The organism is Chimaeribacter arupi (assembly GCF_002858805.1).
Classification (GTDB): Bacteria; Pseudomonadota; Gammaproteobacteria; order Enterobacterales; family Enterobacteriaceae; genus Chimaeribacter; species Chimaeribacter arupi.
In genome coordinates this window covers 1-55,552 of the sequence record NZ_PJZI01000023.1, presented here as the reverse complement: position 1 = coordinate 55,552, position 55,552 = coordinate 1, and the positions used below count along the sequence as shown (strand labels likewise).

The window sequence follows — 55,552 nt, the reverse complement described above, 5'->3', positions numbered from 1 at the left end:
GCCGTCTCTTTTGACAGCAACGTGCCGGTGATGCCGAACGGGCGGCGCAGCTCGAGGTGCGTCCAGTGGTAGAGCGGGTTGCCGAGGGTATGCGGCACGGTATCGGCCCAGGCGAGGAATTTTTCCCAGTCGGAGGCATCACCGGTACAGAAGCGTTCTGCCACGCCGTTGGTGCGCATCGCCCGCCATTTGTAGTGATCGCCTTTCAGCCAGATGTCATACAAATTGGCGAACTGATAGTCCTGGGCGATCTGCTCCGGCGGCAGGTGACAGTGGTAGTCAAAAATCGGCTGGTCTTTGGCATAGTCATGGTAAAGCCGTTTGGCAAACTCACTGTCGAGCAGAAAATCTTCGGTCATAAATGACGACATAGTAGGTTCCTCACCTTGCATTCGAAACAGGGTCCGTGTTGCGGATAAAGTTATCACACCAATTCCGGGGGGCGTCCAGCACTTTCTTATGGCACCCAGTCTCCTGATTGTACCGTGCCGGGCCGGGCCGTTCCGGCTTAAAAGGTAAAAATGCGTGCGCTGTCGCACCCTTCCCGCATGGTTAGCAGTATTCCCTAATTGAAAAATGGGTTTTGTGATGTCACTCAACTTTTAAATCTGTATGACAAGTTAAGGTGCTTGCGTTTTGTGCTGCACCGGTTCCGCTTACCTGCCACGGCGGGGCCGGATGCAGCCCCTTTCCGGCGTGCTTAAGCGGTGCGTGCCGGCAGAAGCCCCGGCTTCCGGGCTTCTCCCATAAAAACTATACGAAGCGCCAACGGCCATTCCCTGGGAAGGCCGTTGTGTTCTGGGGCCGCATCCCGCGGCACCCATCGCCTATCAAATGACTGGGAGTGAGTTATATGCGTAAGATCAAAGGGCTGCGCTGGTACATGATTGCGCTGGTGACCGTCGGCACCGTGCTCGGTTACCTGACGCGCAATGCCATTGCGGTTGCGGCACCCACCCTCGAAAGCTCGCTGCACATCACCACGCAGCAGTACTCTTATATCGTCGCCGCCTACTCGGCCTGCTACACGGTGATGCAGCCGGTCGCCGGTTATATTCTGGACGTGCTCGGTACCAAAATCGGCTATGCGATGTTCGCCGTGATGTGGGCCATCTTCTGTATGTGTACGGCGCTGGCCAATAGCTGGGGCGGCCTGGCGCTGGCGCGCGGGGCGGTCGGCATGGCCGAGGCGGCGATGATCCCGGCCGGGCTGAAAGCCAGCAGTGAGTGGTTCCCGGCGAAGGAGCGTTCAATCGCCGTGGGCTATTTCAACGTCGGCTCCTCAATCGGCGCGATGATCGCCCCGCCGCTGGTGGTCTGGGCGATTGTGGCGCACAGCTGGGAAATGGCCTTCATTATTACCGGTGTGCTGAGCCTCGCCTGGGCGATCTGCTGGCTGATCTTCTACAAACACCCGAAAGATCAAAAGAAACTCAGCAACGAAGAACGCAGCTACATCCTGGACGGCCAGGAAGCGCAGCACCAGACCAATAACGCCAAAAAGATGAGCGCCTGGCAGATCCTGCAAAACCGCCAGTTCTGGGGCATCGCCCTGCCGCGCTTCCTGGCGGAACCGGCCTGGGGCACCTTTAACGCCTGGATCCCGTTGTTTATGTTCAAGGCTTACGGCTTCAACCTGAAAGAGATCGCCATGTTCGCCTGGCTGCCGATGCTGTTTGCTGACCTCGGCTGCATCGTCGGCGGGTATCTGCCGCCGCTGTTCCAGCGGGTATTTGGCGTGAACCTGATTGTGTCGCGCAAACTGGTGGTCACCATGGGCGCGGTGCTGATGATCGGCCCCGGCACCATCGGCCTGTTCACCAGCCCGTATGCGGCGATTGCGCTGCTGTGCATCGGCGGCTTCGCCCATCAGGCGCTCTCCGGTTCGCTGATTACCCTCTCCTCAGACGTCTTCGGCCGCAATGAAGTCGCGACCGCCAACGGCCTGACCGGCATGGCGGCCTGGACGGCCAGCACCATGTTTGCCCTGGTGGTCGGTGCGCTGGCGGATACGCTGGGCTTCAGCCCGCTGTTTGCTGCGCTGGCGGTGTTTGACCTGCTGGGGGCGGTGGTTATCTGGACGGTGCTGCAAAACCGCCCGGCCGCGGAACTGCAACCGGCGGCCGAGCTGCCGGCCACGGCAAAAGCCTGACGCCCCGGCGACTGCCCTTCCCTGACCCGGCCGGTGTGCCGGGTTTTTTCATTTTTGCGCCCTGAGACATAGGCCCCGCCCCGCCGCTGCGCTATAGTAAAGTGGTATAACAGGTTATGGCGCAGGGAAGACTTCGGGTAAACATGCCCGCCATAACTTGCTATCATCACCGCCGGCTTTTTCCACTCACCTTTACCCAAGAGCACTGTCATGGAATTCACCGAATCGCGACGGCTTTATCAGCAACTGGCCGCAGAATTTAAACAGCGTATCGAGTCCGGGGTTTATCCGGTGGGCGAAAAGCTGCCCGCAGAGCGCTATATCTCTGAAGAGATGAACGTCAGCCGTACCGTGGTGCGGGAAGCGATCATCATGCTGGAGGTGGAAGGGTATGTGGAGGTGCGCAAAGGGTCGGGCATCCATGTCATTTCCAGCAAACAGAAGCACCTGGTGATGCCGAGCGCCGAGATGGAGTTTGCCAGCGTCGGCCCGTTCGAGCTGTTGCAGGCACGCCAGCTGATTGAGAGCAACATCGCGGAGTTTGCCGCCACGCAGGTCACCAAGCAGGATATTGTGCAGCTGATGGAGATTCAGGAGCACGCCCGGCAGGAGGATCGCTTCCGCGATTCGCAGTGGGATCTGAAATTCCATGTGCAGGTGGCGCTGGCAACCCAAAACAGCGCCCTGGCCGCCATTGTCGAGAAGATGTGGAGCCAGCGGGTGCACAACCCTTACTGGCTGAAGCTGCATGAACACATTGATGACAAGTCAATTGAGAGCTGGTGCGAGGATCATGACCAGATCCTGAAAGCGCTGATGCGCAAAGACCCGCACGCCGCCAAGCTGGCGATGTGGCAGCACCTGGAGAACACCAAACAGATGCTGTTCCATGCCACCACCGACGATTTCGAGTTTAACGTTGACCGTTACCTGTTCGCCGAAAACCCGGTGGTACATCTGGAAAGCCACCTGAGCCTGCCCAAATAGGCCCCAGCTCCCTGAAACCGGCGTCAGCCGGTTTTTTTCTGCCCGCCGTTTATGTCAATTTATGTAAAACCTGTCCGGCTTTTTTCCGCCTTAATACAATGCAGTGTAAACATGATTGAAGCCGTGTGATTACCGCTGTTTCGTTCTGACGGTTTTTGTTACAGTTAGACCACTTTTTTTACCCGTTTTTAAGATAAATGCCGCCAAAACAGGTAACCCGCGGATAATACGCGGGAAAGTTACGTCACGGCCCTCCCGTGATACCTCCGCCCTCCGCCCGTTAATCGGCCGGTAAGAAACACAGCACAGGATGTCACTGTGGAAACCGGGCTTAAAAAGTTATGGAGTTTCCGGACGCGCTACATGGATATCATCAAAGAGCTGCTGCACGCATTGTGGCACCAAAATTTTGACTTGCTGGCCGACCCCACGCTGGTCTGGGCCATTTATATCTTACTGTTTATTATCCTGTTCCTGGAAAACGGCCTGCTGCCGGCGGCCTTTTTGCCGGGTGACAGCCTGCTGATTCTGGTAGGTGTGCTGATCGCCAAAGGCACTATGAATTTCCCGCTGACGCTGGTGATCCTGACCACTGCCGCCAGCCTCGGCTGCTGGCTCAGTTACATCCAGGGGCGCTGGCTCGGCAATACGCGCCTGGTGCAGAGCTGGCTGTCGCACCTGCCTGCCCAGTACCACCAGCGGGCGCATAACCTGTTTCACCGGCATGGCTTGTCTGCCCTGCTGATTGGCCGTTTCCTGGCTTTCGTGCGCACATTGCTGCCCACCATTGCCGGGCTTTCCGGCCTCAGCAACGGCCGCTTCCAGTTCTTTAACTGGATGAGCGGCTTCCTGTGGGTCGTGATTTTGACCACGATGGGCTTTTTCCTCGGCAAGACGCCGCTGTTTTTAAAATATGAAGATCAACTGATGTTCTGCCTGATGATGCTGCCGCTGGTGCTGCTGGTGCTGGGCCTGATTGGCTCGCTGGTGGTGCTGTGGCGTAAGCGGCAAGGCAGTTCAGACAAAGGAAATAATGTATGAAGCTCCCGTACCTGAGCTCCCCGTTGCGCTGGCAGTGGCTGGTTTGCCTGATGGTGGCCTTCGCCGTGCTGGGCCTGCTGGCCCTGCCGCGCGGCAACAGCCAGGAGAACGCGCTCTCTATCCGCCCTGAGCGGCACGGGCTGACCCTGCCGGACGGCTTTTTCGTTTACCAGAACCTGGACCAGCGCGGCATCCGCATCAAAAGCATTACGCCGGAAAATGACACCCTGATAATCCGGCTGGCCTCGCCCCAGCAGCAGCAGGCCGCACGTGAGGCGCTCTCGGTGATCCTTCCCCAGGGTTATATCGTGGAGCAGCGCGCCGTCAGTGCCGAGCAAACCTGGGTAAAGAAGCTGACCCATGATCAGCTGCGTACCGGCTAGCCGGTACTGCCCCTCTGCCTGCAGACGCGCCGCCACGGCGCGTTTTTTTTGGCCTGTGACACAAAACTTTTCCGAAAAAGCCTGTTTTTTTGGGGGGATGCGTAATTCCCGTCTATGCTTAACGCTGTGGCGGGTGGAAGTTGTTGCCCCGCCCGGACATAAATAAGGAACCGGATGATGACGTTTCACGCCCCCCTGACACTCTTCCTTTCGCTGTCGCTGTTTTCAGCGGCGTGTGTCGCGGCACCGGTCGAAACCTGCGAGAGCAAGGCGCAGGCGATCGAACAGCAGATGGCCCACGCCCGTGAACAGGGCCAGGCTGACCGGCTGAATGGCCTGCAAAAGGCGCTGACGGCGGTCAAAGCCAACTGCACTGCCCAGAGCCTGTCGGCGGAAAAAGCCGATAAGGTAAAGGAAAAGCAGCAGGAGGTCGCAGAACGGCAGCAAGATCTGAAGGAAGCACAGGCGAGCGGCGATAAGGAAAAAATTGCCGTACGCCAGCAAAAACTGGAAGAGGCGATAGCGGAGCTGCGCGAAGCCGGGCAATAACCCGGCCGGGTGGGCCTGAGCCCCCTTCCGGCTGCGTGACGGCGCGGTGAAAAGCGTGAAGAATCAACCAGATTAATCGCATTTGCGCACCGCCGGAAATCCTCTATGTTAAAAAGACCGTCCTGTAAATGAAGGAGTCACCTGATGGCAAAAGATTACACCTCGGATAGTTTACGTGCAGAACTCAAGTCACTGGCCGATACGCTGGAAGATGTGCTTCGCTCCTCTTCGGAGAAGCCGCTGGCCGAATGGGACAGACTTCGCAGCCGTGCTGAAAGCACGCTGAAAGATACCCGCGTGCGCCTGAGCGACACCAGTGACAAAGTTGTCCACCAGACCAAGGAGATCGCCAGCCAGGCGGATTCTTATGTCCATGATAACCCGTGGAAAGGGGTCGGCATCGGGGCTGCTGTCGGCGTCATCATCGGCGTTCTGATTGCACGACGCTGATATGACGGATTATCGCAAACCCACTGATTCCCAGGGCCCGGCGAAAGGGGCCCTGGATGTTGCGCACCGTGTTGTCACCACCGTGGTTGGCATTGTTGAAACCCGCGTGAAGCTGGCGGTACTGGAACTGGAGGAGGAGAAATCCCACCTGGTGCAGTTGCTGCTGATGACCGGTATCTCATTAATCCTGCTGGCCTTTGGCCTGGTCAGTTTACTGGTACTGATCTTCTGGGCGATCGACCCGGCTTACCGCCAGCCGGCGTTGTGGATAACCACCGGCATTCTGCTGGCACTGGCGCTGGGGGTCGGCATCTGGACACTGGTGAAAGCCAAACGCTCCACGCTGCTCGGGGCCACACGCCGTCAGTTGCAGATTGACCGCGCCCTGCTGGAGAAGAAAATTCCATGAGACCCCGTGAACGCCATGCCGAAAAACTGCGCCTGCTCTACCTGATTCAGCAGCAGCGCGCGGATCTGACGGATGAGTGTGATCAGTGGCTGGTGGCAACCGCCCCCTATGACCGGGGCTGGATCAAGCTGATGGGTATGAAAAAGTACCTGGCGATTGGTTCCAGCCTGATGGCGGTGTATACCGCCCGTCACCCGAATAAGGTGATGCAGTGGGGCCGCCGTGCCATCGGCATCTGGGGCACCGTTAAACTGATCCGCAATACCCTCTCCCCACGGTAGCCGGTGCGCTACCGTGTTCTTTTCCCTCCGTTTTCCTGCTTTAACCTTTAGTCAGTTTTTTTGATGTTATCCAGCAGTTTTCCTTGCTTACATCTTTTTCACGCCTCCCCTACACTTCTCTCCATCGAATAGCGAAACAGCCTGATGCCGCGTCATTGCTGGCCTGAGGCGCACAATACCCCACACGGGTGCAGATTGCCCCGGCAAAATAATGGTGAAGAAGATGATGAAGAAATTAGAAGATACCGGTCTGCTGGCGGCACGCATCCTGATGCCAATCCTGTTTATCACGGCGGGTTACGGCAAAATCGGCGGCTACAGCGCCACCCAGCAGTATATGGAAAGCATGGGCGTGCCCGGCTTTATGTTGCCCCTGACCATTTTGCTGGAGTTCGGCGGCGGCCTGGCCATCCTGTTCGGCTTCCTGACCCGTACAACGGCGTTTATCACTGCCATCTTCACGGTGCTGACGGCGCTTATCTTCCACAGTAACTTTGCTGATGGCATGAACCAGATGATGTTTATGAAGAACCTGTCGATTGCAGGGGGCTTCCTGGCGCTGAGCGTGGCCGGTGCCGGTGGTTTCAGCCTGGACGCGCTGCTGAAAAAGCGCCTGCTGGCCGCCAAAACCTTAAGCCGGGCGTGATCCGCTACACTTAACGCAGCACATGATAAGGGTAAGTGCCGGGCCGTTCCCGCCTTGCCCTTTTGCCCCCCGCGAATACTGAAGGAAGGAGAGAATCATGGGACAATTAGTTGACGGTGTCTGGCAGGATACCTGGTATGACACCAAATCAACCGGCGGCCATTTCAAGCGCTCCACCTCACAGTTCCGTAACTGGGTCACCGCGGACGGTGAAGCGGGTGAGCATGGGCGCGGCGGCTTCCGCGCCGAGCCGGATCGCTACCACCTGTATGTCTCCCTCGCCTGCCCGTGGGCGCACCGCACTCTGCTGATGCGCAAACTGAAAGGGCTGGAGACGCTGATCCCGGTGTCGGTGGTACATCCGCTGATGCTGGAAAACGGCTGGACGTTCGGCAGTGATTTCCCGGCCGCCACCGGCGACTCCCTCTACCAGCTTGACTATCTTTATCAGCTCTACCTGAAAGCCCAGCCGGATTACACCGGCCGCGTGACGGTGCCGGTATTGTGGGACAAACAGCAGCAGACCATCGTCAGCAACGAGTCCGCTGACATTATCCGCATGTTCAACAGCGCGTTTGATGCCGTGGGCGCCCGCGCCGGGGATTACTACCCGGAAGCGCTGCGCGGTGAGATCGACGATCTCAACAGCTGGATCTATGACAAGGTGAACAACGGCGTCTACAAAGCCGGGTTTGCCACCAGCCAGGCGGCCTATGACACGGCGGTGGAAGGGGTATTTGAGGCGCTGGATCGGCTGGAACAGATCCTGAGTTTCAAACGTTACCTGACCGGTAACCAGCTCACTGAGGCTGACCTGCGGCTGTGGACCACGCTGGTGCGGTTTGACCCGGTGTATGTCACCCATTTCAAGTGCGATCGCCACCGGATCAGCGATTATCCTAACCTTTACGGCTTCCTGCGTGACATCTACCAGATGCCGGGCATTGAGGAGACGGTGGATCTGGCGCACATCCGCAACCACTACTACCGCAGCCATAAAACCATCAACCCGGCGGGGGTGATCTCCATCGGGCCGGAACAGGATCTGCTGGCAGAACATGGGCGCGATACGCGCTTTGGTACGCCGGAGCGTGACGGGGAAACCGACGGGCTGTAAGGGAAAACGCGCGGGGCCGGGCAGTGATGCCCGGCCCCGCCGCCATTATTGCTGAAGGTGCTGGAACAGTTTCGGGATTTCGCGCAGCATCCAGGCTTTCGCCTCGCCCATGCTGTCACGCCGCCACGCCATGATGATGTCCGTTTCACGGTTGTACTCCGCGCTCACCACCCGCAGCCGCCCCTCGGCGATGTCCTGCTCGACCATCGGGTAAGGCATGGTGGCCACCCCCAGCCCCGCCAGCAACGCCTGCCGCTTCTCCGCAATGGTACTTACCGTCAGCCGCTGCTGTTTGTCGAGCAACTGCACCGTCAGCACCGGGCGCTCGCGGGCGGTGTCTGCTACCGCGATGCCGCGGTATTTCACGCGGGTAATCTCTGACAAAGGCTCCGGCTCCTGGTGGATCGGGTGGTCCGGCGCGGCCACGTAGACGCTCATCAGCTTATACAGCTTGCGGCTGTTGATCTCGGACGAGGAGCGGAAATGCATGTCCGGCGCGATAACGATGTCCGCCCGCCCCTGCTCCAGCCGCTCCCACGCCCCGGCCAGCACTTCGGTCAGCAACGACACCTGGGTGTTGGCTTTTTGCGCCAGCCGCTCAATCAGCGGGAACAGCTGCACGGCAGGCGACAGCGCCTCGCAGACGATGGTGATGTGCGTCTCCCAGCCGCGCGCCAGCGCTTCGGCATCGGTGGTCAGCTTGTCGGCCGCCTCCAGCAGCACCCGGCCGCGCTCCAGCAGCATCCGCCCGACATTGGTGAATTTTGTCCGGTGGCCTGAGCGGTCAAACAGCACCACGTCCAGCTCCTCTTCCAGCTTCTGCATGGTGTAGCTCAGGGCACTCGGCACACGGCCCAGTTCATCCGCGGCGGCGGCAAAACTGCCGCGGCGATCTATTGCATCCATTACGCGTAACGCTTCCAGCGTCAATGCCCGATCTTTGGCCATGATTCTTCTCTGTCAGGATTTTTGAATATGCCAACCAGATTAACTGGCTAACAATCCGGCGTCCAGACGCTTACCATTTCCCTATTGAATAATGAGAGCCTCAGTCATGATTACTTGCAGAGCAGCCACACAGTGCGGGAAAGCGGACTTTGGCTGGCTTAAAGCCCGCTACACCTTCTCGTTCGGCCACTATTTTGACCCCAAACTCATGGGCTATGCCGCGCTGCGCGTCCTGAACCAGGAAGTGCTGGCCCCCGGTGCCGCCCTGCAACCGCGCAGCTACCCCAGGGTGGATGTGCTGAACCTGATATTGCAGGGCGAAGCGGAATACCGCGACAGCCTCGGCAACCATCTGCGTGCGCAGGCCGGTGAGGCACTGCTGCTGGCCACCCGGCAGGATGTGACCTACACCGAACAGAACGTCAGTTCTGACCAGCCGCTGACGCGGATGCAGCTCTGGCTCGACGCCTGCCCGGAGCGGGTGAGCGATGCCCTGCAACACCTGGCGTTGCGCAGCGCCCCTTGCCAGCTGATCGCCTCGCCGGACGGCGCGGACGGCAGCCTGCAACTGCGCCAGCAGGCCTGGGTGCACCAGCTTGACCTGCACGCGGGTGAGCGCCACACCCTGAGTATCCACGGGCCGCGCGCCTACCTGCAATCGATTCATGGCCGGGTGCAGGCGCATAACGCCGCCGGGGATGAACAGCAATTGCTGGCCTGCGGCGACGGGGCATTTATCTATAAAGAGCAGAGCCTGACTATCGTGGCCGAGAGTGCGATGCGCGCCCTGCTGATTGATTTGCCGACCTGATTACCCAATTTCCCGCCGCCCTTGCGGCAGGTTAAGACAGGCATTGCCTGCACACAGCACCTGTACGTTGATAAACCAGAACGTGAATAAACCAGAAAAACAGCGTGATGCACGATGCCCGGCAACCTGAGCTGTGCCGGGGAGCAGGCTTACGCAAACAGCAAAAAGCCCGGATCAGTTGCCTGATCCGGGCTTTTCTATATGGAGTGGAGTTGACCGGTAAGCCGGGTTCTGTCGTGGACAGTCATTCGTCTAGGCCAGCAATCGCTTGCTGGCTCAAGCAGCCTACCCGGGTTCAGTACGGGCCGTACCATGTGAACCCCTATTTGGCCTTGCTCCGGGTGGAGTTTACCGTGCCATGAACTGTTGCCAGCCATGCGGTGCGCTCTTACCGCACCCTTTCACCCTTACCTGATCCCACTTGCGCGGGCCATCGGCGGTTTGCTCTCTGTTGCACTTGTCGTAGGCTTGCGCCTCCCAGGCGTTACCTGGCACCCTGCCCTATGGAGCCCGGACTTTCCTCCCCTCCACCTGTCTCCCCCGAAAGGGACGGCAGTGAAGCGGCGACTGTCTGGTCAACTCCGGCGCGCATATTAGGCGGTTTCGTCCTGAATGTCACCCTCTTGTTGCGCCAGGGCATAACGATAGAGCGAATTCTTCTTCACACCGTGGATCTCCGCCGCCAGCGCTGCCGCCTTTTTCAGCGGCAATTCCGCCTGCAACAACGCCAGCGTACGCAGTGCCTCGGCAGGCAGCGCCTCTTCGGTGGCCTTATGGCCTTCCACAATCAGCACCATCTCGCCTTTGCGGCGGTTCTCATCTTCCAATACCCAGGCCAGCAGCTCGCCCACCGGCGCGCCGTGGATAGACTCCCAGGTTTTGGTCAGCTCACGCGCCAGCACCACGTACCGATCGGCCCCCAGCACCGTCACCATATCGCTCAGGCTGTCGATCAACCGGTGGGTGGACTCGTAAAAGATCAGGGTGCGCGGTTCCTCAATCAACGCCTGTAGCGTATCCTTGCGCGCCTTGGTTTTGGCAGGCAGGAACCCTTCATAGCAGAAGCGGTCTGAGGCCAGGCCGGCGGCAGAGAGCGCCGCGATGGCGGCGCAGGCCCCCGGCAACGGCACCACACGGATACCGGCCTCACGGCAGCGGCGCACCAGGTGGTAGCCCGGATCGTTAATCAGCGGTGTGCCTGCATCAGACACCAGCGCAATGCTCTGCCCTTCCTGCAATTTCGCCAGCAGCAGTTCCGCTTTCTGCTGTTCATTGTGGTCGTGAAGTGCGAAGAGTCGCGCATTTATTGCAAAATGTTGTAACAGCAGGCCGGTATGGCGCGTATCTTCAGCAGCAACCAGATCCACGCCCTGAAGAACCGCCAGCGCCCGCTGGGTGATGTCACCCAGATTGCCGATAGGGGTCGGCACTACATAAAGCGTTGATGCAGAAATCACTGCCTGATCGTGTTGATTCATTGTTTCGTCCGGAATGCCGATTTAATATTGAGCATCTTGAAAAAAACATCACTGGATACAGTATGCTTTCCTCACATGTCGTTCGACGCCGTAAAGGGCGCTTTGTGCCTGTTCTGCTGGCCGCCCTGATTGCTGCCGGCTGTCAAGGCCCGTCAACCCAGGCCCCGGCCGTCAACATCCAGGACGCGGCAACCGCCGGTTCTGATTACTATCTGCAACAGATGCAGCAAAGCGGCGATGATAACAAGGCTGACTGGCAATTACTCGCCATTCGCGCCCTGCTGAATGAGAAGAAGCTGCCGCAGGCAGCCGAACAGCTCGGCAAACTACCGCAGACGCTCAGTGATGTCCAACGGCAGGAACAGCAACTGCTGACCGCCGAACTGCAACTGGCCCAGGGCAACGCCCCGGCCGCCGCCGGCACGCTGGACGCCCTCCACCCGGATCTGCTCTCTGCCAGCCAGCGCGCCCGTTACTATCAGGCGCTGATTGCTGCCAGCCAGGCGCGCCCCGGTTTGCCGTTGATCCGCGCGTACATTGCGCAGGAACCAACGCTGAGCGGCCAGCCGCATCAGGACAACCTCGACCGTACCTGGATGGCGCTGACCCAGCTGACCCCGCAGGATCTCAGCACGCTGGCGATCAATGCGGATGAGAATGTGTTGCAGGGCTGGCTCGACCTGTTGCGGGTTTATCAGGACAATATGCAAAACCCGGACGCCCTGAAATCCGGCATCCGGGAGTGGCAGACCCGCTACCCGCAAAACCCGGCCGCCAAAACCTTGCCGACCCAGCTGAATAATGTGCTCAACTTCCAGCAGGCCTCCACCGCGAAAGTTGCCCTGTTCCTGCCGCTGAGCGGCCAGGCGCAGGTGTTCGGCAACGCCATCCAGCAGGGCTTTATGGCGGCGCAGAATGGTGTACAGGCCACCCCACCGGCCGCTGCACCTGCCCCGGCTGACCCGGCCGCCGCACCTGCTGACCCGAACGCGGCCCCGGCTGACCCGGATGCGGCCGTCAGCCCGTCGGCACCACCCGCTGATACCGCAGCCGCCCCGGCTGAACCGGCCCCTGCTCCGGTCGCCCCGGCCCCGGCCGTCAGTAATACACAGGTCAAAGTGTATGACACCGACAGCCAGCCGCTGCCCGCGTTGCTGGCGCAGGCGCAACAGGATGGCGCCACGCTGGTGGTTGGCCCGCTGCTGAAAAGCCACGTTGAGCAGCTCGCCACCACCCAGACGCCGTTGAATATCCTGGCGCTGAACCAGCCGGAGAAGGTCACTAACCTGCCGAACCTCTGCTATTTCGCGCTGTCGCCGGAAGATGAGGCGCGCGACGCAGCCCGCCATATCTGGGCGCAACACAAACAGATGCCGCTGGTGCTGGCCCCGCGCGGCAGCCTGGGCGACCGGATTGCCACCGCCTTTGCCGATGAGTGGCAAAAACAGGGCGGCCAGACAGTGCTGAAACAGGGCTTTGGCTCCACCGGCGAACTCAAGCAGGCAATCAACAGCGGCGCAGGCATCCGCCTGACCGGCACGCCGGTTAACCCGGCCCCGGTCGCCGCGCCTGCGGAGCCGCAGGGCGTGACCATCGGCGGCATTACCATTCCGGCACCGCCGACCGATGCGCAGATCAGCGCCTCTGCTGCGCCGTCCGGCAATGTGGATGCGGTCTACATCATCGCCACGCAGGATGAGATGACGCTGATCAAGCCGATGATCGACATGTCCACCAGCTCCCGCAGCAAAACCGCGCTCTACGCCAGCTCCCGCAGCTATCAGGCCGGGGCCGGCCCGGATTACCGGCTGGAGATGGAAGGGTTGCAGTTCAGCGACATCCCACTGCTGGCCGGGGCCAACCCGCAGCTGATGCAGCAGGCCAGCGCGCAATTCCGCAATGACTACTCGCTGGTACGGCTCTATGCAATGGGAATGGATGCCTGGACGCTGGCGAATCATTTCGCTGAACTCCGCCAGATCCCCGGCTTCCAGTTGCCCGGCACCACCGGTGGCCTGAGCGCCAACAGTGACTGTGTGATCCACCGCCAGTTGCCGTGGCTGCAATACCGCGGCGGCGCGCTGGTCGCCGCCAACTGATGGCCCGCGCCGGGGCGCGTTGCCCCGGCCGGGTGAAGAGGGGAAGTAGACAACCGCTGCTTTTCCCCTCAGCATGAAGACAGGACAGACGCCATGCTGACCTCCCCCCCAGGGACACGCGACACCGGCATCGCCTATGAGCAACAGGCACGCCGCTATCTGGAACGGGCCGGCCTGCGGTTTGAGGCTGCCAATGTCAGGGTACGCGGCGGTGAGCTGGACCTCATCATGCGTGACCGGGATACCTGGGTATTTGTGGAGGTACGCTACCGGCGCAGCGCCGCGTTCGGCGGTGCGGCTGCCAGCATCACCCGGCAGAAGCGTCAGCGCCTGTTGTATGCGGCCAGCGTCTGGCTGGCCCGGCGGCAGGCCAGTTTTGACACCTCACCTTGCCGTTTTGATGTGCTGGCCATCACCGGCGAATGCCTGGAATGGTTGCCCAATGCCTTCAATGCGGAATGATATGTTAACCGGTGCTCCCGCCCGGCCCTTTTACTGACTGGATTAACTCACGTGCTGGAAAGAATCAAAGCCTGCTTTACCGAAAGCATCCAAACCCAGATCGCAGCGGCGGAAGCCCTGCCCGATGCCATCTCCCGTGCGGCTCTGACGCTGGTGCAATCCCTGCTGAACGGTAACAAAATCCTCTGCTGCGGCAACGGCACCTCTGCCGCCAATGCCCAGCACTTTGCCGCCAGCATGATCAACCGTTTTGAGACTGAGCGCCCCAGCCTGCCCGCCATTGCCCTCAGTGCGGACAACATTGTGTTAACCGCCATCACCAACGACCGGCTGCATGATGAGGTCTATGCCAAACAGGTCCGCGCCCTGGGCCACGCCGGGGACGTGCTGCTGGCTATTTCGACCCGCGGCAACAGCCGTGATATTGTGAAAGCGGTTGAAGCAGCGGTCACCCGTGACATGACGATTGTCGCGCTCACCGGGTACGATGGCGGCGAACTGGCGGGATTACTCGGCCAACAGGATGTCGAGATCCGTATTCCCTCCCACCGCAGCGCACGCATTCAGGAGATGCATATGCTCACCGTGAATTGCCTGTGTGATCTGATAGATAACACCCTGTTTCCTCACCAGGATGATTAAGGAGCACCAATGAAGGTTCGATTAACACTGGCTGTGTTGTGCAGCGCCCTGCTGTTGCAGGGTTGCGTCGGCGCTGTGGTGGTTGGCAGCGCGGCCGTAGCCACCAAAACCGCGACGGACCCCCGCACTGTGGGCACCCAGGTTGATGATGAAACGCTGGAAGCGCGTGTCAGCAACGCCCTGAGCAAAGACCAGCAACTTAAGAAAGAGGCGCGCGTGGTGGTCACGGCGTATCAGGGCAAAGTGCTGCTGACCGGCCAGGCCCCGACCACTGACCTCGCGACCCGCGCCAAGCAAATCGCGATGGGTGTAGACGGCGCACGCGAAGTCTATAACGAAATTCGTCAGGGCACCCCGGTAAGCCTGGGCACCGCCTCGTCAGACACCTGGATCACCACCAAAGTCCGTTCGCAATTGCTGACCAGCGACACGGTGAAATCCTCAAACGTCAAAGTAACTACCGAGAATGGCGAAGTGTTCCTGCTGGGGCTGGTAACGCCAAAGGAAGGCCAGTCCGCCGCGCAGATTGCCAGCCAGGTCAGCGGGGTGAAACATGTCACCACCGCCTTTACCGACCTGAAATAACCGCGCGTGACTGCTGACGGGTGCCATCACGGCACCCGTTTTTTTATGCATTTTTTGGGGGTAACCACAGAGGCCGCGTTGGGGCATCCGTCCCTGAGAGAGCGGATATGGCCGGCAGCATCAAGGCACCGGCCGGGGGAAGGTGGCCGGCAGCGCGGATGCCGGTCACCGGGCGGGTTTTAATGCCGCAGGGTTGCCTTAATAGCGGAGCTTGCCTGAATGGTCAGGCTTACCTTAATGGCAGGCCTTGCCTGAGTGGCAGGAGTACGCTCAGTGGCCGGGCTCACCGCATTAAAGAAGCGGATTTCCGTGGAAAACAGCGGGCGCGTATCGCCCGGCTGCTTTTCCCTGTGCCCGCACTATAACTGGTGTGCCCGCAGGAACCCTTCCCCACCCAGTTGCCGCATCTGGCGTAAAATCCACTGCTGGCGGCCCCGTACATAGGCTGAGGGGGCCGTGACCTTATAGCGGTGCGGGTTGGGCAGCACGGCGGCCAGTAATGCGGCTTCAGAGGCAGTCAGGCGGCTGGCAGGTTTATGGAAATAGGTGCGTGCGGCCTGTTCCACCCCAAATACCCCGTCGCCCAGCTCCACGATGTTAAGGTAAACCGTCAGGATGCGCCGCTTTGTCCAGACCAGCTCAATCCCGGCGGTCAGCCCGGCCTCCAGCCCTTTACGCACCCAGCTTCGCCCATCCCACAGCAGCAGGTTTTTCGCGGTTTGCTGGGTCAGCGTCGATGCCCCGCGCAGCGAACTGCCCCGGCGCTCATTATGTGACAGCGCTGACTGGATCGCGGCGACATCAAACCCCCAGTGTTCCGGGAAGCGCTGGTCCTCTGCCGCCATCACCGCCAGCGCCATCGCCGGGGAGATTTCCTCCATCGGCACCCAGTCGGAATGGGCAACGTAGCTAACGTTACCCGTAAACCAGGCGCTCAGCTGGCGTTCCAGCATCACGGCAGAAAACGGGACCGGCATCACGGAAAAGATCAGGATCAGGCCTGCCCAGAGCGTAATTATCCCGCCTGCCAGCCATTTAAGGCCGCGTAGCCAAAAGCGTGCACCCCAGGGATGCTGTTTGCGCCACATAATCACGCACCTAAAATACGTGTTATGAGCTTATCAATTCCTTGTGAAATATCTGCAACAGAACCGCCTGCCAGAAAGCCCGGTGTGGTCATTATGCGGTGATCATCGTCAATCACGATGTCGTCCGCAGGACAAATCACTGCTTCACCGCCTAATTCCTCAATCAGTTCCGCGCAATCGGGATCGTTCCCTAATGTGACCCTGACCGGAGCCTGCGCCAGCAAGGGCGCCAGGGCAGCACATTTCCCCACCAGACCTATTGTTAACTCTTGCTTATATATTTCCGTGAAGAAGTCCATATAAGCCTGGCTCGACGGCGTCTGTTCGATACTATTTTCTTTCGTTTTAAAGTAAACCGGTACACCGTTTGCAGATAAAATAAGAAGTGCCTCCGGCATAAATTTTTCTCTTTCTGAGAGGTCTGACAAGGGGTAGGAGGTCAGTCCAGTGAAGAGATCTGCTACCTTGCTTCCCTCCTTTTCTGCCGTTTGATTATTAGCTTTATTATCAATAGCTTGATCTGATAAAAAAGTGAAAAAAGTCGCCGTGGCGCCGTGGTTTTTCAGCGTGTTTATGACTAATTCTGTTTCATTGATCTCATTTTTATCTGAAAAAGCGTCTCCACAGATGACAACCCCAATCCTTTTCATTTTCCGCCTCCGAAATTTCTTAAAACAACTGCTTGAAGTTTTGTACGAATAAAGACTAATCTACATCACAGATTTTAATGTTTCCTTGAACAAACGCGGCGTCTTTTGCTATTGTTGAAAAACAGTAAAATTTTATTGTGAAAAGTTACCAAAACCTGCGATACCGAAAACCCTCTGATAAGAATCTTCGTGGGTGACCGATTTCCCTGGTGTTGGCGCAGTATTCGCGCACCCCGGCTTAGGCTGGGGTCATTTTTTTCTATGACCCCCACTTTTTTCTGATGCTGCGGCACAGCGTTTTTTCGGCCCCCGGCCTGCTTACGCTGCCCCGTTCCGGTTACGCCTGTTCCGCTTTCGCGACCCATTCACGTAGTACCTGCACATCCTGCGGCCACTCTTGTTTCAGCTCATCGACCCAATCCTGCACGTTGTCCCACCAGGCTGGCAGTGACGGCGTCTGGATCTGCTGTGCCAGTTGCTGAAGGTGCTTCAGCCCCACCGACCCTGCCGCCCCTTTGATTTTATGCGCCTCTTCAGCAATCCCTTTCTCGTCACGCGCGGTCATGTTGGAATCCAGCACCGCCAGGTAGCCCGGCATCATCTGCTCAAACATCTCCAGGCTCTGGTGGATAAGCTGCGGCCCGACCAACTCCATGTACTGCTCCAGCATCGCGACATCAAGAAGTGACTCGTTGGTTTGCATACTTTTTGGCTCCATTTTTTTGCCGGAATGGCGTGGGGGATGATCCCAGAAATGTTTAATCATGGCAGTCAGCGCCGGGACGGAGAGCGGTTTGCTCAGGACGTCATCCATGCCTGCCTCAAGGTATTCGCTTTTGTCTTTCAGCACGTTGGCCGTCAGGGCCACCAGCGGCGGCAGCACCTGATCAACATATTGTTCACGCAGGGTGCGGGCAATATCCAGCCCGGTCATGTCCGGCAGCTGGATGTCCAGCAGCACCAGGTCAAATTCATCCGGATTAAACATCGCCAGCGCATCATGGCCGTTCATGGCCACCTCCACGCTGTTGCCGAGCTTCTCCAGCACTGAACGGGCCACCACCACGTTCAGCTCGATATCTTCGACCAGCAACACATGCAGCGCCGGCAGCGGCAAGGCTTCCGGCTCCTCGCGGCTGGCGGGTTTTTCTTCCAGCGACGGCGCGGTGATGGTCAGGGTGAAGCAAGAGCCGTGCCCCGGCTGGCTGCGCACGGTGATGTCGCCGCCCATGCTCTGTGCCAGCCGCCGTGATACCGCCAGGCCAATGCCGGTGCCGGTGGCGGGCTTGCCGCCGTGCTGATCTTTCACCTGGTAATACATGGCGAAGATTTTGTCCTGCTCATCCTGCGGGATACCCATGCCGGAATCTTCCACCTCAAAGCGCAGGCGGTTATGCGGCTCATGCCAGACACGCACCACAATCTGCCCTTGCTGGGTGAATTTCACCGCGTTGCCAATCAGGTTCCAGAGGATCTGGCGCAGCCGGGTACCGTCGGTGAGGATTTTTTCCGGCAGCGGCGGGTGTGGCTCCATCACAAACTTCAGCCCTTTCGGCTGCACCAGCAGGCCGGTCAGGTTTTCCAGATCGGCCAGGAAGCCGGTGAAATCGACCGGCTGGTTGTCCAACTGCACTTTACGGCGTTCAATTTTGTCCATTTCGATGATGTCATTGAAAATGTTGCCGAGGGTGATGGCGCTGACGTGGATCGTCTTCAGGTAATTGTGTTGCTCATCATTCAGATCAGTATCGAGCAGAATACGGCTAAGGCCAACAATGCCGTTAAGCGGCGTACGCAGCTCGTGGCTGATGGTGGAGATAAAGGTGGTCTTCTCCCGGCTGGCGTTCTCCAGCGCGTCCTGGTAGCGCTTACGCTCGGTAATATCGCGGCCAAAGCCCATCAGCCCGTGGCGTTTGCCGATACGGTCATAAAACGGCACTTTGCGCAGCTCGAAACAGGCTTTGCGCCCGTCCGGGTAGACCAGCCACTGCTCGTAAGTCAGCGAGACGTTATGGCGGAAGACTTTTTCGTCGGTCTCCACCACTTTGGCGGCGATGTCAGGCGTGTAGACATCATACGGCGTCAGGCCGATCAGCTGTTTCTCGCTGCGGCCGGTCAGCAGCTCCATCGCCCGGTTGCAGCCGGAGAATTCTTTGTCTTCATTACGGTAATAGACCAGATCGGGCGAGGCATCCAGGAAAGAGCGCAGCAGTGCCGATTGCTGGCTCAGTTCAATCTGGGCCTGTTCACGGTGCGCCATCTCCAGCTTCAGCTTGTCCACCACCGCAAGGCGCGCCTCTTCCGCCCGGATACGGTCAGTGATCTCCTGGTTAAGCTGGGTGATGTTCTCCTGCAACTGGTGGTTCAGCTCCAGGTCGCGGTGGCGCATCTCTTCCAGCTTGTCCACCAGCCGCGAAAGCCGTTGCCGCGACTCTTCCAGTTGCTCGACCACCACAGACAGAAAGTAAACCGCCCACGGGGTGATCAGCAGGCCAAAGAAGATCGAGCGCACCACATCGATACTCTCGACCTGACCGCGCAACAGCATGGTGACGGCCATCTGGACGATCATCGCCAGCACCACCAACGCCGAGGCCAGCAACAGTGAGAACCGGATTAACCCCAGCTTCACCATCAGATCCACATAATACTGGGCCAATGCCCTGATTTGCTTCATACCTGCTCCTGTCTAACATCTTGCGGTAAATCATACCGTACTTTGCCCGGCAGGGCGGGCACCAACCGCCTGGCCCGGCAAGAGTTTCTTCAGGCTGCGAGATATTACGCAAATTTCGTGGCCGGCGGCCAAAACCGGCGATCGCCCGGCAGCGCCGCGCCCTGCCCGCCATGCTGTTGCAGATAACGGTGGAGTTCCACCTGCGCCGTCCAGCGGTTTTCACACCACAGCGGGGCCAACAGCGTGGGCCGCCGGGCGCTGGCAGAGAGGCGGTGGAAGATCACCTCCGGCGGGGTATGGCGCACCAGCTCACCGGCAATCTGTACATACTCCTCCAGCGGCAACGCAGCCAGCCGCCCGGCCTGCCAGGCACGCGCCAGCGTGCTGCCGGTGACGATGTGCAGCGGGTGGAGTTTTATGCCGTCGATGCCGCTCTCCAGCACGCGATCCAGCGTTTGTTGTGCCATCGGGCCGGTTTCACCGGGCAGCCCCACGATCAGGTGAGCGCAGACCAGAATGCCCCGTGACCGGGCGCGCTGCACGGTGTGCTGGTAACAGCGGAAATCATGGCCGCGGTTTATGCGCCGCAGGGTGGCGTCATGGGCGGTTTGCAGCCCCAGCTCCAGCCACACTTCATACCCCTGCGCCCGGTAGCCGGCCAGCAGGTCAAGCACCGCGTCCGGCACGCAGTCCGGCCGGGTGCCGACACACAACCCGACCATATCCGCCTGCTGCAAAGCCTGCTGGTACATTTGCCGCAGCAGCTGGGTTTCTGCATAGGTGCTGGTGTAGGCCTGGAAATAGGCGAGGTAACGGCGTGCGCGGTTGACCCTGGCAGCCTGCGCCGCCAGCTGCTCCGCAATGCTGAGCTGCGCGGCCGCCTCATCGGCAAAGGAGGCGACGTTGCAGAACGTGCAGCCGCCGCGCCCCAGGGTGCCGTCCCGGTTGGGGCAACTAAAGCCGCCGTGCAGCGTCAGTTTATGGACTTTCTCGCCAAAGCGGCGCTGTAAATAAGGGCCGAACATATTGACTAAGTCGGGCAGTTGCATGATGGTATTTTTGCCTCAGAAAAAGCCCAACACTTTAGCGGCAAATCACTTTTCCTATTATGATGCCGGTCAAGTCCCTCCCCACCGCGACACCTCCGGAATAAAAATTCACTATAAACGATAATTAATTCATCTCTGGCCTGATGAATTCTTCTTATCTGCCTCAGGGGGATCATGAGAGAAAATGAAGGGGTAAAAAACAGTGTCAAACCACATACAACGGGGGTTTACCAGAATATAATTCTGCCATTATTACCCGCACTAGCATGGTGCAGAGATTTGGGCCTTGCACTATAGTGATACAGCTCACAACCAACCCACCCCGGCGGCGAGTTTCTGACCGATAAAAACACCTCTATTTTTCTTATATTTCATAGAATTAACTCATTAAAATCACAAAAACGCATATCTTAAATACACATTTGACCTGCCTGTTCTTTCTCGCTAAGTTGGACATCCGCTGGAAGCATTCTCGACGGGGCAACAACTCGTCATACTTATGCAGTTATTGAAGACTCCCTCATTAAACAAGTCATAACCCGCTTGTGAGCGCCATCACAAGAGGCCATCGACGGAGGACGTCAGGCCGCGTAATTACGTGCCGGTCATGCAGGTAACCGCCTGCCCCTCCTGAAGATTTGCCCCTTGCCGTCGGCAGTCAAGAGTCACGTAGAGCCTGGGGAGGTTCCTGATATGTTGTACGATGCATCCCAAGAGAGGGATAACTGTGGTTTCGGCCTGATCGCCCACATAGAAGGCGAACCTAGCCACAAGGTGGTACGCACCGCCATTCACGCACTGGCGCGTATGCAACACCGTGGTGCAATTCTTGCCGACGGCAAAACCGGTGACGGCTGTGGCCTGCTGCTGCAAAAGCCGGACCGCTTTTACCGCATGGTGGCCGAAGAGCGTGGCTGGCGTCTGGCCAAGAACTACGCCGTAGGCATGATGTTCCTCAGCAAAAACGAGGACGACGCCCGCGCCAGCCGCCGCATTGTGGAAGAGGAACTGCAAAACGAGACCCTGTCGGTGGTGGGCTGGCGCGACGTGCCGACCAACCCGGACGTGCTCGGCGAGATTGCCCTCTCCTCCCTGCCCCGTATTGAGCAGATCTTTGTGAATGCCCCGGCCGGCTGGCGTCCGCGTGATATGGAGCGCCGCCTCTATATGGCCCGCCGCCGGATTGAAAAGCGCATTCAGGACAACGAATTCTACGTGTGCAGCCTGTCGAACCTGGTGACGATCTATAAAGGGTTGTGCATGCCGGCCGACTTGCCGCGCTTCTATCTGGATCTGGCTGACCTGCGGATGGAATCGGCAATCTGCCTGTTCCACCAGCGCTTCTCCACCAACACCGTGCCGCGCTGGAAGCTCGCGCAGCCGTTCCGCTACCTGGCGCATAACGGCGAGATCAACACCATTGCCGGTAACCGCCAATGGGCGCGTGCGCGCGGCTATAAATTCAAGACCCCGCTGATCCCTGACCTGCAGGATGCCGCGCCGTTCGTCAACGAGAGCGGTTCCGACTCCAGCTCGCTCGACAACATGCTGGAACTGTTCCTGAGCGGCGGGATGGACCTGGTACGCGCCATGCGCCTGCTGGTGCCGCCTGCCTGGCAGCAGAACCCGGACATGGACAGCGACCTGCGCGCGTTCTTTGACTTCAACTCCATGCACATGGAGCCGTGGGACGGCCCGGCCGGTATCGTGCTCTCTGACGGGCGCTACGCAGCCTGTAACCTCGACCGTAACGGCCTGCGCCCGGCGCGCTATGTCATCACCAAAGACAAGCTGATCACCTGTGCCTCGGAAGTCGGCATCTGGGATTACCAGCCGGACGAAGTGATTGAAAAAGGGCGCGTCGGCCCCGGCGAGCTGATGGTGATCGACACCCGCAGCGGCCGCATTCTGCACTCGGCAGAAACCGACAATGACCTGAAAAGCCGCCACCCCTATAAAGAGTGGATGGAGAAAAACGTCAAACGCCTGGTGCCGTTCGAAGACCTGCCGGAAGATCAGGTAGGCCGCCGCGAGCTGGACGATGCGCAGCTGGAAACCTACCAGAAGCAGTTCGGCTACAGCAGTGAAGAACTGGACCAGATTATCCGCGTGCTGGGCGAGAACGGCCAGGAAGCGGTCGGGTCGATGGGCGATGATACGCCGTTCGCCGTGCTCTCCAGCCGCCCGCGTGTGATCTATGACTATTTCCGCCAGCAGTTCGCGCAGGTAACCAACCCGCCGATTGACCCGCTGCGTGAAGCGCATGTGATGTCACTGGCGACCAGCATCGGCCGTGAAATGAACGTCTTCTTTGAAGCGGAAGGCCAGTCCCACCGCCTGAGCTTCAAGTCGCCGATTCTGCTCTACTCGGACTTCACCCAGCTGACGTCGCTGGAAGGTGAATACTATCGCGCCGAAACGCTGGACCTGACCTACAACCCGGCGGTACAGGATCTGGAAAGCATGATCCGTGACCTGTGTGACCAGGCGGAACATAAAGTGCGTGACGGTGCCGTGCTGCTGGTGCTCTCTGACCGCGCCATCGCCCCGGACCGCCTGCCGGTACCGGCCCCGATGGCTGTGGGTGCCATCCAGACGCGTCTGGTGGAGAAGAACCTGCGCTGTGACGCCAACCTGATTGTGGAAACGGCCAGCGCCCGCGACCCGCACCACTTTGCCGTGCTGCTCGGGTTCGGTGCCACCGCGATCTACCCGTACCTGGCTTACGAGACGCTGGCGAAGCTGGTGGACTCACGCGCCATCGACAAGAAATACCGCGAAGTGATGCTGAACTACCGCAACGGCATCAACAAGGGGCTGTACAAGATCATGTCCAAAATGGGCATCTCGACCGTCGCCTCTTACCGCTGTTCCAAACTGTTTGAAGCGGTCGGCCTGCACCGTAAGCTGAGCGACCTCTGCTTCCAGGGCGTGGTCAGCCGCATCGGCGGGGCCAACTTCAGCGATTTTGAACAAGATCTGCAAAACCTGGCCAAGCGCGCCTGGCTGAAGCGTAAGCCGCTGGATCAGGGCGGGCTGCTGAAGTTCGTGTACGGCGGCGAGTACCACATGTACAACCCGGACGTGGTGCGCACCCTGCAAAATGCCGTGCATACCGGCGAGTACAGCGACTACCAGCAGTACGCGAAGCTGGTGAACGAGCGCCCGGCGTCGACATTGCGCGATCTGCTGGCGATCAAACCATCGGGTGAGCCGATCACGCTGGATCAGGTCGAGCCGGCAGAGAATCTCTACAAACGCTTTGATACCGCGGCGATGTCCATCGGCGCGCTCAGCCCGGAGGCCCATGAGTCCCTGGCGGAAGCGATGAACAGCCTCGGCGGCTTCTCCAACTCCGGCGAAGGCGGCGAAGACCCGGCGCGTTACGGCACCAATAAAGTCTCCCGCATCAAGCAGGTGGCCTCAGGCCGCTTCGGCGTGACGCCTGCCTACCTGGTCAATGCCGACGTCATCCAGGTGAAAGTGGCGCAAGGCGCGAAGCCGGGTGAAGGCGGCCAGTTGCCGGGCGACAAAGTCACGCCGTATATCGCCAAGCTGCGTTATTCGGTGCCGGGCGTGACGCTGATCTCCCCGCCGCCGCACCACGATATCTATTCGATCGAGGATCTGGCCCAGCTGATCTTTGACCTGAAACAGGTCAACCCGAAGGCACTGATTTCGGTGAAGCTGGTGTCTGAGCCGGGTGTCGGCACCATTGCCGTGGGCGTGGCGAAAGCCTATGCCGATTTGATCACCATCGCCGGGTATGACGGCGGCACCGGTGCCAGCCCGCTGTCATCGGTGAAGTATGCCGGTTGCCCGTGGGAACTGGGGCTGGTGGAAACGCAACAGGCGCTGGTGGCCAACGGCCTGCGCCACAAAATCCGCCTGCAGGTGGATGGCGGCCTGAAAACCGGCGTGGACATCATTAAAGCCGCGATCCTGGGGGCAGAGAGCTTCGGCTTCGGCACCGGCCCGATGGTCGCGCTGGGCTGCAAATACCTGCGTATCTGCCACCTGAACAACTGTGCGACCGGTGTGGCGACTCAGGATGACAAACTGCGCCGTGATCACTACCACGGCCTGCCGCTGCGCGTGACGAACTATTTCCACTTCATCGCACGGGAAACGCGTGAAATCATGGCATCACTGGGCGTCAGCCGCCTGGTTGACCTGATTGGCCGCACCGACCTGCTGGAGGAGCTGGAAGGCTTCACCGCCAAGCAGAATAAGTTGGACCTGGCCCCGATGCTGAAAACTGCCCAGCCGCATCCGGGCAAGGCGCTTTACTGCACCGAAAGCAGCAACCCGCCGTTTGATCCGGGCCTGCTGAACAAAGCGCTGCTGGAACAGGCCGCGCCGTACGTGGAAAAACGCCAGAGCAAGACGTTCTACTTCGACATCCGTAACACCGATCGCTCAGTGGGCGCGCTGCTCTCCGGGGCGATTGCTGAGAAGCACGGCGACCAGGGCATGGCCTCGGATCCGATCACCGCTCACTTCTCCGGTACCGCCGGCCAGAGCTTCGGCGTCTGGAATGCGGGCGGCGTGGATCTGATGCTGACCGGCGACGCCAACGACTACGTCGGCAAAGGCATGGCCGGCGGCCGGATCTCGGTACGCCCGCCGGTGGGTTCCGCGTTCCGCAGCCATGAAGCCAGCATCATCGGTAACACCTGCCTGTATGGTGCGACCGGCGGCAAACTGTTCGCGGCAGGCCGGGCGGGTGAACGCTTCGCCGTGCGTAACTCCGGGGCCATCACCGTGGTGGAAGGCATCGGTGACAACGGCTGTGAATACATGACCGGCGGCATCGTGTGCGTGCTCGGGAAAACCGGCGTCAACTTCGGCGCAGGCATGACCGGCGGCTTCGCCTACGTGCTGGACGAAGATGGCGAGTTCCGCAAACGCGTCAACCCGGAGCTGGTCGAGATTTTGGATGTGGATCAGCTGGCTATCCATGAAGAACACCTGCGCGGCCTGATTACGGAACATGTGCAACTGACCGGCTCCAGCCGCGGCGAAGAAATGCTCGCCAACTGGCCGGTGTGGTCTGCGAAGTTCGCCCTGGTGAAACCGAAGTCCAGTGATGTCAAAGCATTGTTGGGTCACCGCAGTCGTTCCGCAGCTGAGCTGCGGGTACAAGCGCAGTAAGAGGTTTTCGATGAGTCAAAACGTTTATCAATTTATCGATTTGCAGCGCGTTGATCCGCCAAAGAAAGCGCTGAAGATTCGGAAAATTGAGTTTGTAGAAATTTATGAGCCGTTTTCTGATACCCAGGCCCAGTCGCAGGCCGATCGCTGCATCGCGTGTGGTAACCCTTATTGCGAATGGAAGTGCCCGGTTCATAACTATATTCCGAACTGGCTGAAGCTGGCGAACGAAGGCCGCATTATGGAAGCGGCAGACCTCGCCCACCAGACCAACAGCCTGCCGGAAGTGTGCGGGCGCGTCTGCCCGCAGGATCGCCTGTGCGAAGGCTCCTGCACGCTGAACGATGAGTTCGGCGCGGTGACCATCGGTAACATCGAGCGCTACATCAACGATAAAGCGATCGAGATGGGCTGGCGGCCGGATATGTCCCACGTTAAACCCACCGGCAAGCGCGTGGCGATTGTCGGTGCCGGCCCGGCCGGGCTGGCCTGTGCAGACGTGCTGACGCGCAACGGGGTGAAGGCAGTGGTGTATGACCGTCACCCGGAGATCGGTGGTTTGCTGACGTTCGGCATCCCGGCGTTCAAACTGGAAAAATCGGTGATGACCACCCGCCGCGAGATTTTCACCGGCATGGGCATTGAGTTCCAGCTGAATACTGAAGTCGGCAAAGACATCACCATGGACGCTTTGCTGGCAGAGTACGACGCGGTGTTCCTCGGCGTCGGGACGTATCAGTCCATGCGCGGCGGGCTGGAAAATGAGGATTCGCCGGGCGTGTACGATGCGCTGCCGTTCCTGATTGCCAATACCAAGCAGCTGATGGGCTTTGAAGCACAGCCGGACGAGCCTTACATCAACATGGAAGGCAAACGCGTGGTGGTGCTGGGCGGCGGCGATACGGCGATGGACTGCGTGCGCACCTCCATCCGCCAGGGTGCGTTGCACGTGACCTGTGCCTACCGCCGTGACGAAGAGAACATGCCCGGTTCGCGCCGCGAAGTGAAAAACGCGCGTGAAGAGGGTGTGGAGTTCAAATTCAATGTGCAGCCGCTGAGCATTGTGCTGGACAGCCAGGGCCGGGTGTGCGGCGTGAAGATGGTGCGTACCCAACTGGGCGCGGCCGATGCGGCCGGGCGCCGCCGGGCTGAAATCGTGCCGGGCTCTGAGCATACAATGGATGCCGACGCCGTGGTGATGGCCTTTGGTTTCCGCCCGCACAGCATGGAATGGCTGGCGGCGCACGATGTGGAGCTGGATAACCAGGGCCGCATCGTGGCACCGGAAGCGGTCGAAAACGCCTTCCAGACCAGCAACCCGAAAATCTTCGCCGGTGGCGATGCGGTACGCGGCTCTGACCTGGTGGTCACGGCGATTGCCGAAGGCCGGAAAGCGGCAGACGGCATCATGAACTACCTGGAAGTGTAAGCGGCGTCTCTTACCGCGCACTCCACCGAAAGGGGCCTTCACGGCCCCTTTTTTATTGCCGTCCTGCCAGACATAAAACGTCGCGCCATAAAAAAAGCCCCGCCGGAGCGGGGCTTTTTGATGCGGTATGAAGGGTTACTTCACGACCCGCAGGGCCGGGCGGCCGCCACGTGGCGGTTGCGGCGGTTCGTCATCCGAATCATTGCTGTTATCGGGACGATCGCCGTCAATCACGGACATGGTAGGCTCTGGCGCGGCGCCCTCTTCCCCAGGCGCCTCAAACATGCCTTCTTCTTCGTAGGCAGGTTCCGGCTCGAACATGGTACCGGCCCCGTTTTCACGGGCGTAAATCGCCAACACAGCGGCAATCGGAACATTCACCTGACGCGGCACACCCCCGAAGCGGGCATTGAAACGGACGTCGTCCGTGCCCAACTCCAGATTCCCTACCGCGCGCGGTGCAATGTTCAGCACGATTTGGCCGTCACGGGCAAACTCCATCGGTACCATAACACCTGGGCGCGTGACATCCACCACCAGGTGCGGCGTCAGCTGGTTGTCGAGCAACCAGTCATAGAACGCACGCAACAGGTACGGACGACGCGGAGACATGTGCGACATCTCCATCTGAATTAACCCCGAGTATGTAAACGCATTTCGCGTTCAGCTTCAGTCAGCGACGCCAGGAAGGCATCACGTTCAAAGACGCGGGTCATGTACCCTTTCAGCTCTTTGGAGCCGGCGCCGGTAAGCTCAATGCCCAGTTGCGGCAGACGCCACAACAGCGGTGCCAGGTAGCAATCTACCAGGCTGAATTCATCACTTAAGAAGAAAGGCTTCAACGTAAAGACCGGCGCGATTTCAATCAGCGCTTCACGGAGCTGTTTACGGGCTGCTTCTGCTTCCTGGCCGCTGCTCTGTTCGATTTTGTACATCAGCGAATACCAGTCTTTCTCGATGCGGCGCATCCACAGGCGGCTTTCGCCACGCGCAACCGGGTAAACCGGCATCAGCGGCGGGTGTGGGAAACGCTCATCCAGGTATTCCATGATGATGCGGGATTCATACAGCGTCAGTTCACGATCAACCAGCGTTGGTACAGATTGATAAGGGTTGAGGTCAATCAGATCCTGCGGCAGATTTCCCATATCTACCTGCTCGATCTCGACACTGACACCTTTCTCCGCCAGTACGATACGTACTTGATGGCTAAAGATGTCGGTCGGGCCAGAGAACAGCGTCATTACCGAACGTTTGTTGGCAGCGACAGCCATGTAAACCTCCAAGTTTATCTAGAAAACAGTGCGAATAGCCAACGATCAGGCTGCTATCCTGAATCATGCATCGCCAGCCAGCAGCCTCGCAGACCAGCCTGAAGAACAGGCGATCCTCAGGGCAAAGAACCAACAAAACTGCTCGGCGCTCGGGCGCAAAAGTGTTGTTAGTTTACCAGATTTTGCCTGTTTTGTGGCGGGGCAACGGTGATTTCAGCGTGAATTGTATGTCATCCGGCAAATAAGGAGAGCAACGGCCGGATTGCGGGCATAAAAAAACCCGGTGAGACACCGGGTTTTTGACGTTGTTTCCGCTGCGTGAGCAGCCAGAAATTAACGCTTGGAGAACTGAGGACGACGACGTGCTTTACGCAGGCCGACTTTCTTACGTTCAACCTGACGGGCGTCACGGGTAACGAAGCCAGCTTTACGCAGCTCCCCACGCAGAGACTCGTCATATTCCATCAGTGCACGGGTGATACCGTGACGGATAGCACCAGCTTGACCGGAGATACCACCACCTTTAACGGTGATGTACAGGTCAAATTTGCCAACCATGTCGACCAGTTCCAGCGGCTGACGAACTACCATGCGGGCAGTTTCGCGACCGAAGTACTGTTCCAGGCTACGCTGGTTAATTACGATGTTACCACTGCCCGGCTTGATGAAAACGCGAGCGGCGGAGCTTTTGCGGCGACCAGTGCCGTAGTATTGATTTTCAGCCATTGCCTATAATCCCGATTAAATGTCAAGAACTTGCGGTTGCTGTGCCGCGTGATTGTGCTCGTTACCCGCGTAAACTTTCAGTTTACGGTACATAGCACGACCCAGCGGGCCCTTCGGCAGCATGCCTTTAACCGCGATCTCAATCACACGCTCAGGACGGCGGGCAATCATCTCTTCAAAGGTCGCTTGTTTGATACCACCGATGTGGCCGGTGTGATGGTAATAAATCTTGTCATTACGCTTGTTGCCGGTTACAGCAACTTTCTCAGCGTTCAGAACGATGATGTAATCACCGGTATCAACGTGCGGAGTGTATTCCGCTTTATGCTTGCCACGCAGACGGCGAGCCAGTTCAGTGGCCAGGCGACCCAAGGTCTTGCCGCTTGCGTCAACTACGAACCAGTCACGCTGTACTGTTTCCGGTTTAGCTGTAAAAGTTTTCATTAAAAGCTTACCCAATTTAAGTTACACGTTGGCGAACACCCAAACGCTTAATTAACAGTGTTGGAGGTTCACACGACCATCAAGTCCAGCAAACCTACCCCTTCGAATAGCCTATGCCGGCACTAATAAAGTTTCGGGAAAAAAACTTTGTTGTAACGTGGGGTCGCAAGATTATAGAGAAGTCACCTGCAAAGATCGACTGCTTTTTTGGCGTAAATGCATAAATTCTGCCCGCTGTCCGGCAGGCAGAGAAAAGGCCGCGATCAGGGCAGATGCGGCAGGCGCAGGTACTCCTCGCTCTGCATCTCCTGCAGGCGCGACAGGCAGCGCTGGTACTCAAATTTCAGCCGGTCGCCGCGGTAGATGTCATGCATCCCGGCGTCGGCGGACACCACCAGTTTGACGTGGCGCTCATAGAACTCATCCACCAGCGCCAGGAAGCGGCGGGCGGCGTTTTCGTTGTGGCTGTCCATCACCCGCACATTGTGCACCAGCACCGTGTGGTAGAGCGTCGAGAGCGCGATGTAATCGTGCTGGCTGCGCGCCTCTTCACACAGGGTGTGGAAGTCGATCGCCACCACGCCTTCTGCCTCCGTCAGCACCGGCAACGGGCGGTGGTTAATCTCCAGCACCCGGCCGGGCTCCCCCGGTTTGCCGGCCAGCCGCGCAAACATGCTGCCGAGCTGGTCTTCTGCCGCCGGCCCCAGCGGCGAGATCCAGAGGTTGGCCTGGGTCAGGGTGCGCAGGCGGTAGTCGATGCCGGCGTCCACGTTCATCACCTGGCAATGGGCGTTGATGAGGTCAATGGCCGGCAGGAAGCGCTGGCGTTGCAGGCCGTTGCGGTAGAGCTGGTCCGGCGGAATGTTGGACGTGGCGATAAGCGTGATGCCGCGCGCAAACAGCGCCTGCAACAGGGTCGCCAGCAGCATGGCGTCGGTAATGTCAGAGACGAAAAACTCATCGAAGCAGAGCACATCGGTGTCAGCCTTGAAGCGGTCCGCCACTGTCTCCAGCGGGTTCTCCTGCCCCTGCAACTGCGTGAGCTGCTCATGCACCCGCAGCATAAACCGGTGGAAGTGCAGCCGCATTTTCCGCTCACCCGGCAGGCTGTGGAAAAACATGTCCATCAGCCAGGTTTTGCCGCGCCCCACACCGCCCCACATATACAGCCCCTGCACCGGCGCTTGCGGAGCCGGTTTTTTGCCCATCAGCCGGGCGAACAGGCCGCCGGACGCACGCGGTGCCTCCGGTTTTTGCGCAATCAGCGCATGGTAGATGGCATCAAGTTGCGTGACGGCCTGACGCTGCACGTCATCCGGTTGGTAATCCCCGGCGTCCAGCGCCTGGTGATAGCGTGCAAGGGGCGTAATGGATTGCATGTTTTTCGACGTTCCGTGAGAAAAAAGTTATCGGTGTTTCGCCGCGCTTCGGAGCCTGATCCCCCCGATTTCGCCGCAGTTGCCTGCTGTGTTGCTTATGAAAAATTCGCCTTCCCTCAGGTTCAGACCCGTCAGGATTCCACTGAGACAAGGTTAACGGTTATAGTGAGCATTATTAAGTGAAAAAGTTAAGTGAAAAAGCCCTACTGGACAACGAGAGTAACATAGGAGTCATTATGACCTGGGAGTATGCACTTATTGGTTTAGTCGTCGGCCTGATTATCGGCGCGCTGGCGATGCGTTTCGGCAACCGTAAATTGCGGCAACAACAGGTACTGCAAACGGAACTGGAAAAAAGCAAAACCGAGCTGGAAGAGTACCGCCAGGAGCTGGTCAGCCACTTCGCCCGCAGTGCGGAACTGCTGGACAACATGGCAACTGACTATCGCCAGCTCTATCAGCACATGGCGAAAAGCTCCAACAACCTGCTGCCGGACATGCCGACGCAGGACAACCCGTTCCGTTACCGCCTGACGGAAGCCGAAGCAGATAACGACCAGGCACCGGTCGAGATGCCGCGCGACTACTCCGACAGCGCCTCCGGCCTGTTGCGGGGTGACCGCACGCGCCGTAACTGATTCGCTGCACGCCGGCAGCCCCCTGCTGCCGGCCTCACCTTTCCTCACAGCCCGTCAATTTCGCACGTCAGACATGACAACCGAAAATCAGTCCCTTATTGTTAAAAGATACCCTGTTGAGCGCGCAGGTGTGTTGCCGCTACGACATCATCGCGTAACAGGTTATTGTCTTTTCTTAGCGTTTTTTGCCGCAGGTTGCGGGAGAGCCCACCGATGAAGATAAAATTACTAGCCAGTGCCCTGAGCCTCGCCCTTGGCCTCGGCCTGTCCATGCCGCAGGCGGGTGCGTCTGCATTGCCGGTCGAAGTTGACGGGCAGCCGCTGCCGAGCCTGGCCCCGATGCTGGCGAAAACCTTGCCGGCGGTGGTCAGCGTGCATGTGTATGGCACGCAGGTTGAGCATCAGCGCCTGCCGGAAGAGTACAAATATTTCTTTGGCCCGAATGGCCCCTCAGACAACGAGAGCATCACCCCGTTTGAAGGGCTGGGCTCCGGCGTGATTATTGACGCCGCCAAAGGCTATGTGCTGACCAATAACCATGTGATCAACAATGCAGAAAAGATCCAGGTGCAGCTTAACGATGGGCGCGAATATGACGCCAAACTGCTCGGCAAGGATGAGCAGAGCGATATTGCCCTGCTGCAACTGAAAGACCCGAAAAACCTGACGGCCATCCGCATGGCGGATTCCGACCAGTTGCGGGTCGGGGATTTTGCCATCGCCGTCGGTAACCCGTTCGGCCTCGGCCAGACCGCGACCTCAGGCATTATCTCTGCACTCGGGCGCAGCGGCCTGAACCTTGAGGGGCTGGAGAACTTTATCCAGACCGATGCCTCGATTAACCGCGGCAACTCCGGCGGCGCGCTGATTAACCTGAACGGCGAACTGATCGGCATCAACACCGCGATCCTGGCGCCGGGCGGCGGCAGCATCGGCATCGGTTTCGCCATTCCCAGCAACATGGCGCAGAATCTCAGCAAACAGCTGATTGAGTTCGGGGAAGTGAAACGCGGTATGCTCGGCATTAAAGGCAGTGAGATGAATGCCGATATGGCCAAAGCCTTTAATCTTGATGCCCAGCGCGGGGCGTTTGTTAACGAAGTGCTGCCGGACTCCGCCGCCGCCAAAGCCGGTATCAAAGCGGGTGATGTGCTGGTGTCGCTGAATGGCCGGACCATCGAGAGTTTCGCGGAACTGCGCGCCAAAGTGGGCACCACCGGGCCGGGCAAAACCGTCCGCATCGGCCTGTTGCGTGCCGGCAAGCCGATGGACGTCAACGTGACGCTGCAAACCAGCACGGAGATCGCCTCTGCCCTGCCGCTCTCGCCCGCCTTGCAGGGCGCCGCGATGAGCGACGGCACGACCCAGGCCGGTGACAAAGGCATCACGCTGGTGAGTGTGGAACCCTCCTCCCCGGCGGCGGCCATCGGCCTGCAAAAGGGCGATGTGATCATTGGCGTGAACCGTGAGCGCACCCGTACGCTGTCGGAATTGCGCAAAGTGCTGGACGCCAAACCGCAGCTGGTGGCGCTGAATGTGGTGCGCGGCAACGACAATATCTATTTGTTGCTGCGATAATTTCCGTTAAAAGTGGGCACGGCGCGCTGCCGTGCCCTAAAACTTCATGCTATCCTCGCCCCCATCCGACCCCCTGATGACCTGAGCCGATGCTTGCTAAGTTACTGCGTTCTATTGTGTTGGGCTTAATTGTTGCCGGCATTTTGCTGTTCGCCTTGCCGGCCTTGCGGCTGCCGATGGCCGAATCCCTGTTTCCGGCGCAATTCAGCGGCGATGATGAGCAACCCCTCAGCTACAACCAGGGGGTGCGCCACGCTGCCCCGGCGGTGGTCAACGTCTATAACCGCAGTATGGGCACGTCGTCCCGCAATGAGCTGGAGATCCGTACCCTCGGCTCCGGCGTGATCATGAATGACAAAGGCTACATCCTGACCAACAAGCATGTGATCAACGATGCCGAGCAGATCATTGTGGCGTTGCAGGATGGCCGGGTGTTTGAGGCGCTGCTGGTTGGCTCAGACAGCCTGACCGATCTGGCAGTACTGAAAATTGACGCCGCGGCCCTGCCGGTGATCCCGATCAATACCCACCGCATCCCACGCGTCGGCGATGTGGTGATGGCGATCGGCAACCCCTATAACCTCGGCCAGACGATTACCCAGGGCATCATCAGCGCCACCGGGCGCATCGGCCTCAGCCCGTCCGGGCGGCAGAACTTCCTGCAAACCGACGCCTCCATCAACCGCGGCAACTCCGGCGGCGCGCTGGTGAATACGCTGGGCGAGCTGGTCGGCATCAACACCCTGTCGTTCGACAAAAGCAACGACGGCGAAACGCCGGAAGGCATCGGCTTCGCCATCCCGACCGCGCTGGCCACCAAAGTCATGGAGAAACTGATCCGCGACGGCCGGGTGATCCGGGGCTATATCGGCATCGGCGGCCGGGAAATCAGCCCGATGCACACGCCGAACAGCGGGCTGGATCGCATCCAGGGTATTGTGGTGAATGAAGTGACGCCGGGCGGCCCGGCGGCCAAAGCAGGGATGCAGGTCAATGACGTGATTGTGAGCCTGAACCACAAACCGGCCATCTCCGCGATTGAAACCATGGATCAGGTTGCGGAAATCCGCCCCGGCTCCGTGATCCCGGTGGAGATTATGCGTAACGGCCACAAACAGACGCTGCAGGTCACGATTCAGGAGTACCCGTCCCAGTAAGCGCGGGCGCGCCCTCTACGCGGACCCATAAAAAAAGCCGGCCAGGTTTCCCTGAGCCGGCTTTTTTATCGCCGTCTGGCGGAGGCTTACGCCTGCTCGCCGCTGATGCGTTCGATGTTGGCACCCAGCGCGCGCAGTTTGTCTTCAATGCGCTCATAGCCGCGGTCGATGTGGTAGATGCGATCCACCACCGTGGTGCCTTCCGCGATGCACCCTGCCAGCACCAGGCTGGCGGAGGCGCGCAGATCGGTCGCCATCACCTGGGCACCCGAGAGCTGGGCAACGCCGTGGCAGATCACGGTGTTGCTTTCGATTTCCGCGTGTGCGCCCATGCGGATCAGCTCCGGCACATGCATGAAGCGGTTTTCGAAGATGGTTTCCGTGATCACGCCGGTGCCTTCGGCCACCAGGTTCAGCAGGCTGAATTGCGCCTGCATGTCAGTCGGGAAGCCTGGGTGCGGCGCGGTGCGGATGTTAACGCCTTTCGGGCGCTGGCCGTGCATGTCCAGGCTTATCCAGTCTTCGCCGACTTCGATATCCGCCCCAGCTTCGCGCAGTTTCGCCAGCACGGCGTCCAGCGTGTCCGGGCGGGTTTCACGGCAGACCACTTTGCCGCCGGAGATCGCCGCCGCCACCAGGAAGGTGCCGGTTTCGATGCGGTCAGGCAGCACACGGTAAACGCCGCCGCCCAGGCGCTCAACGCCCTGGATGGTTATCTTGTCAGTGCCTGCGCCGGTGATTTTCGCGCCCATCGCGTTCAGGAAGCCCGCCGTATCGACGATTTCCGGCTCACGCGCGGCGTTTTCAATAATGGTGGTGCCTTCTGCCAGCGTTGCGGCACTCATGATGGTGACGGTCGCGCCGACGCTGACCTTGTCCATCACGATATGCGCGCCCTTCAGGCGGCCGTTCACCGAGGCTTTCACATAGCCCTCTTCCAGCTTGATCTCTGCACCCAGCTGTTCCAGGCCGGTGATGTGCAGGTCAACCGGGCGCGCGCCGATGGCGCAACCGCCCGGCAATGAGACCTGGCCGCGGCCGAAACGGGCCACCAGCGGGCCAAGCGCCCAGATGGACGCCCGCATGGTTTTCACCAGCTCATAAGGCGCGGTGAACTCGTTCACGCCGCTGGCATCCACAAACACCGACCCGTTGCGCTCAATTTTGGTGCCGAGCTGGCTCAGCAGCTTCAGGGTGGTGTCGATGTCTTTCAGGTGCGGAACGTTCTGGATCTCCACCGGCTCTTCAGCCAGCAGGGCAGCGAACAGGATCGGCAAGGCAGCGTTTTTGGCCCCGGAGATGGTCACTTCGCCACTCAAACGGGTACGGCCCTGCACACGAAATTTATCCATTATGACAGCTCTCAGTGTTTAACTTTATAAGGATCGCAAAGGGCGGATCGGGCACCGGCGCCCGGCATCAGAAGCCGTTCAGCAGGCGGTCACGCTTCCACTCTTCCGGCGTAAAGGCTTTGATAGACAGGGCATGGATGCGGTTGTCGGCGATGTATTCCATCAGCGGGGCATAGACGCTCTGCTGTTTTTTCACGCGGCTCATCCCGGCGAACTGCTCACCGACCACGATCACCTGAAAATGGCTGCCGTCACCGGTAACATGGGCTTCTTGCAGTGTCAGCGCCTGCATCAGAACATCTTTGATTTCTTGAGTATCCATAGGAGTCGATTCTGTCTAAAAGGGGATCATATCAGCCGACCATCTTAGTTGAATCCGGCGTACTCTTAAACAAAGAAAAAGCCCCTGCAAAGGCTTTCTTACAGGGGCTTTAACGGTATTGTGCTGTAAACCGGCGGAAAAACGCGGCTAAGTCGCCGCGTTAACAGGGATTATCTCATCCAGATTGTAAAGCGTAATCAACGTTTCCAGCCGGTCGGTAATGCCGGTCAGCGTCAGCGGGGTGCCGCGTTTTTCCGCTTCGTCACGCAGATGCACCAGCATCGCCAGGCCGGTGGAGTCCACCCGGTCAAGCTGCGAGAGGTCAAGCACCCGTTTGTCAGCCAGCAACGTGTGGCGCTGCTGCCACAACGGCAGCAGCGTTTCACGGTCAAGATCCCCTTTCAGCACCAGCGTCTGCGGCAGGGATTCCCACTGTAACGGCGAGGCGTCGCTCATCATTTCTGCTGGTCGAGGGTAATCGGCTGGGCGGCCGCGCTTTTCAGGCGGGCGGTCAGGCCGTCAACGCCCTGCTGGCGCAGGATGTCTGCCCACTCGTTCTGCTTGGTGGTGATCATGCTCACCCCTTCGGCGATCATGTCATACGCCTGCCAGTTGCCGGTTTTGCTGTTTTTACGCCATTGGAAATCGAGGCGTACCGGCGGGCGGCCGCCGTTATCCACGATAGTGACGCGGATGGCGATGATGTTCGCATCCCCCAGCGGCTGGTCCGGGGCGATCTGGTAGGTCTGGCCGTGGTAGAGCGCCAGTGCCTGGCCATACGCCTGGGCCAGATAGTCCTCGAATGCCTTGAAGTAGGCTTCACGCTGCGCCGGGGTCGCCTCTTTGTAGTAGCGGCCCAGCACCAGCGCACCGGCATATTTCACCTGCACATAAGGCAGCAATTCCTGACGCACCACCTCACGCAGGTAGTTCGGATCCTGCTTGATTTTCGGCTGCTCGCTTTTCAGGCGGGTAAAGGTTTTCTGCGCCGCCTCTTCCATGACCCGGTACGGGTTGGTTTGATCTACTGCGTTTGCCAGCGGGGCCACCACCAGTAACGCCACCATCAATAAACGTTTAAACATGCAGGTTTCCTCTTAATTGCTGGGCGCGGCCGGGGCAGCAGCCGGAGCTGCCGCCTCTGCGCCCGGTTTGGCGGCGTCATCAGTGCCACCGCTTTTGTACAGGAACTGGCCGATCAGATCTTCCAGCACCATCGCTGATTTCGTGTCCTGGATTGTGCCTCCCTCTTTCAGGATAGCCGTGCCCATGTCCGGGTCCTCAAACCCGACGTTGAGCGCCAGATACTGCTCGCCCAGCAGGCCGGAGGTGCGGATCGCCAGCGAGCTGGTGTCCGGGATCTGGTTATAGGTTTCGTCAATGTCCATCGCCACACGCGGCGAGTAGCCTTTGTCGAGGGTAATGTCAGCCACCCGGCCAACCACCACGCCGCCGATTTTCACCGGTGAGCTGGCTTTCAGGCCGCCGATGTTGTCAAAGGTGGCGTAGATACGGTACGTCGGCGTAGTGCGCATCGACGTAATATTGGCCACTTTCAGGCAGAGGAATAAGACCGCGCCCAGCGCGATCAGCATGAATATCCCAACCCAGATTTCACTCTTTTTCGTTTGCATTATCAGTTCCCAAACATCAGTGCCGTCAGCACAAAATCCAATCCCAGCACCGCCAATGACGAGTGCACCACGGTACGGGTCGTTGCCCGGCTGATCCCTTGTGAGGTCGGTACCGCATCGTACCCGTTGAACAGCGCAATCCAGGTCACGGTAATGGCGAAGACCAGGCTTTTAATCAGGCAGTTCACCAGGTCCTGCCGCCAGTCAACGGCGTTCTGCATCGCTGACCAGAAGAAGCCGCTGTCGATACCTTTCCAGTCCACCCCCACCAGCGAGCCGCCCCAGATACCGACGGCGACGAAAATCGCCGTCAGCAGCGGCATACTGATAAGCCCTGCCCAGAAGCGCGGTGCCACCACCCGCCGCAGCGGGTCGATCGCCATCATCTCCATGCTAGAGAGCTGCTCAGTGGCCTTCATCAGGCCGATTTCCGCCGTCAGGGCAGACCCGGCGCGCCCGGCAAACAGCAGCGCGGTGACCACCGGCCCCAGCTCCCGCAGCAGCGACAGCGCCACCATCATGCCCAGGCTGCTTTCCGCGCTGTACGTGGTGAGGATCAGGTAGCCCTGTAACCCCAGCACCATGCCGATAAACAGCCCCGACACCGCAATGATCAGCAGCGACATCACGCCGACGCTGTAAAGCTGTTTCACCAGCAGCGGCCCATGCTTGCGCGGCTGCGGCACCCCGGCCAGCGCGCCGAACATCATCAGCCCGGCGCGCCCGAAGGAAAGGCACAACGAAATTCCGTGGCGTCCTAATGACGCCAGTGCACGAATAAACATCAGTGTATTGACTCCCTCATCCTAGCAGCCCGGCTTTGTAATCACCGGCAGGGAAACGGAACGGCACCGGCCCGTCGGCAATGCCGTCGAGGAACTGGCGCACACGGGGGTCGGTATTGGCTTGCAGCTCGGCCGGCGTCCCTTCGGCCACCACGTGCTGCTCCGCCACAATATAGGCGTAGTCGGCAATGCTCAGCACTTCCGGCACATCGTGCGACACCACAATGCAGGTGACGCCCAGTGCATGGTTCAGCTCATCAATCAGCTTCACCAGCACCCCCATGGTAATCGGGTCCTGGCCGACAAACGGCTCATCGAACATGATAAGCATGGGGTCAAGGGCGATGGCGCGGGCCAGCGCCGCACGCCGGGCCATCCCGCCGGAGAGTTCGGAGGGCATCAGTTTTGCTGCCCCGCGCAGCCCGACGGCCTCCAGTTTCATCATCACTGTGGTGTGCAGCAGTTCCGGCGGAAGCTGGCTGTGCTCACGTAATGGGAAAGCCACGTTTTCATACACATTGAGATCGGTAAACAGCGCCCCGGACTGGAACAGCATGCTCATTTTCTTGCGTGTTGCGTAGAGTTTGCGCCGTGAGAGCGTGGGGATGTTCTCCCCATCAAACCAGATCTCACCCTCGTCAGGCGCGAGCTGCCCGCCAATCAGGCGCAGCAGCGTGGTTTTACCAATACCGGAGGGGCCCATGATGGCGGTGACTTTGCCGCGCGGCACCGTCATATTGATTTTTTCGAAGATGGGGCGATCGCCGCGCACAAAACTGATGCCTTTGATCTCCACCAGATTCGATGCCTTCTGGTTCATTCTTGCGGTCCCTTTTGGGGTCTGTTTCGCCGAGACGATACCCCTGATGTTAAAGCAAAGGCGCCAGCGCGCCGTATTTTTACAAAACCTTACTGCGGTTCCCGCTACACTTGCCCTACGTTTTACTTTTATGGCCTGCAGGGTCAAAATTAGCGGATAAATCTTAGCGTTATCGCCGGTGCGGGTTCGCGGCCGGCTTTAGTCAGTTTATCATTGATTCGGACAATAGGTTTTGACCTTCTGATTCACCAACGAACAGGGGATTATACCGAATAAAGGACTCCGCATGCTGCTTGCGACCGTACTATTGATCGTTGGTTTACTTCTCCTATGTTACGCGGCTGATCGTCTGGTGTATGGTGCAGCCGTGCTGGCCCGCGCAATTGGGGTGCCGCCGCTGGTCACCGGCATGACGATTGTGGGCATCGGCATCTCCCTGCCGGAGCTGGTGGTGTCAGCCACCGCCGCCGTGGGCGGCCAGCGCGATCTGGCGATCGGCAACGCCCTGGGTTCCACCATTGTGAATATTTTGTTGATCCTCGGCGGCGCGGCGCTGATCCACCCGTTGCGGGTACAGTCGGCGATTTTGCGGCGTGAGCTGCCGCTGATGCTGGCAATCACTGTGATGTGCGGGTTTGTGCTGTCAGATTTACAGCTCACGCGGCTCGACGGCGTGATCCTGCTGTTGGGGGCCGCCTTCTTCTGCCTGATGTCGCTGAAAATTGCCCGGCTGGCGCAGCGGGAAGGCAGTGACCCGCTGACGGCAGAGCAGATGGCCGAACTGCCGCAGGACAGCAGCAGCACCGTGGCGGTGCTCTGGCTGGTGCTGGCCTTTATCATGATGCCGCTTTCCGCCGGGATGATTGTGGACAACGCCACGGTGATCGCCCGCTATTTCGGCGTCAGCGAGCTGGTGATTGGGCTGACGGTGATTGCGGTGGGCACCAGCCTGCCGGAACTGGCCACGCTGGTCGCGGGCGCACTGAAAGGCGAGGATGATATTGCTTTAGGAAATATCATAGGCGCCAATATCTTTAATCTCTGTATAGTGCTCGGCATCCCGGCCCTGATCGCGCCCGGCCAGTTTGCGCCCGAGGCTTTTCAGCGCGATTACTGGGTGATGCTGGCGGTCAGCGGCGTGCTGGCCGGCCTCTGTCTGATGCGCCGCCACCGTATTGGCCGCCTGGCAGGCGCGCTGTTATTGTGCGGCTTTATGGCTTATCTTGCGTGGCTGCTGCGTGTTCCGGCCGGCCCCGCCCTGTAAAACAGTCAGGATATCATCATGGCGAATTTTGAACTCCAACCCGGTTTCAACTTCGAACAGGCCGGTAAAACCGTGTTGCAGATTGAGCGGGCGGGCCTGGCCCAACTGGACCAGTACATCAACCATGACTTTACCCGTGCCTGTGAGATGATGTTCTACTGCCCCGGCAAAGTGGTGGTGATGGGCATGGGCAAATCAGGCCACATCGGCCGCAAACTGGCGGCCACGTTTGCCAGCACCGGCACACCGGCCTTTTTTGTGCACCCCGGCGAGGCCAGCCACGGCGACCTCGGCATGGTGAGCGCGCAGGACGTGGTGGTCGCCCTCTCCAACTCCGGTGAATCCAACGAGATCCTGGCGCTGGTGCCGGTGCTGAAACGGTTGCAGGTGCCGCTTATCTGCATGACCGGCAACCCCGAGAGCGCGATGGGCAAAGCGGCGGACATCCACCTCTGCGTGCATGTCCCGCAGGAAGCCTGCCCGCTGGGGCTGGCCCCCACCACCAGCACCACTGCGGCGCTGGTGATGGGCGACGCACTGGCGGTGGCGTTGCTGGAGGCGCGCGGCTTCACGGCCGAGGATTTCGCCCTCTCCCACCCCGGCGGCGCACTGGGCCGCAAGCTGCTGCTGCGCGTCAGTGATATCATGCACAGCGGCAATGAACTTCCGCACGTCAGCCGGGACGCCTCCCTGCGCGATGCGCTGCTGGAGATCACGCGTAAAAATCTCGGTATGACCGTGATTTGTGACGACCTGATGAAAATTGAGGGCGTCTTCACCGACGGCGACCTGCGCCGCATTATTGATATGGGCATCGACTTCAACCAGGCGCGCATCGCCGATGTGATGACGCCCGGCGGCCTGCGGGTCCGCCCCGGCGCGCTGGCGGTGGATGCCCTGAACATCATGCAATCCCGGCATATTACCGCCCTGATGGTTGCCGATGGCGACCAGTTGCTGGGTGTGGTACATATGCATGACATGCTGCGCGCTGGCGTAGTTTAATGAAGGAAAGGGTAAATGAGTGAGACTACAGCAACAGTGAATACCTGCTACGGCCCGGTCAGTGCCGGGGTGCTCGACCGTGCACGGCAGATTCGCCTGCTGATTTGTGATGTGGATGGCGTCATGTCCGATGGCCTGATCTATATGGGCAACCACGGCGAAGAGCTGAAAGCCTTCAACGTGCGTGACGGGTACGGCATCCGCTGCCTGCTGACCTCGGATGTCGAGGTCGCGATTATTACCGGCCGCTCGGCGAAGCTGCTGGAAGACCGGGCCGCCACGCTCGGCATCCGCCACCTTTACCAGGGGCAGTCCGACAAGTTGCTGGCGTTCCGCGAGCTGCTGGAGAAACTGGCGCTGCGGGCCGATCAGGTAGCCTATATCGGTGATGATCTGATCGACTGGCCGGTGATGGCAGAATCCGGGCTGGCGGTGGCGGTGGCCGATGCCCACCCGATGCTGCTGCCGCGCGCGCACTACACCACCCGCATCAGCGGCGGCAAGGGCGCGGTGCGTGAGCTGTGTGACCTGATTCTGCTGGCGCAGGGCAAGCTGGAGGATGCCAGGGGGCTTTCCATATGAGCAGACCAAAATTGTGGCTCACCCTGCTGCTCGGCCTCGCCGCCCTGATCCTTATCGGCCTGAACCTGACGGACGGCGATGACGATGCCGCGCCTTCCGCGCTGAACACCCAGGATCCGACCTACCAGAGCCAGCATACCGTGACCGTGGTCTATGACCCGACCGGCAAGCTGAACTACAAACTGGTGGCGGACGAAGTGAAATACTACACCACGGACGAACTGAGCTGGTTCACCACCCCGGTCATGACACTTTACGATGCCAATACCGTACCGACCTGGTCGGTTCGCGCCGATCGTGCCAAGCTGACCAAAGACCGGATGCTCTACCTGTATGGCCATGTTGAGGTCACCAGCCTGACCGCGACGTCGCAATTGCAGCGGATCAACACGGACAATGCCCAGGTAAACCTGGTGACCCAGGATGTCTCCTCGGATGATGAAGTGACCCTCTACGGGGCGGCCTTCACCTCCAAAGGTTTGAAAATGCGCGGCAATTTGCGGAACAAAACAGCACAGCTGATCGAAAAGGTAAACACCTACTATGAAATCCAGAATTCAACCCCCACTCCGTAACCTGCTGATGGTCAGTTCGCTTCTGGCTGTGAGCGTGCCGGCTTTTGCGCTGAAAGATGACACCAGCCAGCCAATCCATATCGACTCCGCCCAGCAGGCGCTGGACATGGAAGGCAACACCGTGACCTTTACCGGCAACGTGGTCGCCAAACAGGGCAGCATTGAGATCAAAGCCGACAAAGTGGTGGTGATCCGCCCGCAGGGCCAGCAAGGCAAAGAAGTGATCGAAGCCTACGGTAACCCGGTCACCTTCTTCCAGTTGCAGGAAAACGGCAAACCGGTGAAGGGCCACTCGCAGAAGATGCGTTATGAGCTGGCCAATGACTTCGTCACCCTGACCGGCAACGCCTATCTGGAGCAGCTGGACAGCAACGTGAAAGGTGACCGCATTACCTATCTGGTCCAAAAACAGCAGATGGAGGCCTTCAGTGATGAGGGCAAACGTGTTACCACTGTGTTAATCCCGACGCAGCTCCAGGACAAGGGCAACACGTCCGGCACCCAGAAGAAGAGTAACTGATTCGCTATGGCTACCTTAATCGCAGAAAAACTCGCCAAATCATATAAAAGCCGTAAAGTGGTGGAGGACGTCAGCCTGACGGTCAACTCCGGTGAGATTGTCGGGCTGCTCGGCCCGAACGGCGCCGGCAAGACCACCACCTTCTACATGGTGGTCGGCATCGTGCAGCGGGACGCCGGGCGGATCATCATCGATGACGAGGACATCAGCCTGCTGCCGTTGCACGCGCGTGCGCGCCGCGGCATCGGCTACCTGCCGCAGGAGGCCTCTATTTTCCGCCGCCTCAGCGTCTATAACAACCTGATGGCCGTGCTGGAAATCCGTGATGACCTCACCAGCGAGCAGCGCCGTGACCGCGCCGATGAGCTGATGGCAGAGTTCCACATCACCCATCTGCGCGACAGCCTGGGCCAGGCGCTCTCCGGCGGGGAACGCCGCCGGGTGGAGATCGCCCGTGCGCTGGCCGCCAACCCGAAATTCATCCTGCTGGATGAGCCTTTCGCCGGGGTTGACCCAATCTCGGTGATCGACATTAAAAAAATCATTGAGCACCTGCGCGACAGCGGCCTGGGCGTGCTGATTACCGACCACAACGTGCGGGAAACCCTCGACGTCTGTGAACGCGCCTATATCGTCAGCCAGGGGCACCTGATTGCCCACGGCTCACCCAGCGATATCCTGGCCGATGAGCAGGTAAAACGCGTCTACCTCGGCGAAGAGTTCCGCCTTTGATTGGCTGCTTCCGGCGCCGTTACCCGTAAGGACATTGAATCCATTCTATGAAGCAAGGTTTGCAACTCAGGCTTAGCCAGCAACTGGCCATGACTCCCCAGCTCCAGCAGGCCATCCGGCTGCTGCAGCTCTCCACGCTTGAACTGCAGCAGGAGATCCAACTGGCATTAGAGAGCAACCCGCTGCTTGAACAGACGGACATTCACGACGAAATCGACGCCAGGGAGAGCACCGACAGCGAGGCCCTCGACACCCGCGAAGCCCTCGAGCAGAAGGATATGCCCGAGGAGCTGCCGCTGGATGCCACCTGGGATGAGATCTACACCGCCGGCACCCCGTCCGGGACCGGCACCGACTACAGCGATGACGAGCTGCCGGTCTACCAGGGCGAAACCACCCAGACCCTTCAGGACTACCTGATGTGGCAGGTGGATCTCACCCCCTTCTCCGACACCGACGCCGCCATTGCCACCTCCATTGTGGATGCGGTGGACGATACCGGCTACCTCACCGCCACACTGGATGAGATCCTCGAAAGCATCGGCGACGACAACGTCACGATGGACGAAGTGGAAGCGGTGCTGAAACGCGTGCAGCGCTTCGACCCGATTGGCGTCGCCGCGCGTGACCTGCGCGACTGTTTGCTGATCCAGCTCTCGCAGTTTGTGCCCGGCCTCCCCTACCTGGCGGAAGCGAAACTGATTGTCAGCGAACACCTGGATCTGCTCGGCAATCACGATTTCAGGAGCTTAATGCGTTCGACCCGGCTAAAAGAGGATACACTTAAAGGGGCGATGCAGCTGATCCAGTCGCTGGACCCGCGCCCCGGCCAGTCGATCAACACCGGCGAATCAGAGTATGTGATCCCGGATGTGCTGGTGCGCAAGCACCAGGGTGTCTGGACGGTGGAGCTGAACGCGGACAGCGTGCCGCGCCTCAAAATTAACCAGCAGTATGCGGCGCTGGGCGGCTCCACCCGCAGCGACAGCGACGGCCAGTTCATCCGCAGCAACCTCCAGGAAGCCAAATGGCTGATCAAGAGCCTGGAGAGCCGCAACGAGACGCTGCTGAAAGTGACGCGCTGCATCGTGGAGCAGCAGCAGGCATTCTTTGAGAAGGGTGAGGAGTACATGAAACCGATGGTGCTGGCGGACATCGCCCAGGCCGTTGATATGCATGAGTCCACCATTTCCCGCGTGACTACGCAGAAGTTCCTGCACAGCCCGCGCGGCATTTTTGAACTGAAGTATTTCTTCTCAAGCCACGTGAGCACAGACAGCGGCGGCGAGGCGTCTTCTACCGCCATCCGTGCCCTGGTGAAGAAATTAATTGCGGCTGAAAACCCCGCGAAACCTCTGAGTGACAGCAAGCTGGCGACCCTGCTTTCCGACCAGGGGATCATGGTAGCCCGTCGTACTGTTGCAAAATACCGAGAGTCTTTGTCCATCCCGCCGTCGAACCAACGCAAACAACTGGTTTGACCTAAACAGAGAAGGAAGACATTATGCAGCTCAACATCACCGGACACCACGTTGAAATCACTGAGCCCCTGCGCGACTTTGTCACCACGAAATTTGCCAAGCTTGAGCAATTTTTCGACAGGATCAACCAGGTCTATGTGGTTCTCAGCATGGAGAAAGTGCACAAAATTGCCGAAGCAACGGTGCACGTGAATGGAGGCGAGTTGCACGCCACCTCGGAACATGAGGACATGTACGCGGCCATTGACGGCCTGATTGACAAGCTGTCCCGGCAGCTCAATAAACACAAAGACAAGCTAAAACAGCACTGAAACTCACTGTAGCCAGTTGCGCTACATCGCCTGACAATCGGCTCGTTGCCCTGCGGTAACGGGCCGATAAGCCATCAGGCGTGACCCGAGCGCTTAAGTGAAAGATGAGATGATAAACGATACGGTTATGCAGTTAAGCACTGTGCTCAGCGCAGAGTGCACCAAAAGCGGCGTCCATTGCTCCAGCAAGAAACGCGCCCTGGAAATCGTCAGCGAACTGGCCGCGAAACAGCTCAGCCTGCCGCCGCAGGTGGTGTTTGAGGCGGTACTGACCCGCGAGCGGATGGGCAGTACCGGCATCGGCAGCGGCATCGCGATCCCCCACGGCAAGCTGGAGGAGGACACGCTGCGCGCGGTGGGGGTCTTTATTCGCCTCGATCAGCCGATCCCGTTTGACGCCATCGACAACCAGCCGGTGGATCTGCTGTTTGCCCTGCTGGTCCCGGCCGATCAATGCAAAACCCATTTACATACCCTGTCGCTGGTGGCAAAACGGCTGGCGGACAAAAACGTCTGCCGCCGGTTGCGTGCCGCCCAGAGTGACGAAGAGCTGTACCAGATCATTACCGAATAGCCGGCAACGCCGGGCTCTGCCGCCGGCGCCGGTAATTAACATGCCAAGAGTGAATTGCCAGGGGGAGTGACACATGGTGCTGATGATAGTCAGCGGCCGTTCCGGTTCGGGTAAATCTGTTGCCTTGCGTGCGCTTGAAGATATGGGCTTTTACTGCGTCGATAACCTGCCGGTGGTTCTGCTGCCGCAGTTGGCGCACGCGCTGGTGGAACGCAACACCTCCGCCGCCGTCAGCATTGACGTGCGCAACATGCCGGAAACACCGGAAATCTTTGAGCACGCCATGTCCCAGCTGCCGGAGAGCTTTTCACCGCAACTGCTGTTCCTTGATGCGGACCGCAACACCCTGATCCGCCGTTACAGCGATACCCGTCGCCTGCATCCCCTCTCCGCCCGCAACCTGTCGCTGGAGAGCGCCATTGATGAGGAGAACGAGCTGCTGGAGCCGCTGCGCTCACGCGCCGACCTGCTGATCGACACCTCGGAGATGTCAGTGCATGAGCTGGCCGAAATGCTGCGTACCCGCCTGCTGGGCAAACGCGAGCGCGAGCTGACGATGGTGTTCGAATCCTTTGGCTTCAAGCACGGCATCCCGATTGATGCCGACTATGTGTTTGACGTACGTTTCCTGCCCAACCCGCATTGGGACCCGAAACTGCGCCCGATGACCGGCCTGGACCGCCCGGTCGCCGCCTTCCTTGACCGGCATACAGAAGTGCATAACTTCATTTACCAGACGCGCAGCTACCTTGAACAGTGGCTGCCGATGCTCGAAACCAATAACCGCAGTTACCTCACCGTCGCCATCGGCTGTACCGGCGGCAAGCACCGGTCGGTGTATGTGGCGGAGCAACTGGCGGATTATTTCCGTTCCCGCGGGAAGAACGTGCAATCCCGCCATCGCACGCTGGAAAAACGTAAATTATGACGGTGAAACACACGGTGGAGATCAAAAACCGGCTCGGCATGCACGCCCGGCCGGCGATGAAACTGTTTGAGCTGGTGCAGAGCTTTGACGCCGAAGTGATGCTGCGCAACGACGCAGGCATGGAGGCGGAGGCCAGCAGCGTGATCGCCCTGCTGATGCTCGACTCGCCCAAAGGCCAGCGCATTGAGATCGAGGCCACCGGCCCCGATGAGGTCAATGCGCTGAACGCGGTGGTGGAGCTGTTTAACTCCGGCTTCGACGAAGAGTAGCGGTTAAATCCGGCTCAGGCTTTCGCCGGCAATCGCTTTAAAGCTGGCAAAATCGCGGCTGGCGAGCAACCGGCTGGCCGAGCGCTCACGCACAAAGGTGACGAACAGGTCATAGATCGCCATCGCTTCCTCATAATCGGCTTTGCTTATCGCCAGCAGGAAAATCACCTGCGCCGTCTCCCCTTGCCCCCAGGCGATGCCCGGCGGGCAGAGCACCGTCACCACCACGGTTTTTTTCGCCTGTAACCCCAGCGCGTGCGGCAGCGCGATGCCCTCGCCCAGCATGGTAGAGACAATCGCCTCCCGCTCCGTGACCGAGGCATAAAAATCGCCGTCCACCACCCCTTCCAGCTCCAGTTGGCCGCACACCCGGCGGAACAGTTCCTCCTGGCTCAGCGGCTGGTCGAGGATCAGGAAATGCCCGGCATCAAAAAATTTCTCCAGCATATAGGGGCGGGTGCGATCCACCAGCACCAGCTTGCCGAGCTGTTCCAATTGGAATTCGGTCGGGAACGGTGACATCACCACCACCGGTTTGTTGCGCTCCGCCAGCCGCGCCGTGGAGATCACAAAATCCTCGTCAATCTGGCTGAGCTGCTCATAGTCGCGCAGCGTGATGATGCGGGTGATCTCCAGCTGCGGGTATTTGCGGCTGACCTGCGCCTGGATCATGCGGATGGTGGAATTGCCGGTGTCGCACACCAGCAGCACCTGCGGGTGGCGCTGGTAGCCGATGTTGTAGTGGCGCTCCAGCCCGACGCCGATGTGCAGCACCAGAAACCCGATCTCGTTTTCGCTCAGGCTGTAGGGGGTATATTTTCCCCAGCTTGACAGGGCCGCCAGCGTGACGTCATAGGCCATCGGGTAGTGCTGTTTGATGTTCGCCAGCAGTGGGTTCGGGATGGCTATCTGGTATTTCACCCGGGTGATCATGGTTTTGATGTGCGTCAGCAGGTCGGCGCGCAACTGCTCGTCACCCTGCAAATCGTAGTTATAGTGCGCATTGATGTAAGAGAGCAGGTAATCCACCAGCGCCTCCTCATCGTCGGCATTGATCTCCGTAGGCTGCACCGCCTGGACGTGCCGCGCAGCGATGTTTACCCGCAGGTACGCCTCCTCCGCCGGGGCAATCTCCTTCCCTGCCCACTGGCGCAACTGGGCCGCCAGCGCTGAGGAGACCTGCCGCACCGCCTCATCCCCTTCGTCGGCCTGGAAATCGGAGAGCGGGTAGCCGTCACAAATGCGCCGGAGCGCCACCGCGCAGTAGAGCGCCAGATAGTGCTCGCCCTCGTCCGTCAACCGGATCCCCGCCTGTGACACGCCCTGATGCAGCGCGGCGGCCAGCGCCGGCATCTGCGCCACTGCCAGCACCGCCGGTGAATGCAGCAACCCGGCGCTGTGCTCATCCTGCCGCTGGAACAGCAGATCGGTCAGGCAGGCGCGGATCGCCACTTCGCTGCCGAACAGTTTCATGCCGTAGCGCGGTTTGGTTTCAATCGTCAGCGGATAACGGCTGAGATACTCCCGCACCTCCGCCATGTCACTTTGCAGTGTGCCGCGGCTCACGTACCACTCATCCGCCAGGTCTTCCAGTTTCAGCGAAAACGGCGAGGTGAGAAACCGCACCAGCAGGCAGGTCGCCCGGTCAGCCGCCGTCCGCGGGATTTGCGGCGCGGCGGCCGCAGGCTGGCGCAGCGCACTGAAGCGAACCGCATCCTCTACCCGGAGCTGGTAGCCGCTGCCGCGCGTGTGCACAAACTGCGCGCCATAGCGGATCAGGATCTCGTTAAGTGCCGTGATGTCCGCCCGCACGGTGCGGGTGGAGACGTCAAAGCGTTTCGCCAGCTCCTCCTGCGGCAGGATCTCATCCTGCAAGGCATCAAACAGATTGGCCAGACGTTGATAGGGAAACCGCACCATAATCCTTCCAGGGTTGGGATAACTGTTCGCACCGGAGGGCAGCATCGCTGCCTCAGGGCACCATAATCAGCTGGGACGGGCTGCCGACCGGGGTGTACTCGTCGGCGAAAGTCAGTGTGCCATGCGCCGGATCGACCTGGAAGCGGGTTATGTTGTCACTTTTCTGATTCATGACATAAAGCGTTTTCCCGGCCGGGTCGAGCGTCAGGCTGCGGGGGTAATCGCCGCGCGTCCACACCTCCGCGACCCAGCGCATCCCGCCTTCGGGCGTGACGGCGATCTGGGCGATGCTGTTGTGCAGGCGGTTGGCGACATAGAGGTTTTTGCCGTCACGCCCCAGCAGCAACCCGGCGGCAAAACTGGTGCCCTGGTAGGCCGGCGGCAGCGATGAAAGGCTGTTCAGCGGCGTCAGCGTGCCGGTATCGCGGTTGAGGCGGTAGCTGGTCACCACTGAGGCCTCTTCCGCAATCACAAACAGCGTGTCGCCCGACGGGTGGAACACCAGATGGCGCGGCCCGGCACCGGCCGAGGCGGCCGGGATGAACGGCGGATCGTTCGGCGTCAGCGCGCCGGTTTCAGGATCGCGCCGCCACTGGTAGATCCTGTCCAGCCCCAGATCGGTGGAGAAGGCGAAACGCCCGCTGGGATCGCTCTCGATCATATGGGCGTGCGGCCCGTTATGGTCGCTGATGGCGAAACTCCCCGGCACTGCGGCGGCCGGCCTGGCGGCACCCGGCTCGCCCTGTTGCTGCTGCACCGACACCGCCGCGCCAAGTTTCCCGTCACCCGCCACCGGGAAGCTGGCGACGCTGCCGCTGATATAGTTCGCCACCAGCAGGAATTTTTCATCCGGTGTCAACGACAGCCAGACCGGCCCCTGCCCGGCGGACATCACCTGGTTGAGCAGCGTTAAACTGCCGTCCTGTGGGTTGATGCGGTAAGCACTCAGCCCGCCCTGCTGCCCGCCGTTGAAATCCGCGACCTCGCTGCCCACAAACAGCAGCGTGCCGGCGGCGTTCGCCACCAGTTGCGCCGGGTTACTGACGCGGCTGACCAGTGCTCGCTCACTGAGGCGGCCGTCGGTGGCATTGACGGTGAAGCGGTAGACGCCTTCGCCGTTGGGGTTATAGGTGCCGACATAAGCGAAGCGCGCGGTCTCTGCGTGCAGCGGCGCGCTGACCATCGCCAGTACCAGACAAAGGGCGGTGCGTGTTTTCACGGCGTTTCTCCTGTGTAAGAAGGCTTAGCCCACCAGTGCGCGCAATTGTGCCAGCAGGGCCGCGACCGCCGCCGGCCGGGTGTCACCGCTCTGGCTGTCGATAATAGAACTGTAGACATGCGGGATGATTTTGCTGACCCCGGCCTCCAGCGCGATCGCCATGATCGGCGTGAAGTTCTCCAGATCGATGCCGCCGGTAGGTTCCAGCCAGAAATCCTGCGCCGCACAGGCGCGCGCCACGGCAGCGAACTCCTCCCGCGTGGCCAGCCCGCCCATCGGGAAGTATTTCACCGCGCTGCCGCCCATCTCTTTCAGCATCGCAATCGCCGTTTCTACCGGCACTGTCGCTGCCGGTTGCCCGCTGCTCAGCGGCCCGGTGGAAATCGTCACCCAGCCCACGCGGCCGGTAGGCGAAATCAGCCCATTGACCACCGTGTCAGGCTGGCCCAGCAGCGCCCGGCTGCTGCCCACACCGCTGAAGACCTGGTTCACATGCTGCGGTTGCAGCGCGGCCGCAATCTGCCCGACCATCACCGACTGGCGCGGATCGCCCGCCCCCAGCCCGACCGATACCGCGTTATTAATCAGCGCCGCGTAGCCACGCATATCCGCCACGGCTGACGCCACATCCGGGTAATTTTTCGAGAGCACGCCCACCAGCACATGCCCCTCTGCCGCGTCATACACCGCCTGCGCATTGGCTTTGCTGCCCGCCAGCACATTGAGGCAGACACGGTCACGGTAATAATTTGGGGTTAATGAGGTCGGTTTCACGGGCGTTTCTCCAGCAGGGTGGCAAGGCAGGTGTAAAGGGTCGTGAGTTGCTCCGGGGTGACGCTGCGCACATCGACCTCGATCTTGCCCTCATTGGCGCGGTAACCGCGGAAATAGATGGCGATCTTCCCGGTTTTCAGCCGCTGCACAATCTCGCCGGTGCGCAGCCCCAGCGCTGCCTCATCAAAGGCGATCTCGGTACGGGCGATATCGCGCCCGGCGCTGTCCCATACCACGCGTGCCGTCACGCCCGGCAGGGTGTTGAGGCGCTCAATAAACGGCGTCATTTTCTCCACCAGTTGCTGCCCGCTCACCGGCACGCGGTGGACGTAACGCTCAATCGCTTCGGTCAGCCCGAGGATGCCTTCTTTGCCGACTTTCATCGCCCGGCCGATGCCTTCCGATTGGCGGCGCACCCAGGCCACATAAGTTGCGCGCCCGATGACCAGCCCGCTCGACGGGCCTTCCAGCGCTTTCGCGCCGCTGTAGATCACCAGATCCGCACCCATCTGGTAATAACAGGTGAGATCCTCTTCTGCGGCCGCATCCACAATCAGCGGCAACTGGTGGCGGTGTGCCACCTCTGCTGCCTCTGCGACCGTCAGCATACTTTTCTGTACCGAGTGGTGCGATTTGATGTAGAGCAGCGCTGCGGTGCGCGGGGTAATGGCGGCGGCCAGTTGCGCCGCCGAGCACTCATTGGCGTAGCCGGCTTCGACCACCTTTCCGCCGCCCAGCGCCACCATGGTGCCGACCGGCGCGCCGTAATTCACGTTATGCCCTTTCGGCAGCACAATTTCGTCCGGCTCCTGATGGGCGGCACTGTGCAGGTTCACCAGCAAATGATCGCTCTCTTTGACGATCACCGCCGCCACCGACTGCGCGATCCCGGCCGAGGCGCAGGAGACGATCACCGCATCCTCCACGTTCAGCAGCCCGGCAATATAGGCACCGGTTTTCAGCACCAGATCCTTCATCTCGAAAAAGTGGCCGAGGCCATACTCCACCGCGGCGGCCACTGCCGGCTCCGGCGTCGAGACGCCCAGGATCGTCATGCGGCCGGAGGCGTTAATCACCTGTTTCAGCCGGTATTTTTCGTGGGGGGAAACGGTGTTGTTATCAGACAGCGCATCAGAAGACATGATAGACATTCCCTTCTTGGGTTGGATAGAGCGCCCCGGCGACCACCGCCGCCAGCGGCACCAGCTGCTGCGGCGCATTCATGGCGGCCCCGTCAGCATCGGCGTAGATCTGCGGCGTGTCGTTGAGGGCAAACAGCGTGAGGTCAGCCGTTTCCCCCACCGCCAGCCGCCCGCGCCCGGTGAGTTTCAGCGACTGGGCGGCGTTTACCGTGACGCAATCAATCACCTGCGGCAGCGTCATGCCGAGCGCCAAAAATTTGGACATCACCGCCGCCAGGCTGTGTACCGGCCCGTCCAGGCGGTTGCGGCAGTAAATGTCGGAACTGATGGTGTGCGGCAGAATGCCGAGCGCAATCGCCTGCCGCGCCACCGCAAAGCTGAAACTGGCGCTGCCGTGGCCGACATCCAGCCGCACACCGCGATCCAGCGCCTTACGCACTGCGCCGCGCAGCGCGCCTTCCAGCGTCAGGATGCGGTTCGGTTTGCCGTTGTAGCAGTGGGTGATGATGTCACCCGCGGTCAGCAGATCGGCGATGCCGTCCAGATCAGGCGGATCGTTGCCGATGTGCACCATCAGCGGCACATCGCCATTCTCATGCTGGATCTGCTTGGCGCGGATCAGCGGCCGCAGGCCGTTCTCCCCCACCACACTGCTGCTCATGCGCGCTTTCAGCCCGATGATAAAGCCGGGGTAGTCGCCGATCGCCTGTTTCACCGCCGCGCCGTCGATCTGCGCCATGTCCGCCAGCTCGTTCTGCGTCACGATGCCGGTGCGGGCGATGTTCAGCAGCGCCAGCACCTGTGTGCGCGCCGTGCGGGTCAGGCGGTGGAAATCCCCCACCTGATCCGCGCCGGTGCTGCCTGCATCCACCACGGTGGTGACGCCGCCGTCGATGCCGACGCGATCCGGCTCGTCGTGGTAGATCGGCGAAGCCGGGTAGCAGTGCACATGGCTGTCGATCCAGCCGGCGCTCAGGTACACCCCGCCCGCCAGATCCACGGTGTTTTCCGCCGCCATCATCTCCGGCAACGTCCCCAGCGCGGCGATCCGGCCGTTCTGCACCGCCAGATCGATGACGCTGCCGTCTGCCAGCCGCGCCCGGCGCAGGATCAGATCTTTCATCGCGGCCGCCATCAGGAGAGCGTCACCGGGAACAGCGCGCCAAAGATCATCGCGCCGAGGATCGCCCCGCCGGTGATCGGCTTCTGCCAGAGGTAGAACAGCAGCGCGCCCAGCAGCGACCCGATGCCGATCGGGATCGAGGCGGTGATCGCTGACAGGATAATCAGCGGCCCGAGGAAACGCCCGGAGGTGTTGCCCGCGCCCATCATCACATCCGCGCCGTAGGTGGAGTTACTCTGGTTGATGGTGAATTTGCGCGCCAGGATAATCAGGTAGCCAATCGCCAGCCCGGCCACCAGCCCGGTGATCAGCGAAGCGATAAAGTTCTCCACCGGGAAGACGATGCCCGCGCCGAGCAGCAGCGCCGGGATGCCCAGCCCGACGCCGGTCTGCACCGCGCCGCCGATGTCCAGCACGCCGACCAGCGAGCCTTCAATAATGCGGGCGAACAGGAAGCTCGCCCCGAAAGCCGCCACCGCGCCGTAGACGCCGGTGTCCATCCCGGCGCGCAGCATCGACACAAATGCCACTTCGTTAAACGCGCCGATGCCGTAGAGGTAGTACATGTGGGTACCGGCAAACACCCCGGAGGAGAGCAAGCCGACAAAGATCGGGAAAGACCAGTCGGCGTACCAGAACCCGGCTTTCTCCTGCGGAGCTGCTTTTTCGGTGATAAGGGTCGTCATGATTATTTCCCGCTCAGGGTGTTATGGATGTGCTCGAGCCAGCCGGGCACGCCGAGGGTGAAGGATTGCAGCAGCTTCATATCAAAGCCGCGGAAGAAGCCGCTCAGCACGAACAGCAGCACAATCACCGCCATCATGATTTTGGTGACGCGGTTCCAGCCGCTCTCTTCCACGCCTTTGCCGATCAGGATGCCGAGCACCAACCCCGGTACGGCGTTCCCCATGATAAGCTGCGCCAGCCCGCCGAACACCGTGCCCCAGAAGCCGGAGCGGCGGCCCGCATCAATCGCCGCCAGCCAGAAGATCACCGGCATCACGGTGTTCACCAGCAGGTTGGCGGCCGGCACCAGCACTTTCACCGCCGTGACCTGAAGCGCCGCCGGCACCGCCGAGGCGGTAGTATTGAGAAACGCCACCACCACCATGCCGATAAGCCCACAGGCCAGCGCCATTTTGCGCGGGTCGTGCAGGGTTTCCGCCAGGTTGCGGTTTTTCATCATGATCGCCGCCGCCCCCCAGTTGGGGATGATGCGGTGGTCAACATCCTGGGTGAAGGCCCCGGCCGCCACGGAGGAGGCCCAGGCGTTGAAGAAGAAGCCGAGGCCGAAGGAGAAGTGGGATGCCGGATCGCCCTCGCAGGCGTTCAGCTCGCCGAGCGTACGGAAGGCCCCCATGCCCTGCACCGTCGGCGCATGGAACATCCGCGCCGCGCCGGCACCCACGCCGACCCCCACCAGCCCGCCGATAATCAGCGATTTAAGCAGAATAATAAAAAACATCAGGACTCCTTATCTCTCGTTCCCGTGTTTAAGGGGTGGCGAACGTCACCTGCCCGGTATTAATGGCGGTAACGTTGACCGTAATATCCAGCGTGACGGCATACTGGCGCTTTTCACGCGGCAGAAAGAAGAACAGGAATTTTTCCCGCGTGATGGTTTCCTCTGCCGTTATTACCCGGAGATCCTGCGGCTCAATACGTAATAACACCGTCTCCGTGGAGTTCATTACTGCCTGCTGCACCTGGCTTAAGGCCGCGGAAAAGGCGGCGGCTTTGGTCGGGCCTTTTCCCTGTACCTGAACCGTGGTGGTATAGATCTGTTTCATGGTGTCTGGCCGAATTTTTTACGCCAGGCTTCCACCAGTTTCTGGCCTAATTCCTCTTTATCCATAAAACCGAATCCTAATACCGTGCAGCCTTCATTAATGGCCGTGACACCCTCATCCACCGAACGCATTCCGTGTTTGGCTTTA

The 55,552-nt window shown here is 59.9% G+C and carries 58 protein-coding genes, 1 other RNA gene and 2 pseudogenes (1 of these 61 cut by a window edge); 31 read left to right on the top strand and 30 right to left on the bottom strand.

The window, feature by feature from the left end; all coding sequences use genetic code 11:
- Window positions 1-371, bottom strand: partial view of a glucuronate isomerase gene (uxaC, locus tag CYR52_RS14135; RefSeq protein WP_101828789.1) — the 5' portion only. Its footprint begins 1,042 nt before the window's first position; the window shows 371 of its 1,413 coding nt (coding positions 1-371); the start codon lies at window positions 369-371; its stop codon lies off the left edge, out of view.
- Window positions 372-853: 482 nt separating this feature from the next.
- On the opposite strand from uxaC, the gene CYR52_RS14130 reads away from it, so the two are divergent.
- From CYR52_RS14130 to CYR52_RS14085, 10 genes are all read left to right on the top strand, one after another.
- Window positions 854-2,152, top strand: coding sequence for an MFS transporter (locus tag CYR52_RS14130; protein WP_072931789.1), 1,299 nt, complete (start codon window positions 854-856; stop codon window positions 2,150-2,152).
- A gap of 210 nt (window positions 2,153-2,362) precedes the next feature.
- Window positions 2,363-3,139: a transcriptional regulator ExuR gene (gene exuR, locus CYR52_RS14125; RefSeq protein ID WP_072931788.1), complete on the top strand. Its 777-nt coding sequence runs from the start codon at window positions 2,363-2,365 to the stop codon at window positions 3,137-3,139.
- A gap of 363 nt (window positions 3,140-3,502) precedes the next feature.
- Complete coding sequence (locus CYR52_RS14120) at window positions 3,503-4,180, top strand: DedA family protein (RefSeq protein ID WP_072931856.1); 678 nt, start codon at window positions 3,503-3,505, stop codon at window positions 4,178-4,180.
- 50 nt (window positions 4,181-4,230) lie between these two features.
- Entirely contained in the window at window positions 4,231-4,563 is a 333-nt protein-coding gene (gene mzrA, locus CYR52_RS14115; protein WP_246538631.1) for an EnvZ/OmpR regulon moderator MzrA, read from the top strand.
- 174 nt (window positions 4,564-4,737) lie between these two features.
- Window positions 4,738-5,112 (top strand): DUF1090 domain-containing protein, encoded by a 375-nt coding sequence (locus CYR52_RS14110; RefSeq protein WP_079205294.1) that lies wholly within the window; start codon window positions 4,738-4,740, stop codon window positions 5,110-5,112.
- Window positions 5,113-5,256: 144 nt separating this feature from the next.
- The gene (locus tag CYR52_RS14105) at window positions 5,257-5,562 is read left to right on the top strand and encodes an ElaB/YgaM/YqjD family protein (RefSeq protein ID WP_072931784.1); all 306 of its coding nucleotides are present in this window, start codon (window positions 5,257-5,259) and stop codon (window positions 5,560-5,562) included.
- A 1-nt stretch (window position 5,563) separates the two neighbouring features.
- Entirely contained in the window at window positions 5,564-5,971 is a 408-nt protein-coding gene (locus CYR52_RS14100; RefSeq protein ID WP_072931783.1) for a phage holin family protein, read from the top strand.
- Window positions 5,968-6,252: a YqjK-like family protein gene (locus CYR52_RS14095; RefSeq protein ID WP_072931781.1), complete on the top strand. Its 285-nt coding sequence runs from the start codon at window positions 5,968-5,970 to the stop codon at window positions 6,250-6,252. Before CYR52_RS14100 ends, CYR52_RS14095 begins: the two co-directional genes overlap by 4 nt.
- A gap of 226 nt (window positions 6,253-6,478) precedes the next feature.
- The gene (locus CYR52_RS14090; RefSeq protein WP_072931854.1) at window positions 6,479-6,898 is read left to right on the top strand and encodes a DoxX family protein; all 420 of its coding nucleotides are present in this window, start codon (window positions 6,479-6,481) and stop codon (window positions 6,896-6,898) included.
- A gap of 97 nt (window positions 6,899-6,995) precedes the next feature.
- On the top strand, window positions 6,996-8,015 hold the full coding sequence (locus CYR52_RS14085) for a glutathione S-transferase family protein (RefSeq protein ID WP_072931779.1): 1,020 nt from the start codon (window positions 6,996-6,998) through the stop codon (window positions 8,013-8,015).
- Between the two features lie 45 nt (window positions 8,016-8,060).
- Here CYR52_RS14085 and CYR52_RS14080 read toward each other — a convergent pair whose 3' ends face one another.
- Window positions 8,061-8,963 carry a LysR family transcriptional regulator gene (locus tag CYR52_RS14080; RefSeq protein ID WP_072931777.1) on the bottom strand — a complete coding sequence of 301 codons (903 nt, stop codon included), beginning with the start codon at window positions 8,961-8,963 and terminating at the stop codon, window positions 8,061-8,063.
- Window positions 8,964-9,069: 106 nt separating this feature from the next.
- Between CYR52_RS14080 and CYR52_RS14075 the strand changes: the two genes are divergently transcribed.
- On the top strand, window positions 9,070-9,774 hold the full coding sequence (locus tag CYR52_RS14075) for a pirin family protein (protein ID WP_072931775.1): 705 nt from the start codon (window positions 9,070-9,072) through the stop codon (window positions 9,772-9,774).
- Between the two features lie 204 nt (window positions 9,775-9,978).
- On the opposite strand, the gene rnpB is transcribed toward CYR52_RS14075, so the two are convergent.
- An RNA gene (gene rnpB / locus CYR52_RS14070) (RNase P RNA component class A) lies at window positions 9,979-10,357 on the bottom strand.
- A gap of 10 nt (window positions 10,358-10,367) precedes the next feature.
- On the bottom strand, window positions 10,368-11,252 hold the full coding sequence (rsmI, locus tag CYR52_RS14065) for a 16S rRNA (cytidine(1402)-2'-O)-methyltransferase (RefSeq protein ID WP_072931853.1): 885 nt from the start codon (window positions 11,250-11,252) through the stop codon (window positions 10,368-10,370).
- Between the two features lie 62 nt (window positions 11,253-11,314).
- Here rsmI and CYR52_RS14060 point away from each other — a divergent pair, with 62 nt between their 5' ends.
- The 4 genes from CYR52_RS14060 (at window position 11,315) to dolP (ending at window position 15,040) form a co-directional block, all read left to right on the top strand.
- Window positions 11,315-13,351, top strand: a complete 2,037-nt coding sequence (locus tag CYR52_RS14060) for a penicillin-binding protein activator (RefSeq protein WP_079205293.1) — start codon at window positions 11,315-11,317, stop codon at window positions 13,349-13,351.
- A gap of 93 nt (window positions 13,352-13,444) precedes the next feature.
- The gene (locus CYR52_RS14055) at window positions 13,445-13,813 is read left to right on the top strand and encodes a YraN family protein (RefSeq protein ID WP_072931771.1); all 369 of its coding nucleotides are present in this window, start codon (window positions 13,445-13,447) and stop codon (window positions 13,811-13,813) included.
- A gap of 51 nt (window positions 13,814-13,864) precedes the next feature.
- A complete protein-coding gene (gene diaA / locus CYR52_RS14050) occupies window positions 13,865-14,455 on the top strand; it encodes a DnaA initiator-associating protein DiaA (protein ID WP_072931769.1) in 591 nt (196 codons plus the stop codon).
- Window positions 14,456-14,464: 9 nt separating this feature from the next.
- The gene (gene dolP / locus CYR52_RS14045; RefSeq protein ID WP_072931767.1) at window positions 14,465-15,040 is read left to right on the top strand and encodes a division/outer membrane stress-associated lipid-binding lipoprotein; all 576 of its coding nucleotides are present in this window, start codon (window positions 14,465-14,467) and stop codon (window positions 15,038-15,040) included.
- Between the two features lie 359 nt (window positions 15,041-15,399).
- On the opposite strand, the gene mtgA is transcribed toward dolP, so the two are convergent.
- The 4 genes from mtgA to mnmL all read right to left on the bottom strand — a co-directional run bounded on the left by mtgA (window position 15,400) and on the right by mnmL (window position 20,504).
- Window positions 15,400-16,128: a monofunctional biosynthetic peptidoglycan transglycosylase gene (gene mtgA, locus CYR52_RS14040; RefSeq protein ID WP_101828801.1), complete on the bottom strand. Its 729-nt coding sequence runs from the start codon at window positions 16,126-16,128 to the stop codon at window positions 15,400-15,402.
- 2 nt (window positions 16,129-16,130) lie between these two features.
- Window positions 16,131-16,778, bottom strand: a complete 648-nt coding sequence (locus CYR52_RS14035) for a type 1 glutamine amidotransferase family protein (RefSeq protein ID WP_072931765.1) — start codon at window positions 16,776-16,778, stop codon at window positions 16,131-16,133.
- Window positions 16,779-17,115: 337 nt separating this feature from the next.
- Window positions 17,116-19,455, bottom strand: a complete 2,340-nt coding sequence (gene arcB, locus CYR52_RS14030; protein ID WP_072931763.1) for an aerobic respiration two-component sensor histidine kinase ArcB — start codon at window positions 19,453-19,455, stop codon at window positions 17,116-17,118.
- Window positions 19,456-19,559: 104 nt separating this feature from the next.
- Window positions 19,560-20,504, bottom strand: a complete 945-nt coding sequence (gene mnmL, locus CYR52_RS14025) for a tRNA modification radical SAM protein MnmL/YtqA (RefSeq protein WP_101828788.1) — start codon at window positions 20,502-20,504, stop codon at window positions 19,560-19,562.
- Between the two features lie 693 nt (window positions 20,505-21,197).
- Between mnmL and gltB the strand changes: the two genes are divergently transcribed.
- A complete protein-coding gene (gltB, locus tag CYR52_RS14015; RefSeq protein ID WP_101828787.1) occupies window positions 21,198-25,658 on the top strand; it encodes a glutamate synthase large subunit in 4,461 nt (1,486 codons plus the stop codon).
- A gap of 10 nt (window positions 25,659-25,668) precedes the next feature.
- Window positions 25,669-27,087 (top strand): glutamate synthase small subunit, encoded by a 1,419-nt coding sequence (locus CYR52_RS14010; protein ID WP_072931757.1) that lies wholly within the window; start codon window positions 25,669-25,671, stop codon window positions 27,085-27,087.
- Between the two features lie 135 nt (window positions 27,088-27,222).
- Here the strand turns inward: CYR52_RS14010 and sspB are convergent, their stop codons facing one another.
- The 5 genes from sspB to zapE all read right to left on the bottom strand — a co-directional run bounded on the left by sspB (window position 27,223) and on the right by zapE (window position 30,910).
- Window positions 27,223-27,714, bottom strand: a complete 492-nt coding sequence (gene sspB, locus CYR52_RS14005; protein WP_072931755.1) for a ClpXP protease specificity-enhancing factor — start codon at window positions 27,712-27,714, stop codon at window positions 27,223-27,225.
- Window positions 27,715-27,719: 5 nt separating this feature from the next.
- On the bottom strand, window positions 27,720-28,361 hold the full coding sequence (gene sspA, locus CYR52_RS14000) for a stringent starvation protein SspA (RefSeq protein WP_072931753.1): 642 nt from the start codon (window positions 28,359-28,361) through the stop codon (window positions 27,720-27,722).
- A gap of 333 nt (window positions 28,362-28,694) precedes the next feature.
- Entirely contained in the window at window positions 28,695-29,087 is a 393-nt protein-coding gene (rpsI, locus tag CYR52_RS13995) for a 30S ribosomal protein S9 (RefSeq protein WP_011091939.1), read from the bottom strand.
- Window positions 29,088-29,102: 15 nt separating this feature from the next.
- Complete coding sequence (gene rplM, locus CYR52_RS13990; RefSeq protein ID WP_072931751.1) at window positions 29,103-29,531, bottom strand: 50S ribosomal protein L13; 429 nt, start codon at window positions 29,529-29,531, stop codon at window positions 29,103-29,105.
- Between the two features lie 263 nt (window positions 29,532-29,794).
- A complete protein-coding gene (gene zapE, locus CYR52_RS13980) occupies window positions 29,795-30,910 on the bottom strand; it encodes a cell division protein ZapE (protein WP_101828786.1) in 1,116 nt (371 codons plus the stop codon).
- Window positions 30,911-31,146: 236 nt separating this feature from the next.
- On the opposite strand from zapE, the gene zapG reads away from it, so the two are divergent.
- The 3 genes from zapG (at window position 31,147) to degS (ending at window position 34,283) form a co-directional block, all read left to right on the top strand.
- Complete coding sequence (gene zapG / locus CYR52_RS13975; RefSeq protein ID WP_072931747.1) at window positions 31,147-31,548, top strand: Z-ring associated protein ZapG; 402 nt, start codon at window positions 31,147-31,149, stop codon at window positions 31,546-31,548.
- A gap of 213 nt (window positions 31,549-31,761) precedes the next feature.
- Window positions 31,762-33,126, top strand: a complete 1,365-nt coding sequence (degQ, locus tag CYR52_RS13970) for a serine endoprotease DegQ (protein ID WP_072931735.1) — start codon at window positions 31,762-31,764, stop codon at window positions 33,124-33,126.
- 89 nt (window positions 33,127-33,215) lie between these two features.
- Window positions 33,216-34,283 carry an outer membrane-stress sensor serine endopeptidase DegS gene (gene degS, locus CYR52_RS13965; protein WP_072931733.1) on the top strand — a complete coding sequence of 356 codons (1,068 nt, stop codon included), beginning with the start codon at window positions 33,216-33,218 and terminating at the stop codon, window positions 34,281-34,283.
- 86 nt (window positions 34,284-34,369) lie between these two features.
- On the opposite strand, the gene murA is transcribed toward degS, so the two are convergent.
- The 7 genes from murA to mlaF form a co-directional block, all read right to left on the bottom strand.
- Entirely contained in the window at window positions 34,370-35,635 is a 1,266-nt protein-coding gene (gene murA / locus CYR52_RS13960) for a UDP-N-acetylglucosamine 1-carboxyvinyltransferase (protein WP_072931731.1), read from the bottom strand.
- A 67-nt stretch (window positions 35,636-35,702) separates the two neighbouring features.
- Window positions 35,703-35,957: a BolA family iron metabolism protein IbaG gene (ibaG, locus tag CYR52_RS13955; protein ID WP_072931729.1), complete on the bottom strand. Its 255-nt coding sequence runs from the start codon at window positions 35,955-35,957 to the stop codon at window positions 35,703-35,705.
- A gap of 147 nt (window positions 35,958-36,104) precedes the next feature.
- Window positions 36,105-36,413 (bottom strand): lipid asymmetry maintenance protein MlaB, encoded by a 309-nt coding sequence (gene mlaB / locus CYR52_RS13950; RefSeq protein WP_072931727.1) that lies wholly within the window; start codon window positions 36,411-36,413, stop codon window positions 36,105-36,107.
- Window positions 36,413-37,042 (bottom strand): phospholipid-binding protein MlaC, encoded by a 630-nt coding sequence (mlaC, locus tag CYR52_RS13945; protein ID WP_072931725.1) that lies wholly within the window; start codon window positions 37,040-37,042, stop codon window positions 36,413-36,415. Before mlaC ends, mlaB begins: the two co-directional genes overlap by 1 nt.
- A gap of 12 nt (window positions 37,043-37,054) precedes the next feature.
- Window positions 37,055-37,591, bottom strand: coding sequence for an outer membrane lipid asymmetry maintenance protein MlaD (gene mlaD, locus CYR52_RS13940; protein ID WP_072931723.1), 537 nt, complete (start codon window positions 37,589-37,591; stop codon window positions 37,055-37,057).
- Between the two features lie 2 nt (window positions 37,592-37,593).
- The gene (mlaE, locus tag CYR52_RS13935; RefSeq protein ID WP_072931721.1) at window positions 37,594-38,376 is read right to left on the bottom strand and encodes a lipid asymmetry maintenance ABC transporter permease subunit MlaE; all 783 of its coding nucleotides are present in this window, start codon (window positions 38,374-38,376) and stop codon (window positions 37,594-37,596) included.
- A gap of 16 nt (window positions 38,377-38,392) precedes the next feature.
- A complete protein-coding gene (mlaF, locus tag CYR52_RS13930) occupies window positions 38,393-39,196 on the bottom strand; it encodes a phospholipid ABC transporter ATP-binding protein MlaF (RefSeq protein ID WP_072931719.1) in 804 nt (267 codons plus the stop codon).
- Window positions 39,197-39,482: 286 nt separating this feature from the next.
- Here mlaF and CYR52_RS13925 point away from each other — a divergent pair, with 286 nt between their 5' ends.
- From CYR52_RS13925 to npr, 11 genes are all read left to right on the top strand, one after another.
- Window positions 39,483-40,460, top strand: a complete 978-nt coding sequence (locus CYR52_RS13925) for a calcium/sodium antiporter (protein WP_072931717.1) — start codon at window positions 39,483-39,485, stop codon at window positions 40,458-40,460.
- Window positions 40,461-40,478: 18 nt separating this feature from the next.
- Entirely contained in the window at window positions 40,479-41,465 is a 987-nt protein-coding gene (gene kdsD / locus CYR52_RS13920) for an arabinose-5-phosphate isomerase KdsD (protein ID WP_072931715.1), read from the top strand.
- A gap of 15 nt (window positions 41,466-41,480) precedes the next feature.
- Complete coding sequence (gene kdsC / locus CYR52_RS13915) at window positions 41,481-42,047, top strand: 3-deoxy-manno-octulosonate-8-phosphatase KdsC (protein WP_072931713.1); 567 nt, start codon at window positions 41,481-41,483, stop codon at window positions 42,045-42,047.
- A complete protein-coding gene (gene lptC, locus CYR52_RS13910; RefSeq protein ID WP_072931711.1) occupies window positions 42,044-42,622 on the top strand; it encodes an LPS export ABC transporter periplasmic protein LptC in 579 nt (192 codons plus the stop codon). The genes kdsC and lptC overlap by 4 nt, the downstream gene beginning before the upstream one ends.
- Entirely contained in the window at window positions 42,591-43,142 is a 552-nt protein-coding gene (lptA, locus tag CYR52_RS13905) for a lipopolysaccharide ABC transporter substrate-binding protein LptA (RefSeq protein WP_072931709.1), read from the top strand. Before lptC ends, lptA begins: the two co-directional genes overlap by 32 nt.
- Window positions 43,143-43,148: 6 nt before the next feature.
- Window positions 43,149-43,874 (top strand): LPS export ABC transporter ATP-binding protein, encoded by a 726-nt coding sequence (gene lptB, locus CYR52_RS13900; RefSeq protein ID WP_072931707.1) that lies wholly within the window; start codon window positions 43,149-43,151, stop codon window positions 43,872-43,874.
- A gap of 47 nt (window positions 43,875-43,921) precedes the next feature.
- Window positions 43,922-45,355 carry an RNA polymerase factor sigma-54 gene (gene rpoN / locus CYR52_RS13895; RefSeq protein ID WP_072931705.1) on the top strand — a complete coding sequence of 478 codons (1,434 nt, stop codon included), beginning with the start codon at window positions 43,922-43,924 and terminating at the stop codon, window positions 45,353-45,355.
- Window positions 45,356-45,378: 23 nt separating this feature from the next.
- Window positions 45,379-45,666: a ribosome hibernation promoting factor gene (gene hpf / locus CYR52_RS13890; protein ID WP_072931703.1), complete on the top strand. Its 288-nt coding sequence runs from the start codon at window positions 45,379-45,381 to the stop codon at window positions 45,664-45,666.
- 97 nt (window positions 45,667-45,763) lie between these two features.
- Window positions 45,764-46,240: a PTS IIA-like nitrogen regulatory protein PtsN gene (gene ptsN / locus CYR52_RS13885; protein ID WP_175558180.1), complete on the top strand. Its 477-nt coding sequence runs from the start codon at window positions 45,764-45,766 to the stop codon at window positions 46,238-46,240.
- Between the two features lie 73 nt (window positions 46,241-46,313).
- Window positions 46,314-47,168, top strand: a complete 855-nt coding sequence (rapZ, locus tag CYR52_RS13880) for an RNase adapter RapZ (protein ID WP_072931701.1) — start codon at window positions 46,314-46,316, stop codon at window positions 47,166-47,168.
- Window positions 47,165-47,437, top strand: coding sequence for a PTS phosphocarrier protein NPr (npr, locus tag CYR52_RS13875; protein WP_072931699.1), 273 nt, complete (start codon window positions 47,165-47,167; stop codon window positions 47,435-47,437). Before rapZ ends, npr begins: the two co-directional genes overlap by 4 nt.
- Window positions 47,438-47,440: 3 nt before the next feature.
- Here npr and CYR52_RS13870 read toward each other — a convergent pair.
- The 10 genes and pseudogenes from CYR52_RS13870 to CYR52_RS22425 form a co-directional block, all read right to left on the bottom strand.
- Window positions 47,441-48,745 (bottom strand): annotated as a pseudogene (locus tag CYR52_RS13870) (BglG family transcription antiterminator); the annotation flags it as partial.
- 98 nt (window positions 48,746-48,843) lie between these two features.
- A pseudogene (locus CYR52_RS23095) lies at window positions 48,844-49,357 on the bottom strand (BglG family transcription antiterminator); the annotation flags it as partial.
- Window positions 49,358-49,409: 52 nt separating this feature from the next.
- Window positions 49,410-50,540 carry a lactonase family protein gene (locus CYR52_RS13865; protein WP_101828799.1) on the bottom strand — a complete coding sequence of 377 codons (1,131 nt, stop codon included), beginning with the start codon at window positions 50,538-50,540 and terminating at the stop codon, window positions 49,410-49,412.
- 60 nt (window positions 50,541-50,600) lie between these two features.
- Window positions 50,601-51,350: a 2-dehydro-3-deoxy-phosphogluconate aldolase gene (gene dagF / locus CYR52_RS13860; RefSeq protein WP_072931695.1), complete on the bottom strand. Its 750-nt coding sequence runs from the start codon at window positions 51,348-51,350 to the stop codon at window positions 50,601-50,603.
- The gene (locus CYR52_RS13855; RefSeq protein ID WP_101828785.1) at window positions 51,347-52,492 is read right to left on the bottom strand and encodes a DgaE family pyridoxal phosphate-dependent ammonia lyase; all 1,146 of its coding nucleotides are present in this window, start codon (window positions 52,490-52,492) and stop codon (window positions 51,347-51,349) included. Before CYR52_RS13855 ends, dagF begins: the two co-directional genes overlap by 4 nt.
- Window positions 52,482-53,615, bottom strand: coding sequence for an amidohydrolase/deacetylase family metallohydrolase (locus CYR52_RS13850; protein ID WP_101828798.1), 1,134 nt, complete (start codon window positions 53,613-53,615; stop codon window positions 52,482-52,484). Before CYR52_RS13850 ends, CYR52_RS13855 begins: the two co-directional genes overlap by 11 nt.
- Before the next feature lie 11 nt (window positions 53,616-53,626).
- A complete protein-coding gene (locus CYR52_RS13845) occupies window positions 53,627-54,301 on the bottom strand; it encodes a DUF4310 family protein (RefSeq protein ID WP_072931691.1) in 675 nt (224 codons plus the stop codon).
- Between the two features lie 2 nt (window positions 54,302-54,303).
- The gene (locus tag CYR52_RS13840; protein WP_072931688.1) at window positions 54,304-55,080 is read right to left on the bottom strand and encodes a DUF4311 domain-containing protein; all 777 of its coding nucleotides are present in this window, start codon (window positions 55,078-55,080) and stop codon (window positions 54,304-54,306) included.
- A gap of 28 nt (window positions 55,081-55,108) precedes the next feature.
- Entirely contained in the window at window positions 55,109-55,405 is a 297-nt protein-coding gene (locus CYR52_RS13835) for a DUF4312 family protein (RefSeq protein ID WP_072931687.1), read from the bottom strand.
- Window positions 55,402-55,552, bottom strand: a 151-nt coding sequence (locus tag CYR52_RS22425; protein WP_241522418.1) for a glycine-rich SFCGS family protein, incomplete at its 5' end; no start/stop codon positions are given. The genes CYR52_RS22425 and CYR52_RS13835, both read right to left, overlap by 4 nt.

Excerpts from the sequence above, each read along its gene's own strand:
- CYR52_RS14105 (WP_072931784.1), top strand. The coding sequence starts at position 5,257 with ATGGCAAAAGATTACACCTCGGATAGTTTACGTGCAGAACTCAAGTCA.
- CYR52_RS14130 (WP_072931789.1), top strand. The coding sequence starts at position 854 with ATGCGTAAGATCAAAGGGCTGCGCTGGTACATGATTGCGCTGGTGACC.
- lptC (WP_072931711.1), top strand. The coding sequence starts at position 42,044 with ATGAGCAGACCAAAATTGTGGCTCACCCTGCTGCTCGGCCTCGCCGCC.
- mlaE (WP_072931721.1), bottom strand. The coding sequence starts at position 38,376 with ATGTTTATTCGTGCACTGGCGTCATTAGGACGCCACGGAATTTCGTTG.
- CYR52_RS14060 (WP_079205293.1), top strand. The coding sequence starts at position 11,315 with ATGCTTTCCTCACATGTCGTTCGACGCCGTAAAGGGCGCTTTGTGCCT.
- lptA (WP_072931709.1), top strand. The coding sequence starts at position 42,591 with ATGAAATCCAGAATTCAACCCCCACTCCGTAACCTGCTGATGGTCAGT.
- CYR52_RS14095 (WP_072931781.1), top strand. The coding sequence starts at position 5,968 with ATGAGACCCCGTGAACGCCATGCCGAAAAACTGCGCCTGCTCTACCTG.
- kdsD (WP_072931715.1), top strand. The coding sequence starts at position 40,479 with ATGGCGAATTTTGAACTCCAACCCGGTTTCAACTTCGAACAGGCCGGT.
- CYR52_RS14035 (WP_072931765.1), bottom strand. The coding sequence starts at position 16,778 with ATGAAAAGGATTGGGGTTGTCATCTGTGGAGACGCTTTTTCAGATAAA.
- CYR52_RS14085 (WP_072931779.1), top strand. The coding sequence starts at position 6,996 with ATGGGACAATTAGTTGACGGTGTCTGGCAGGATACCTGGTATGACACC.
- mnmL (WP_101828788.1), bottom strand. The coding sequence starts at position 20,504 with ATGCAACTGCCCGACTTAGTCAATATGTTCGGCCCTTATTTACAGCGC.
- rapZ (WP_072931701.1), top strand. The coding sequence starts at position 46,314 with ATGGTGCTGATGATAGTCAGCGGCCGTTCCGGTTCGGGTAAATCTGTT.
- murA (WP_072931731.1), bottom strand. The coding sequence starts at position 35,635 with ATGGATAAATTTCGTGTGCAGGGCCGTACCCGTTTGAGTGGCGAAGTG.
- CYR52_RS14010 (WP_072931757.1), top strand. The coding sequence starts at position 25,669 with ATGAGTCAAAACGTTTATCAATTTATCGATTTGCAGCGCGTTGATCCG.
- rpsI (WP_011091939.1), bottom strand. The coding sequence starts at position 29,087 with ATGGCTGAAAATCAATACTACGGCACTGGTCGCCGCAAAAGCTCCGCC.
- zapG (WP_072931747.1), top strand. The coding sequence starts at position 31,147 with ATGACCTGGGAGTATGCACTTATTGGTTTAGTCGTCGGCCTGATTATC.
- hpf (WP_072931703.1), top strand. The coding sequence starts at position 45,379 with ATGCAGCTCAACATCACCGGACACCACGTTGAAATCACTGAGCCCCTG.
- degQ (WP_072931735.1), top strand. The coding sequence starts at position 31,762 with ATGAAGATAAAATTACTAGCCAGTGCCCTGAGCCTCGCCCTTGGCCTC.
- CYR52_RS14090 (WP_072931854.1), top strand. The coding sequence starts at position 6,479 with ATGAAGAAATTAGAAGATACCGGTCTGCTGGCGGCACGCATCCTGATG.
- mlaC (WP_072931725.1), bottom strand. The coding sequence starts at position 37,042 with ATGTTTAAACGTTTATTGATGGTGGCGTTACTGGTGGTGGCCCCGCTG.
- ibaG (WP_072931729.1), bottom strand. The coding sequence starts at position 35,957 with ATGGATACTCAAGAAATCAAAGATGTTCTGATGCAGGCGCTGACACTG.
- CYR52_RS14100 (WP_072931783.1), top strand. The coding sequence starts at position 5,564 with ATGACGGATTATCGCAAACCCACTGATTCCCAGGGCCCGGCGAAAGGG.
- rsmI (WP_072931853.1), bottom strand. The coding sequence starts at position 11,252 with ATGAATCAACACGATCAGGCAGTGATTTCTGCATCAACGCTTTATGTA.
- sspB (WP_072931755.1), bottom strand. The coding sequence starts at position 27,714 with ATGGAGATGTCGCACATGTCTCCGCGTCGTCCGTACCTGTTGCGTGCG.
- npr (WP_072931699.1), top strand. The coding sequence starts at position 47,165 with ATGACGGTGAAACACACGGTGGAGATCAAAAACCGGCTCGGCATGCAC.
- exuR (WP_072931788.1), top strand. The coding sequence starts at position 2,363 with ATGGAATTCACCGAATCGCGACGGCTTTATCAGCAACTGGCCGCAGAA.
- CYR52_RS13835 (WP_072931687.1), bottom strand. The coding sequence starts at position 55,405 with ATGAAACAGATCTATACCACCACGGTTCAGGTACAGGGAAAAGGCCCG.
- CYR52_RS13925 (WP_072931717.1), top strand. The coding sequence starts at position 39,483 with ATGCTGCTTGCGACCGTACTATTGATCGTTGGTTTACTTCTCCTATGT.
- lptB (WP_072931707.1), top strand. The coding sequence starts at position 43,149 with ATGGCTACCTTAATCGCAGAAAAACTCGCCAAATCATATAAAAGCCGT.
- CYR52_RS14110 (WP_079205294.1), top strand. The coding sequence starts at position 4,738 with ATGATGACGTTTCACGCCCCCCTGACACTCTTCCTTTCGCTGTCGCTG.
- mlaF (WP_072931719.1), bottom strand. The coding sequence starts at position 39,196 with ATGAACCAGAAGGCATCGAATCTGGTGGAGATCAAAGGCATCAGTTTT.
- CYR52_RS14120 (WP_072931856.1), top strand. The coding sequence starts at position 3,503 with ATGGATATCATCAAAGAGCTGCTGCACGCATTGTGGCACCAAAATTTT.
- gltB (WP_101828787.1), top strand. The coding sequence starts at position 21,198 with ATGTTGTACGATGCATCCCAAGAGAGGGATAACTGTGGTTTCGGCCTG.
- CYR52_RS13855 (WP_101828785.1), bottom strand. The coding sequence starts at position 52,492 with ATGTCTTCTGATGCGCTGTCTGATAACAACACCGTTTCCCCCCACGAA.
- CYR52_RS14080 (WP_072931777.1), bottom strand. The coding sequence starts at position 8,963 with ATGGCCAAAGATCGGGCATTGACGCTGGAAGCGTTACGCGTAATGGAT.
- dolP (WP_072931767.1), top strand. The coding sequence starts at position 14,465 with ATGAAGGTTCGATTAACACTGGCTGTGTTGTGCAGCGCCCTGCTGTTG.
- degS (WP_072931733.1), top strand. The coding sequence starts at position 33,216 with ATGCTTGCTAAGTTACTGCGTTCTATTGTGTTGGGCTTAATTGTTGCC.
- mlaD (WP_072931723.1), bottom strand. The coding sequence starts at position 37,591 with ATGCAAACGAAAAAGAGTGAAATCTGGGTTGGGATATTCATGCTGATC.
- kdsC (WP_072931713.1), top strand. The coding sequence starts at position 41,481 with ATGAGTGAGACTACAGCAACAGTGAATACCTGCTACGGCCCGGTCAGT.
- CYR52_RS13840 (WP_072931688.1), bottom strand. The coding sequence starts at position 55,080 with ATGTTTTTTATTATTCTGCTTAAATCGCTGATTATCGGCGGGCTGGTG.
- zapE (WP_101828786.1), bottom strand. The coding sequence starts at position 30,910 with ATGCAATCCATTACGCCCCTTGCACGCTATCACCAGGCGCTGGACGCC.
- arcB (WP_072931763.1), bottom strand. The coding sequence starts at position 19,455 with ATGAAGCAAATCAGGGCATTGGCCCAGTATTATGTGGATCTGATGGTG.
- CYR52_RS13865 (WP_101828799.1), bottom strand. The coding sequence starts at position 50,540 with ATGGTCAGCGCGCCGCTGCACGCAGAGACCGCGCGCTTCGCTTATGTC.
- sspA (WP_072931753.1), bottom strand. The coding sequence starts at position 28,361 with ATGGCTGTCGCTGCCAACAAACGTTCGGTAATGACGCTGTTCTCTGGC.
- CYR52_RS14055 (WP_072931771.1), top strand. The coding sequence starts at position 13,445 with ATGCTGACCTCCCCCCCAGGGACACGCGACACCGGCATCGCCTATGAG.
- mtgA (WP_101828801.1), bottom strand. The coding sequence starts at position 16,128 with ATGTGGCGCAAACAGCATCCCTGGGGTGCACGCTTTTGGCTACGCGGC.
- mlaB (WP_072931727.1), bottom strand. The coding sequence starts at position 36,413 with ATGAGCGACGCCTCGCCGTTACAGTGGGAATCCCTGCCGCAGACGCTG.
- CYR52_RS14075 (WP_072931775.1), top strand. The coding sequence starts at position 9,070 with ATGATTACTTGCAGAGCAGCCACACAGTGCGGGAAAGCGGACTTTGGC.
- rplM (WP_072931751.1), bottom strand. The coding sequence starts at position 29,531 with ATGAAAACTTTTACAGCTAAACCGGAAACAGTACAGCGTGACTGGTTC.
- CYR52_RS13850 (WP_101828798.1), bottom strand. The coding sequence starts at position 53,615 with ATGAAAGATCTGATCCTGCGCCGGGCGCGGCTGGCAGACGGCAGCGTC.
- rpoN (WP_072931705.1), top strand. The coding sequence starts at position 43,922 with ATGAAGCAAGGTTTGCAACTCAGGCTTAGCCAGCAACTGGCCATGACT.
- mzrA (WP_246538631.1), top strand. The coding sequence starts at position 4,231 with ATGGTGGCCTTCGCCGTGCTGGGCCTGCTGGCCCTGCCGCGCGGCAAC.
- CYR52_RS13845 (WP_072931691.1), bottom strand. The coding sequence starts at position 54,301 with ATGACGACCCTTATCACCGAAAAAGCAGCTCCGCAGGAGAAAGCCGGG.